Origin of the sequence: Pedobacter kyonggii (genome assembly GCF_004310665.1) — a bacterium.
GTDB lineage: Bacteria > Bacteroidota > Bacteroidia > Sphingobacteriales > Sphingobacteriaceae > Pedobacter > Pedobacter kyonggii.
The window spans coordinates 1-57,671 of record NZ_SIXF01000035.1; the positions used below are offsets into that span (position 1 = coordinate 1).

Here is a 57,671-nt window from a genome sequence, read left to right on the forward strand (position 1 = left end):
TTGATCTTCCCATGCCTTTAGGTGGTCGTCCACGGGGCTTTTGTTTGTATAGTACTGCATAGCCTTCACCTCGTACTAATCTTACCCAGCTCTCTAAGGCACTTCTACTTACTTTACGTTCCAGAACAACCTGTCTTAAAGGTACACCTTTTTCTATAATGAGCCTTACAACTTCTTCTTTGAAATCAGAAGTAGACTTGATATTGGCTTGCTTGCGTAGCCCACTTTCACCATGGAGGTTATATTTCCGAACCCATTCCAATATCATGTCTTTGCTAATACGCCGTTCTCGGGATAGCAAAAGAATCGGCGTCCCTTTTATCACGTGAGAAACTATATCGAGCTTCTCCTCAAATGTGTGTTTGGTCATAAATGATAAACCCCAAAAGTTTTTGTCCAACTTTTGGGGTTCACTTCAATTTGAAATCGGGACGCTTTTTTTATGCATTTATATTCCAATAATTTCCGTCATCTCCTGAAACGCAGTGAAATGGAGAGATCTATCAAGATAGATTTAGCTTCGCTGAGCACTTCGTGGTTCTCGACTACGTTGCACTCCGCTCGAAACGACGACCTACTTTCTGAGCGCAGTATAAGCGCCCACTTCCTTACCCGAATCATCAATCATACTTGCCACCAGTTTATTTCTATCAGCTGTTATTTTGGTAATTGTTCTTGTTCCTGTTCTTGGCCCGCCACCAATAATTAAAGGGTAATGGTTTAATGCTTTATCAGGTTGGTGCACCATGTACTTATGGGTATGACCACTTAAAACCAAGTCTACTTTACCCTGATTCAACAACGGCTCAAATAGTTCAGTGCAATGTTTTGGCCCATGTGCATCGCCCGAAAAGCGTGGTGGAATATGCATCATCACAACTCTAAATGGTGCTTTTTTAAATTCCTTTGAATTTATTTCTGTTTTCAGCCATTCAGCCTGCTGAACTCTATAATCATCAAAATCTACAATATCGGCATATACTGGATGCGCATCTTCTTTATCTTCACCAGTATCTAAAATCACAAAACGAACAGGGCCTAAGGTAAAAGCTGTATGGCCAACATGCATGTAATATTGCGGAAATTCGCGTGCAAATTTACCACGTGTTTCGTGATTGCCCCTTACGTAAATAAAAGGTGTATGCTTGGCAAAACTATCTACACAGGGCTGCAGCATATGTTCGATAATCTGTTTCTCATCGGTTTGATAATCGAATATATCTCCATTAAAGAAAATAAAGTCTTGCTTCTTGTCGGGAACCAGTGCTAACAATTGAGGAATTGATTCCGGGCGATCGTGCGTATCATTCATCATTAAGAATGAAATCTCCTCTTTCGCCCGGTCGGCATTCACAAATTCCTCAACAGCACTGTTTACCGTTACACCATAAGTTAATTTGTAGGGTTGGAAGTCTTTAATTTCCTTCGAAACAATTTTATAATAATATTTTGTTCCTGGTTTTAAATTTTTGAGCGTTACGACATTTAACTTGCTATTAGCCTGCATTAAACCCAATTCGGCCTTTCCATATGCTTTTTTACTCAGCTGCTCTGCCTGCTCCCCAAATTCTACCCAGCCTGCAGCATTTTTATTGGTTAACCAAAGAATGGTCATCGAGTTATTGAAATTGGTTTGGAGATAAGGACCTACTGCAATTTTAAAACCCTCTTCCTCAGCGGGTACATTTGTAATCGCCATTGCTGGAGCCACCAAAGTAGTAGCACCTAAAGTTAGTCCGGCCTTTAAAAAACCTCTTCTATTAGACTGATTTTCATTCATTTGGTTATTTTATCTTATTACCCAAATATATAGCTACAATATTTAACTTTGACCGTGTAAGATTAAATTTACTCAAACGTTTGATATGCCTAAAGTAATTTCCAATGCCTCCTATTTTAAGGGCAATGATTTAAAAAAGAGTCAGGACATCATAATTAATGGCGCGCTAATTTCCAATGTTAAGGCAAGCGACAACAAAGAAACCAGCCATTCGCTCGTTGTACCAGGTTTTATAGATTTACAGATTTATGGTGCCGGCGACAGGTTATTTTCAGCCGAGCCAAGCATCGAATCATTAAGCATCATGGAAAATGACCTGCTTAAAAAAGGCACTACAGGCTTTTTAGCTTGTATGGCAACAAATTCTCCTGAAGTTTTTGATGAATGTATCAAAGCAGCTAAAGAACACCGTATAAGTGCAAAAAATTTCTTAGGGTTACATTTAGAAGGGCCATTTTTAAATCCTAAACGCTTAGGGGCCCATGTTCCGGCCTTTGTACGAAAGGCCACGTTAGATGAAATTAAGAAACTGATTGATTTTGGTGATGGAGTAATTAAAATGATGACCATTGCCCCAGAACTGCAGGATGACGAAGTGATCGAATATTTGTTAGCTAATGGAGTATTGGTTTCTTTGGGGCATAGTAATGCAACCTTCGATGAGGCAACGGCTGCTTATAACAAAGGCATCCAGACCACTACACACCTTTTTAATGCCATGAGTCCTATCCATCACCGCGAACCGGGTATCCCGACCGCTGTTTTTAGCCACGACAAAGCTATGGCCAGCATTATTGCCGATGGTCAGCATGTAGATTTTGAGGTAGTTAAATTTTCGCAAAAACTATTAAAAGAGCGTTTATTCCTCATCACCGATGCCGTAACGGCCTGTTCAACCGGTCCTTATCAGCATGTTCAAAAAGGCAATAAATATGTGATGCCTGATGGTACACTTTCCGGCTCATCGCTCACGATGTTAGAAGCAGTCAAAAATTGTGTATTGCATTGTGATATCAGCTTAAACGACGCCATTAAAATGGGAACGTTATACCCCGCCAAATTAATTGGGATTGAAAATCTCACTGCAACGATAGAAACCGGGCATCAGGCAAACTTATTGGTACTTGATGATGACCTGAATTTAAAAGAGGTCATATTTAAAGGCGAAACGATATAATTAATTCAACATGTTCAAAAAAATCCTTGCAGCGATAATATTCTTGTCAGTTTATACCAGTAATTCTTGGGGACAAGAAATAGGTACTGCTTTTACAATAATACCCCTTGGGGTGAAGGGCGGAGATGATGAGAGCAATTTATCCTCTTATATGATTGCTCCAAAAGGTAGCGAAAATTATGTTTGTTTAGATGCAGGCACTATAAATGCTGGCATACAAAAAGCGATTGATCAAAAAACATTAAAAGGAATAAGTGAAGAAATTCAACGGAAACAGATTAAGGGATATTTGATCTCACATGCACATTTAGATCATGTAGCAGGTTTGATTATCAACTCTCCGGCCGATACATCCAAAAACATCTACGGCATACCTTCTGTCCTGAATATTTTAAGGGAGAAATACTTTACATGGGATGCCTGGGCCAATTTTGCAAACGAAGGCGAAAAACCACAGTTAAAAAAGTATACTTATTTCCCATTGATTGAAGGCAATATCTATCCGCTTGATGGAACGGAAATGAAAGTAAGGGCTTTTGAACTAAGCCATGGAAAACCATATAAAAGTACTGCTTTTTTGATCAGTCACAATGATAGTTACGTATTGTACCTTGGAGATACCGGCGCAGATGAAATTGAAAAATCGGATAAACTTGCCAGCTTATGGCAAACCATATCTCCGTTGATTAATCAAGGCCAATTAAAAGCAATCTTTTTGGAAGTTTCTTTCCCAAATGAGCAACCTGATAAGCAATTATTTGGACATCTTACCCCAAAGCTTTTTTTCAGCGAAATTGGCAAACTTAAAAGCTTAACAGCTGGTGATGCCATTAAAAAAGTTTCTTTCATTGTAACCCATATTAAACCTCCCCAACATAGTGCCGAAAAAGTAAAACATCAATTGCTTACCGAAAACACGCTGAATTTAAACTTAATATTTCCTAAGCAAGGGAAACAGTTAACAATTAATTAATACAAATACAACATTAGCTATAGTAAGTCGGAGTATTTTTGCTGAAAAATTACTCATGAAAAAAACTTTACTTCTATTTACAACATTTCTATTTTTAATACTCTTAAAAATAGATGCTGTTGCGCAAAATGAAACAACAGCATCTATAAATGGAATGGTTGTTGATACTAAAGGGCCAATTAGCGGGGCTACAGTGATTGCTATACACGAACCATCAGGTTCGAGATACGCCACTTCCACCCGAGCTGATGGCCGTTACAATTTACCAGCCATGCGTATTGGTGGCCCTTACTCCATTACAGTTTCTTTTATTGGCTTTAAAAATCAAACACAACGTATTGAAAAATTGGCCCTTGGCCAAAGTTCTACTTTAAATGTATCCTTAAGTGAAGATGCCAGTAATTTATCAGAAGTTACAGTATCAGGAAAACAAAGTAAAGTTTTTAACTCGGGAAGAACGGGCGCCTCGCAGAATATATCAAGAACAGCAATTCAAAATTTACCAACTTTAAATAGAAGCTTTACTGATTTTGTGAAGCTTACCCCTCAGTTCTCTTTACAGTTTGGAAGCCCAAGCATTGCAGGAAGAAGTAACCTGGCCAACAATTTTACGGTTGATGGAGCGCTGTTTAATAATGCATTCGGCTTACAGGGTACCATTGGAAGCCAAACAAGTTCTCAACCGATTAATATGGATGCTTTCGAAGAAATTACAGTAAACATTGCACCCTATGATATTCGTCAAAGCGGTTTTACAGGTGCTGCAATAAATGCGGTAACCAGGAGTGGGACAAATGAATTTCAGGGCTCTTTAAATACTTATTACAGAAATCAGGACCTGGTAAGTAATTACAATTATGCTGGATTAAAGGTACCGGTAACCAATTTTAGCCTTAAAGGTTACGGGTTTACTTTAGGTGGACCAATTATTAAAAATAAATTATTCTTTTTTGCCAGTGGAGAATTGGAAAGAAGATCAGATCCGGGAACCGGATTTTCAGCATCAAGGGGCGGAAGCACGGGACCAAATATATCTCAGGCAAAAGGCGAAGACTTAGATAAGTTAAGTTCTTTTTTACAAACGCTTGGCTACGATCCGGGAGCCTACGAAAATTATGCATTAAAAACCAGGAGCGATAAACTATCTGCCAAATTAGACTATAATATTGATGATAAAAACACTTTAAGTTTAAAATATTTCTATTTCAGATCTTACAAGGATATTTTACCAAGTAATAGCGGTGCTCCAAAAAATAACCGCCAGCCATCGCAGTTGGGCCTTCCTTTTCAATCGGCTGGATATGGCATAAACAACAACATGGATAACGTTAATCTTGAGTTTAGAACACGTTTTAACAATAAATTCTCTAATCAATTAACTGTTGGTTATAACAGCATGAACGATTTCAGAGAATCAAAGGGTAACAAACCTTTTCCACTTGTTGATATTATGAATCCTGATGGAAGTTCGTACACAGCCTTTGGCTACGAACCTTTTACTGCCTTTAACACCTTAAAAACTAAGGTTTACCAGATTACAGATAACTTTAATATCTATGCGGGTCGCCATGAAATAACATTGGGTGCCAATTACGAAGGCTACAGAACGCTTAACGGTTTCGCCCCTAACTATTATGGTGCCTATACCTTCAACAGCCTTGCCGATTTTTATAACAGCGCCAATAATGGTGTATCAAATGCAACCAAATACCAGGTTCAATATTCGGTTATGCCTGATGGATCATTCCCTTACGCAGAAATCCAGTCGAATATGTATGGCTTGTATGCGCAGGATGCTTTTACGGTTAACGATCAGTTAAAATTAACCCTTGGCTTACGTGCAGATTTAACCAGCGTTTCTTCACCAGCGTCACTAAGCAACCCAAATGTTGAAAAGCTGACTTTCGAAAATGACGAAAAAATTGATGTAAGCAGATTTCCTAAAAGTTCTATTTTATGGTCGCCACGTTTAGGTTTTAACTGGGATGTAAACCATACCGGGAAAACCCAGGTTCGAGGTGGTACCGGGCTTTTTACAGGAAGACCCCCACTGGTTTGGGTATCTAACCAGGCCAGCAACAATGGTGTTCAATTTGGCTCTGAATCGATTAACAACCCAACCAACAGACCATTTACCCCCAATGTTGATGCTTATAGAAATGTAAACAAAGCTACAGCAGCAAACAACACAGCCTACAATCTGGCTGTAGCCCAACAGGATTTTAAATTTATGCAGGTTTGGCGTTCCAATTTGGCGGTTGATCAGAAATTGCCTGGCGGTATAACCGGAACAATCGAAGCGCTATATTCAAAAGACATTAATTCTGTTTATTTCCGCAATGTGAATTTAAACACTTCGGCATATGCCCTTTTAAAAGGTGCTGATAACCGTCCGAGATACACCAGTTCAAGAATCTACGGATCAACAACCCCTACTCCTGCTAACCCCAACATCTCTGACGCAATTGTAATGACCAATACCAATAAAGGCCATAGTTTAGCAATTACAGGAACATTATCAAAAGAGTTTGCAGGTGGACTTTTTGCAACCGCGGGTTATACTTATACCGATTCGAGATCAGTTAATGATGGAGGCTCTATTGCTCAAAGTATGTGGAGAGACCGTCAGGTTTCTGGCAGCCCGAATACAGATGCACTTTCTTATTCAAGCTATATGGTTAAAAACCGCTTCATTGCCTCGGTTGTTTACAGAAAAGAATACATTAATCATTTAGGTACAACATTTTCTATGTTCTATCAACTGCAAGATGGTTTCAGATATTCTTATACCTATGGCAACGACTTAAACAATGATGGTTTAAGCGGGAACGATTTGATTTATGTTCCGGCAAATAAATCCGACATTGTTTTGGTACCAGAAAATGCTGCTGATACCCGCACGCCTGATCAGCTTTGGGGTCAATTAAACAGCTACATCAGTCAAGACAATTATCTTAACAAAAAAAGAGGTCAGTATGCAGAAAGAAATGGTCTTGTTGGTAATGTAATCGGTACGCTTGATATTCGACTGGCACAAGATTTATTCGCAAGCCTGAAAGGTAAAAAGCATTCTCTTCAGCTTACTTTTGATATTTTCAATTTCGGAAATATGATCAATAAAACCTGGGGAGTTCCAAAATTTGCCAACAGGGCTAACGGACTTCTTAACTTTAAAGGAATGGATGCAACATCAGGTAAACCTACTTTTTCTTTCCCTTACCTAAATGCAGACAACAGCGTGCCTTTGGTTAATACATTTTCAAGCAGTATTGATGAAACTGCCCGTTGGAGAATCCAATTTGGATTAAGATATAGATTTAATCAATAATTTTTAGAACTAAAAAATCAAAAAATGGCTGGGTTGGATGACAATTCAGCCATTTTTTTATAAAGACGTAATGTAAATGTAACAAGTGGGCAACAGTTGCTTAACATAATTAAAGTAGGTTTAAATATCTTCAATCTATCAAAATTATGAAAAAACAATTTAAATTAACGGGCATCGCTTTAATAGCGTTTGCTACATTATTAAGCTTTAGCGCTTGTAAAAAACAAGAAATTGAAACCAGCCAAGATGCTTTACCTAAGGCAAAATTATTAGGCCTCTCTGCTTCAGATGCTACACTCACGGCACAAACTTTAGAAAATTTCGAGGTTGGCTCAACCAGTCCTAAAACGGCTTACGATATTTCTCCTTCTGGCTCAGCAGGTGGAGATGACATTACACTGAATGGAAAATCATGGAATTTTTTCGACGCCTTAATCGGAAATCTTGCTGCAGATAAAAAAAATGGTTCATGGTCTGCCCGTATCCGTAACTCGGGAAAAATTACGATGCAGTTTGATATTGCAACCGGCATTAATACGGTAAGCATTCAACATGCTACTTATGGCACAGATGCCGCTAGTCAATGGGGGTTATGGTATTCAACCAATGGTGGAAGCAGCTGGACACAGTCGGGCACCAATATTACCAGCACATCAACATTACAAACACAATCTTTCAGCCTAAATCTTAGCGGAAATGTCCGCTTAGAAATCAGAAAACTTTCCGGCGCTTCAAACAGACTAAACTTTGATGATATTACCATTAACGATGACGGTGGTGGTATCGATCCGGGTACAAATCCTGTACTTACGGGCAAGAAGTTTTTATTTGATGCCTCAAAACTGGAAAATGCAGGTAGTGCCGATTGGCAGATAGATGCAGATGGTACTGAAAACGTTCCTGGTTATAAAGGAGGAACCTCTGTTGAACTTAAAGCACAAAGATTTCCTACACCCTCATATACCGGTATAACTGCTTCAACTCCTGAAACCTACTGGAAAGGCGCCATGTCTGCCTGGGCCGTAGAGTTGGTAAAACGTGGCGAACTGGTAGAAACTTTGCCAGGCGGTACTGCCATTACTTATGGTAATACCGCTAATCCTCAGGATTTAAAAAATTACGATGTTTACGTGGTTATTGAACCGAATAAATTATTTACTGCCGCGGAAAAAACGGCAATTATGAATTTTGTGGCCAATGGCGGCGGTTTAATGATGGTGGCCGATCATACTGCTGCAAGTACAGCCGGAACAGATGCGAATGGTTATAATCCTTCAGACAGAGATGGCGATGGCTACGATTCGCCAAGAGTTTGGAATGATTTAATGAGCAATAACGGCATTAACAACAACAAACCTTTCGGCTTTAATGTAGATTATGTTGACATTAGCGAAAAACCAAGTACAAAAGTTTACTCCGGAACAAGTGCGAGTGCCAATCTGGTTTTAAATGGTGCTGCCGGAAATGCTTCAAAATTAGCTTTCTATAATGGCACAACTGCAACCTTGTTTCCAACACAAAATTCTACAGTACAAGGATTATTTTGGAGAATGAGCAGCACACTAGGAAGTAATAATGGTGTAATGGCATTAATTTCAACTTATGGAAGCGGAAGGGTAGCCTTTGTTGGTGATAGTTCGCCTTCTGATGACGGAACCGGCGATACGAACGATAATTTATTTAATGGTTGGTCTGGTGATGTACCATCTGGATATACCTCTCATCCGGCATTGCATTTAAATGCCTCATTGTGGCTTGCTAAAGCACAATAATTAATCCAATAACAGAAAGGGCGGTATGAAAATATCGCCCTTTTTTATTTATATACCTAACCTAATTAAATATTTACATCAAATATTAAAACGATAGCCCGTAAGTAAAAAATTGTTAATATTTTTGAGGTCATGAAATACAAACGCATCCTATTAAAGCTTAGCGGAGAATCGCTAATGGGCGACAAACAATATGGAATTGATAATGAGCGCGTTAAACAATACGCGGAAGATATCAAAGCCGTACACGATAAAGGTTTAGAAATCGCAATCGTAATTGGAGGAGGGAATATTTTTAGGGGTTTAAGCGCTGAAAAAAGTGGGATGGACAGGGCACAGGCCGATTATATGGGCATGTTGGCAACAGTTATCAACTCTATGGCCTTGCAAGATGCGTTAGAAAAGGTGGGTATTAAAACACGTTTACTTACGGCCATTAAAATGGAGCAGATCTGTGAGCCGTTTATCCGCAGAAGAGCTGTTCGCCATTTAGAAAAAGGCCGTGTGGTTATTTTTGGCGCCGGAACGGGAAATCCATACTTCACAACCGATTCTGCTGCAGCTTTACGTGCTATCGAAATCAAAGCTGATGTTGTTTTAAAAGGAACTCGTGTTGATGGGATTTATACGGCCGATCCTGAAAAAGATCCGTTGGCCACTAAATACGATGAAATTTCTTTCAGAGAAGTTTACGATAAAGGCCTTAATGTAATGGATATGACCGCATTTACCCTTTGCGAAGAAAACCAAGTACCGATTATTGTGTTTGATATGAATAAACATGGCAATTTCATGAAAATCGCCAATGGCGAACCTATTGGAACCTTGGTTAAATAAGGAATAAAAATTATTATTTTTGTAGAAATACACACAATTATGAACGACCTCATACAATTACAATTAATGGATGCTCAATCTGCAATGGATAGAGCTATCGATCATTGTGAATCTGAATTAACAAAAATCAGAGCTGGCAAAGCATCAGCTGGAATGTTGGATGGTATTTTCGTGGATTATTATGGCGCAGCTACAGCATTATCACAAGTTGCCAGTATTAATACGCCTGATGCCAGAACAATCGTAATCCAACCTTGGGAAAAATCACTTTTAACTGCAATTGAAAAAGCTATTCAAGTAGCCAATATTGGTATCAATCCACAAAATGATGGTATTGTTATCCGCCTGGTTGTGCCGCCTTTAACAGAAGAGCGTAGAAAAGACTTAGTGAAAAAAGTAAAGGAAGAAGCCGAAAGAGGCCGCATTACCGTTCGTAACATACGTAAAGATGCCAATACCAAAATTCAAAAACTGAAAGGCGAAGGTGTTTCTGATGATGAGATTAAAACAGGTGAAAGCGAAGTGCAAAAATTAACCGACGCTTATATCATCAAGGTTGACAAACATGCCGAGGCTAAAGAAAAAGATGTAATGACAGTTTAATCTGTATAAAATACAATCAGAGAGGGAATGGGCTTAAATCTATTCCCTTTTTTATTGCCTTATTTCTTTGCGCTTGAGCCCCTAACGTTTAAGATGGTGGGTAACGACACCTGCGTATTTTCGACAGGCTTTCCTGCTTTCTTAAGCTTGTTCAATAAAATTTTCATCACGTTTTCTGCAATGGCCTCAAGAGGCTGTGCAATAGCCGTAACCGGAGGCTCGCAAAACTCCAGGATTTCAAAATCATCAAAAGAAACAACAGCAATATCCTTGTGGATTTGAATACCTAGTTTTCTAAAAGTTCTTAAACCGTCCAAACAAATATAGTTGGCTGCAAAAACTACCGCATCTAGTTGTTTCTCTGCTTTAAAAAACTTTATCATCTCCTCAATTGATGCGGCAGAGTTTACATATTTAATCTTTTTTACAAATGCCGGCAAGTTATATTTTTTTACAGCGCTTTCGTAACCAGCCAAGCGGTCTACCATCTGTTGCTGTAAAGTATCAATGGTTACAAAACCTATTTTTTTGTAATTATTCTTAATGAGGTGCTCGGTAGCTTCGTAGGTGCTGCTTAAATTATCGATTATTACATAATCTGTTTTAACGTCCTGTACATACCGATCGAATAGTACCACTGGAGCATCTGTTTGAATCAATTTTTTAACTTCTTCTTCCAAACCTTCAGGCAAAGCCATAATATAGCCATCAACATGCCTGTCTTTAAAAATCTGCAGCAATTCTATTGCCTTTTCGGTATCGTTCCTGGTACTGCTAAAAAGTATCTTATAACCAAGGTTCGAAGCAATTTCATCAATTCGGCGTGCTATACCCGAGAAAAAAGGTTCAGAAATATCATCAACCAAGAATCCGATAATTTTTGTTTTGCCTGTTCTTAAACTTGTTGCGAGGGTATTGGGCTGATAATTTAATTCAGCAACCAGTTCTAAAACTTTTTTGGTAAGCGATTCGCTAATATTTTTTTCTCTTGCTTTCCCGTTAATTACAAACGATACGGTTGTAATGGAAATATTTAATTGTTTAGCTATATCTTTAATTGAAACGCGTTTCTTCATCACAGGCATTGAACGAATAAAATTTTGATTGGTAATATAACAATATATCTATAAATATCTGATGGTTATGAAAAAACTAGTCTAAAAAGAAAAAGAGCAACCTATCCAGGATTGCTCAATTAACTAACTTATTATTCATAAAAAATGCTGTTGGGGAAGGAGTCGAACCTTCAAGGGGTAGTTAGCTACAGTTCAAAAAATTAATTTGTGGTCAACCCAATAAACTGCGTTTGTCCCATTATTCCCCACCACCGAGACAAGGAGGCGTGTCTGCCAATTTCACCACCCAACAATTTTAGTCTTTAGTCCAAAGCCTGCAGTCGTAAGTCTACTAAAGACTATGGACTCTTGACTTAGGACTAAAGCCGCTGTAGGGGAAGGAATCGAACCTTCAAGGAGTGGTTAGTACCGAAACCGGTATATTCCCATTATTCTCCGCCACCGAGACAAGGAGGTGTGTCTGCCTGTTTCACCACCCTACATTATGTTATGCAATTTTTAAAGAACGTTTCCTTTTTGTTAATTGCTTAATACAAATGTAAAGGAACAACCAATACCTTGCAAATATTTTAAACATTTAATTTTATTTTTATAATATTGATAAATATTCGTAAATTCGCTTATCATAATTCAAAAATATGCTTAAAAAAGACAATTCCAATTTAGAAATTGACAACCTCGACATCGATATATTGAAGCAATTGATGCAGGATGCCACTAAACCTTATACAGAAATCGCTAAAGATCTGATTGTTTCGGGCGGAACGATACACGTTAGGATGAAGAAACTGCAAGAAATGGGGATTATTAAAGGCTCGCACTTAATCATCGATCCGCAGAAGGCTGGGTATGATATCTGTGCTTTTTTGGGTATTTACCTGGAGAAAGGAATCCAGTATAAAGATGCAGTAGCGCAATTGAGCAAAATTAAAGAGGTGGTAGAATTGCATTATACTACCGGCGCCTACAGTATGTTTGCCAAAATTATCTGCAGAGATACCAATCATTTACGCCACGTTTTAAACGAAGAAATACAGGCCGTGAACGGTATACAGCGTACGGAGACTTTAATCTCCTTAGAAGAGAGCATTAAGCGTCAGATTGAACTGGGTTAAGATCAAAGCAAAAAGACTAAAGGTGAAAGACTAAAGCAAAAAGATTTCTTTAAGAACACTAAGCTTAAATGATCTTATATACCTTATATGATAAAACGCTTTTAGTTATTCTTAATAATTATTAGGAAATGAACGTTTATTGGGATTTCGGGAATAGCAGTCCCGTTATCGCTATAGCGCCTATGCTAATTTAGTGCCGATTATCGGTATGCTCTCCAAACCCAAATAATGATATATTTATTTGACAATGCCTTTCGACACGTTCATGGTTAAAATCTGGAAGAAATATAATGTTTATTAAATATTGGCAATGCTATTTCAATAGTTGATAAGCAACAAGCGCAGCAACGTAAGCCATGGCCGTCATGTAAGCCAATTGGATAACTGGCCATTTCCAGCCTTTAGTTTCTCGGTATACAATAGCTACCGTGCTCATACATTGCATGGCAAAAGCATAAAAAAGCATTAAAGAAATGCCAGTAGCAAAAGTATACACAGGCAAACCGGTACGGCTGTTAACTGAGGCCGACATGCGCTCTCTAATGGTACTGGTATCCTCATCTCCGCCATCGACACTATAAATCGTAGCCATAGTGCCTACAAAGGCTTCGCGGGCGGCAAAAGAGGTAATTAAACCGATACCGATCTTCCAATCGTAACCCAGAGGTCGAATGGCAGGCTCAATCCAATGGCCAAGAATGCCCACATAAGAGTTTTCCAATTTCTCGGTAGCTACCAGGGTTTTAATGTGATCTGTATTTTTTGTGGTGTCGGCCAGAGCAGATTCGTATTTTTTATCGATACTTTCGAAACGGCTTCCTGGCCCGAAAGAGGCCATTACCCAAAGAATGATGGAAATGGCGATGATAACCTTACCTGCTTCGAAAACAAAGGTTTTTGATTTCTCGTACATGGTGTAGAACACATTTTTCCACCTTGGCATACGGTAAACCGGCAACTCCATGATAAAGTAAGACCTTTCTTTGGTTTTGATAATGAATTTCATCACCCATGCTACCAATACCGCAGCAATAATCCCTACCAGGTACATCACCATCAGCGCCAGTCCCTGCAGGTTAAAAACACCTAAAACGGTTTGAGAAGGAATAATTAACGAAATGATTAAAATATATACCGGAAGCCTTGCCGAACAGCTTACCAATGGGGTAACCATGATGGTAATCATCCTGTCTTTCCAGTTTTCGATATTTCTGGCAGCCATAATAGATGGAACTGCACAGGCCAAACCACCGATCATCGGTACCACCGATTTACCGTTTAGCCCAACCTTACTCATAATTTTATCCATCATAAAGGTAACACGGGCCATGTAGCCGGTATCTTCCAAAATGGATATAAAGGCAAAAAGGATTGCAATTTGTGGGATAAATACGAATATGCCGCCTAGCCCAGCAACAACACCATCCAATAACAAATCGGTAAGCATACCTGCCGGCAAATATTCGTGCCCAATACTGGTAATAAAACCAAAACCTGTCTCAATCCAGTCCATTGGATAGGAAGACCAAGCAAATATGGCATTGAAAATAACAAAAAGAATCAGCAAGAAAATGGCAAATCCCCATACTTTATGGGTTAAAATAGCATCTAATTTATCGCTGAAAGAAAATTTCTTTTCTGTACCCTTGTCAATAACTACATCAGATAAAATAGTGCTGAGGTGTTTATATCTGGCAATAGTTTCTGCAGCTTGAATTTTAGAAGATTCGAAATGGTGAGATTGTTCTATATGTTCAATTTCTTCCTGCTCTTTTTCGGTAAAAAAAGTTAAATGTTCATGCTGGTGCAAAACCTGCAACGCATAATAATCATTATCAGAATTAAGTTTGGATTTTATCGCATTAATGGCTTCAGGAGCAAGAAAATTCACATCTACATCCTGAAACTGTGTGGCAACCTTGTTGGTATTGGCAATAGCCTGTTTTAGTTTATCAATTCCGATATTATTTCTTGCCGAAATGGAAACCACCTGTATGCCTAGTTTCTCCGCAAGTTTATCCAAATCGATCTCGATTCCTTGTTTAGCCGAAAGATCGATCATATTCAGGGCCAAAATCATCGGTATACCCAAATCTGCCACTTGCGAATATAAAAGCATATTGCGCTTTAAATTCGAAGCATCTGCTATGAGCACAATAACATCAGGATGGCTATTGTTTTTTTTATCGGCAAGCACCTGAAAAACAATGCTTTCATCAGCACTTTTCGGATATAAGCTATACGTTCCCGGTAAATCTATTATCTCGGCTTCTTTACCGCTGGCAAGTTTTGTAAAACCTGTTTTCTTATCGACAGTGATGCCTGGAAAATTTCCGATTTTTTGATTTAACCCTGTTAAACGGTTAAATAAAGTAGATTTACCTGTATTGGGATTACCAACTAATGCAACTTTAATATCCAAACTCAGCTTTTTTATTGAATAATGATAACATCGGCTTCGCTTTTACGCAAGCAAAGCTGATAACCAGCAACACGGATCGCCATTGGATCGCCCAGGGGAGCAAAACGCTCTACCTCTACCACCTCGCCAGGCAAGCAGCCCATTTCCATTAACTTTACAGACATATCTAAATCTGTAAAAGCTACAATTGTTCCTTTTTCTCCAACCTTTAGGTGCGACAGTTTCATGTGCTAAATTTGGCGCAAGTTAACCTTTCTTTAGATTTATTCCAAATAAGATAGTCGTACGTGGGGTATAAATTGCACAGCTTTACTCTAAAATGATCTAGTTCCGCTGCCTGCCACCTCCAAAGCCGCCACCACCGTTACCGCCACGGCTCCTGCCACCTTCCTCACCTCTTCTGATGCGGTTTTTACCACCCATGCGGTTTAACGAATAGGTAAATGAAAACATAAAATAACGCTGCAATACATTATAACTTACATCCTGGATGGTATTGTTGTTAGCTGTACGGCTTACGCCCTGGTTTTCGTTCAGCAAATCGTTTACAGCCGCTTTAAAGGTTCCCCTGTTTTTAAAAAACTGTTTGCTGATGTAAGAATTTACGAGTGTAAAATGTGTATCGAAACCCTCTCCCCTTCCGGTATTCTGGTTATAATCGGCATCAATAGCCCAGCGAATATCTCCTGGGAATAAATAACTTACACTTACATTTGGACTAAATGTATAGAAGCGTGTATTAGAATTAGGTTGAACCGAGTAAGTTGCACGGTTAATTGAACCATTTACGCCTGCCGTTAAATCGAGCTTATCTAAATTAGAAACCAAACGGCAACCATTGGTAATAGACCAGCTGTTGGTAATATTTTTTAAGGAGTTGGTAAAGTTTACATCCCTATTGTAATTTCCACTAACATTGATATGAAAATTCAGCTTATTCTCTGCCATAATCGGCAAACTTAATGAAGAGGAAATAGACCCTGAGTAAACGCCATTTACGTTAACCGGGGTAATGGCAAGTTTTCCCTGATCATCACCACTTTGAATTAAGCTACTGCTGTTTGCAATCCGGTTTGATGTTTGGGTCAGGTTTAAATTCACAAATAACGATCTGTTTTTTCCAACAGTAAATGTATTGTAGGCTACGCGAAGGGTGTTATTGAATTCGGGTTTTAGATCTGGGTTACCAACGGGGATACTCTGTGTGTTGGTATTGTTCCGGATCGGCTGTAACTGCTGAATGGTCGGCTGGTTTGTACTACCCCTATAGTTAAATACCAAGCGTTTGCTATTGCTAAAATTATACCTGAACATAGCTGAAGGTGTATAGTTGAAAACGTTCTGTTTGAGCACAAACCCCTTGCTGATATTGTTATTTGTGCGATCAGTATTCTGAACCGCCATACCTACATTCCAGTTGTATTTTTTCGCCATTTTATTAAAGCTAAAACCTGCCGAGTTGGTTAAAATGGTATTTTCGTAGGCATTGCTAAAGGTTTCATCCAACAGATCGTACTGTAAAGTGGCTGGATTGAAATTATAGGTAAAACGATCGGATATATTGTGATTATAACCATTCTGATAATTAAACTCCAGGCTTAAGGTTTTATCGAGGGGCTCGGTATATACCAATCTTGTATTCTGACTGAGAGACTCGCTCTCCTGATCGTTAAACTGATCGGTTGTTTTTTGAGTGGTAGTTCCGTTTTCTTTCCTGGTTTCAGGGTTAGTATTGTAATTATCAGCATCGTTATTATTGATGTTGGTATTTAAATTTAGGGATAATGTTCTTCCCCTGTGCATAAATTTTTTACGCAATAAAATGTTGTTGCTGATGGATGGTGCAGTATTATGATTTCTCAAGGATTGTGATCCGGTAATCATATACTTATTAAAATCGCGGGTATAGGTGCTGTTGTTCAAGCTCTCGTTGTCGGTATAACTTAAATTTGGTTGTATCCGAAGTGAGGTCAATGAATCAATCTTGGTATCGACCATAAAGTTTAAGCGGTGATTTAACCGATCGGAATTATTGACCTGATTGTTATTAAAAACCGTAGTTTCATCACCCAATAAATTTTGCCTTACACTGTTCGACAGAATGAGGTTATCAGATTTATTTACGAAATAACTCAGGCTAATTTCGGTTTGATCCGCATATTCATCCGAAAAATTAAACCCGCCAGCCTTTGTATCGGTAATTCCGCCCCGGCCACCATTACTGCCGCCATTCCCTCCACCTAAACCACCACCAAAATTTTGTTTGTTTACATTGTTGAACTGCGCAATTATACTCAGTCGCTTATCCTGATTAAAATGGTTGATGTTTGCATTTACATCGTAACGGTTATTAGAACCATAACCTCCAGAACTGTTTCCGAAATAACCATTTTTCTTATCCTTTCTGGTGGTGATATTAATAATTTTGGTTCTCGAACCATCATCGATTCCGGTAAACTGTGCCTGATCGGAAAGTTCATCAATAATCTGAATTTTATCGATCATATCGGCCGGAAGGTTTTTAGTAGCCAATAAGGGATCATTCCCAAAAAACTCTTTACCATCTACCTTAACTTTTGTAATGGTTTCGCCCTGGGCTTTTACTGTCCCAGCTTTATCTACCTCTACTCCTGGCAATCTCTTTAACAGGTCTTCTACTACGGCATTTTCTACCACTTTAAACGAGCTAGCATTAAACTCAAGTGTATCTTTTTTTACCACTATCGGCGGAATTTCTGCTTTAATATCAACCGTTTGAAGGTCTATTGCACCACCTTCTAACACAATATCGCCCAAGGCCACATCTGTTTTATCCGCCGCGATTGTAAAATCTTTTGTAATATTCTTTAAGCCTAAAAATGCCGCATAAAGTCTGTAAGTACCTGGATTTAAATTTTTGAAAACAAATTTCCCATCTTCGGTTGTACTCACTGCACCAACCATGCTAGAATCGGTTAAGTTTTTAACCGCTATAGAGGCATAATCAATTGGTTTTTTATCTTTTGATTGAATAACCCGTCCGCTAACTGAACCCGTTTTCTGAGCGTACACATAAAAAGATGATAAAATAAGTAGGAGCGTAAAAATTTGTTTCATTCGGTTAGTTTGGTTTATAACATAGAGACTATCGACTTTTATAAAGGTTTATTTTATTTAGGTAACATTTGAAATACATAAATGTCAATAGTACATTTAATCCCAAAACAGATGGTTTTAAAATAGAAAAGTCCCGGTTTAAACCGAGACTTTTCTAAAGTAGAATCGTCATTTCGACTAGAGTGTAACGAAATGTAGAAATCTTTAAGCATCATTTTAGATTTCCCCTCCAAAGGAGTTCCTTTGGAACACTACGGTCGAAATGACGATATATCGAACAATGACAGATTACAGCAAGTTTACATTCTTATGCGACGGCCTTCACCCTGGCCAGGCATCTGCATATCTCCGCTCATATTTCTTCCGCCAATGCGGGTTAAAGAATAGGTGAATGAGAACATATAATAACGCTTTAAAACATTATAATTTAAATCGGTAATGGTATTATTTGTTGCGGTTCTGCTAATGCCCTGGTTTTGGTTAAAAGCATCGTTAACAGCAATTTTAAATGTACCTCTGTTTTTAAAGAACTGACGACTGATATACGAATTTACTAGAGTAAATTCGGTATTATAGCCTTCCCCTCTTCCGGTATTTTTGATATAATCTAAATCTACTGCTAAGCGGATATTTCCAGGAAACAAATAGCTAATGTCAAAACTAGGGTTTAAAGTATAATAGTTTGTGGTCGAGTTTGGCTGAGCAGAATAAGTTGCCCTATTGTATGTGCCAGAAATACCACCAGTAAGATCAAACTTGTCAAAGTTGGTCACAAAATTATACCTATTGGTAACCGACCAGGAATTAGTGATATTTTTCAGTAGTTCGGCACTGTTATTACCCGTGGTAAAATTTACGTTCCTGTTGTAATTTCCATTTAACGATGCATTAAGGGTTAATTTACGTTCTGGCAAAATTGGCAGACCCATATTGATACTTGCATTACCGGAATAGACCCCGTCAACATTAACATAGGTAGTTCTGATTTTCCCATAGTCTACATCGTTTTGATCAGTAACCAATTGGCTACTATTGCCAATGGCATTAAAAGTTTGACTTAAGCTTAAGAAAGCGAAAAACATTCTGCTTTTTGCAAAATCAAAATTATTGTAGTTAATATTTAAATTATTGTTAAACTGAGGCTTTAAACCTGGATTACCAACGAAAACACTTTGTGTATTGGTATTATCGGCAATAGGCTGAATCTGGTTGATGGTTGGCTGTTGTGTTGTTCCCCTATAACGGATATTCAATCTTCTGGAGTTGCTGAAATTATATCTAAAATTAGCTGATGGTGTTAAATTGATAAAATTCTGTGTCCGTACCATACCCGTTGTCAGATTGGTATTTTCACGGTTGGTCTGCTGCGCTGCCAAACCGATGTTCCAATTGTATTTCTTTTCATTGGTTGTAAAGCTTACCCCTGCAGCATTTGTTAAAGTTTGGTTCTCATAAATATTGGTGTAATCCAAATTAACCAGATCATATTGCCCACTGGCTGAATTGAAATCCAATACCTGGCGCCCCTGATTGTCATGGCTATATCCGTTCTGATAGTTAAACTCTAAACTTGTTGTTTTAGATAAGGGCTCTGTATATACCAATCTGGAGGTATTGTTAATGGAGTTTGTGTTTACCTTGTTCAGCTGGTCGATCAAACTAGCCGTTGGTGTACTGTTAATGGTATTCGTTTCAGATATATAATTAAAGTTATCAGCATCGTTATTATTGATACTCGTATTGACATTGAGTGATAATGTTCTACCGCGTCTTTTAAACTTTTTACGGACCAAAAGGTTGTTACTGATGTTTGGGGTAGTACTGTTGCTGATATAGCGTTGATTTCCGACAGTTGTAGATTGGATAAGATTTCGGGTATAACCACTCAGGTTTGTTGCATCACTTTCGGTATAGGATACGTTTGGCTGGATTTTAATTGTTGTAGAAGAATCCAGCTTGGTGTCGATCATAAAATTAAACCGATGGTTGATCCTATCCGTTTTATTATCCGCATTGTTCAAAACGGTAGTGATTCTGTCGCCCAATAAGTTTTGCGTAAAACTGGTTTGTTGATTGGCTACAGCCGATTTATTAAAAAAGTAACTACCCTGAATTTGGGTACCATCTTTATAAGTATCGGCAAAGTTTAAACCTGCAGCATTTGTGGTGGTAATACCGCCGCTACCAGCGCCACTTCCTCCGCCACCAAAATTACCCCGGCCACCGCCACCAAAACCATTCCCTGCACCATTACCCTGCCCGAAGTTCTGTTTATTTACGTTGTTAAACTGACCGATAAAACTGAACTGCTGGTCATTATTGAACTTGTTCACATTTAAACTTGCATCATAACGGTCTTCTGTACCATATCCAACCGTGCTATTTCCAAAATAACCCTTTTTCATTCCGGCTTTAGTTGTGATGTTTAAGATTTTATTTCTCGTACCATCATCAACTCCAGAAAATTGAGATTGCTCAGACATCTCATCAATTACCTGAATCTTATCAACCATATCGGCAGGTAAATTTTTTGTAGCCAATAAGGGGTCTGTTCCGAAAAACTCCTTGCCATCTACTTTAACTTTTGTAACCGTTTCACCCTGCGCTTTAATACTTCCGTCTTTTGCTACTTCAACCCCTGGAAGTTTTTTCAACATGTCTTCTACAACAGCGTTCTCTCTAACCTTGATCGATTTTCCATCAAATTCAATGGTATCTGTTTTTACAACTACCGGAATGCTTGCGGTAACATTAACATCTTTTAAATCAACACCATCATCAACCATGGCAATTTCGCCGGCATTCACTGCTGCTTTGGCCACTTCAATATCCTTAGTTACTGTTTTTAAACCTAAAAAGGCGGAGTAAATTCTATATTTACCCGGGGCAATGCTCTTAAAACTAAAAGATCCATCGGGATTGGTCTGTCCTGAAGCAACAACGCTCGAATCTTTTAAGCTCTTAATTGCTATTGTAGCAAAGTCAACAGGCTTTTTATCTTTCGCGTTAATTACTTTACCGCTTATTGAGCCAGTATTTTGAGCCTGGGCAATATATCCACAAAATAGGAGCACAATGAATATTGCCCGCTGAACGTTTTTTTTCATCAAAAAATTAGATATTATAATACAAAACTAAGCTATCAGACTAGGGAAAGGCGCAAAGGTTTGTTAAGGTGCGTTAAAAGCTTGGTAACATTTTAAATACAGCTTTTTAGGAAGGTAATCAGATCTAAAGGGTCGATCAGAAGGAGGATTATTTTTGCGGTGAAGGATAACTTTTGTAATATACTTTTGGGCAGTTACAGTTTTTTTTAAAAATACTGCAACCGCTTAAACATATGGTCACAATTACACAGATGATACTAGCTTTCGTTTTCATTGAAATTTAATTTATGAAGCAATACATAACTAAAAACTGCCATTGATGCGCCCAACATGTCGCAACCAAAATCCCACCATTCTGCAGATCGGTAGGTAAAAACTTTCCATTGTAACAGTTCAATTCCACCTCCAAGTATCGCATTGATGAGCAAAATCTTAAAAATGGTTAATGTTCTGAAAGCGAAGGTATGCTGATATCTTATTTTCCCGTAGAAGAGTAATACCGATAAAACAAAGAAAAAACCCATATGGGTCATTTTATCAAAGCCTTCGAAAAAAAAGCCATGCCCTGGTGAATCGGGCATTTTAATGTTACAAAGCACTAAAACGACAATAGTCCAAAAAATAGCCCATTTTTGCTGTTTCAGTGCTTTGTACAAAATATTATAATTAAGCCCCTACCAATTCCTGGTAAGCTTCTGCAGTTAATAAATCTTCTACTTCAGCTAAATCAGCCAAAGATACTTTTACCATCCAACCTTTTCCGTAAGGATCAGAGTTAACCAATTCCGGATTGTCATTTAATTCAGCGTTAACCTCTAATACCGTTCCAGTAACTGGCATATATAAATCAGACACCGTTTTAACGGCTTCTACAGTACCAAAAACTTCTTCTTTTGCTACCTCGCTACCTACCGTATTGATATCAACATAAACAATATCACCTAATTCGCGCTGAGCGAAATCAGTAACACCGATAATAGCTTCGTTACCTTCAACTTTAACCCACTCGTGGTCTTTAGTGTATTTTAATTCTGATGGAAAATTCATGGTTTGTATTTATTGAATATAAGTTATATTAATTTTCTTGTTTTATTAAGCTTGTATGGATTAAACGTTTCCCAGCGTTTACCCGCCAAAAATACAATTTAGTTTAACATATCGCAATGCTGGACGAATTAACTTAAAGATATTAAATCAAATCAGCATTTTAAGTGATTGAGGGAATGTCTGAGATACTGCATATATAGGTTTTTCGGATTTCTGAATTTATAATACTTTTTTCACAATCAAATAGAAAAAAAAACATATTTGTATGTTTAATTATTAATTCTTACTCAATCTTTATGAAACAACATTTAAAATTAATGCTCGGCCTTGTCCTAGCCGCGAGCTTCACATTCCAAGGGTGTAAAAGGAAGAAACTGTAAGAACCAAAGAAAGAACTTGAAACATTTTCAGGCAAACCGAATTCATCAGCTAATGTACCTAACTGGGAATCGTATGCTAAGAGCGAATTATTCCCTTATGGGGGACGGCACACAATGGAAGACTTTAATCCCGTGGGATGGACAAACGTTTTATATGAGTAATGTTCATTTGAGAAACGGTTATGCATACGGAACAGCTGTTGCTGTTATTACTGGAACTCCAGAGTCTCCTACTGGCGAGGTTGGAAATTTAGTTGCAGGAGAAAGCTGGGAGGGCCCGACTAGAATGTTTGGTTATACCAGACGCTCTTGTAATCCACCAACTATCAGCAAGGTCACTAGCACCTGGACAAATTATAGCGTGACAGGAAAAGATAATGCTGGCGATACTTTTTCAGCATTCGGAAGCCAATTTCAGCAGACGAATGACTGGAACATTCCAATTGACAATTCTGCATCAGTCGATTTAGGTGAACGTTTTTTTAATGGAAGCATCCAGAAAGTAAAGATTACAAGGGTTCTTTTTTACGGATTAGGAAATTGCCAATTTACTCCGAAGCTTGTTACCTTTAAACTAGCAGCCTTGAAAGATAGCCAAGGAGTTATTCACTATTATATCGCACATCCCAATTTAAGAGAGCCAGCGATAACGGGATCTCCCGTGCCAATAGAATGGGAAAATTAATAGTTTCGTTTATTTGTGGGATGGTCCATAGATCATCCCTTTTCTGAATACTTAAAAATCTTATTCAATTTGGTTACGAAAAATTTGTACTACAGCTATGTTCTCAGCGGCATATGTATTTAGCAGAATATTCTCAGCACAAAAGGGCAAGGCTTTGTGGAATGTGCCGAATAATGCCCCTAGTAGTAATTTAAAATCCCAGGTGATCAGTAGCCATTCAATACCAATATAACCTGCCCCAAACCGCCTCTCATTTTCTGCCCGCAGCAGTGCGCATAGGAAATAAAATTATAAGCAACAAAAAACCTTACCTGCCTAAGCAACTTACTTATTAATTCAACGTAAACCTTAAACTAAATCCGAAATTACTAAATGAAGTATTAAAAGTCTGCGAAGTGTAAGGCTTAGTAATATTCGAATCGTAAAACAATTTGATATTAAATTTCTGATTCAACACATAATCTACACTTGGCCTTAATGTAATGTTCTTCGCTCCTGATGAAACTTCTGCTTCAGTAATATCTGCACGGTAAATAACGGTTTTATTATCGCGGATAGCTACATCTAACTTGAAATCCATGTTGTTATCCATTTTCAGGCTTTTAAACCATCCAAACGGGAAACGGAATTTATTGGTACGGTAGCCCAATCCTAAAACCATATTGTTTTCTGATAGCTGTGCCAATTGGCTGTTTGATAAACTCAGTCCCAATAAACGTGAACGGTTTAATTCGAAAGAAGCGGTCAGGTTATTTTTAAACCTGGTATCAACACCAACCAAAGGAGAAAAATATTCAGAAATGGTTACCTGGGCAAACTGGTATTCTGGTAAAAAGTTATTATTTACATCTCTACTGCTAACCGCACCATTGGTTTCCTGATAACGCAGTAATGAGTTAAAGCCATTAATATTGTAGGCAGAGCGATAGCCGTGTCTGATATCGACAGATGAAAACTTATCGGCGATAAAAGGAATACGGGTTAATCCGCTATAGGTTAAACTCCAGTTTGGAAGTGGTATTTTGGGAAAGGCATTCATTTTTGTTTTGCCGGCATCTTTGCCCGAATAAGCCGCCATAAAAGCAGATATAATTACATCCTGACTTTCTTTGCTGTAACCATCGGCAAAACCGCCGTTTCCCCCTCCAGAGTTTGGATTTTCAGCACCCAATCTTCTGGAAATAATGATCCTATTGGCCATAAACTGATTAAACAGGCTGGAAACAGTACTGGCGTTACTATCTTTAAAAGCAGTACCCAAGGCAATATAAGATACACTATAATCGCCAGTGGTAATGGCACTTAAGTTTTCGAACGATGATACGCTGGCTACATACCTGAAATTGGTAGAAAAGTTTCTTGTTTGCGCTTTATTGGCCTTTAGCGTAATCCGTAAATCTTTAAAAGGTTCTACCTGCCCAGTGAGCTGAAAATCTTCTCTCAGTGTATTTACATATAGCTGATTCTGCAAGGTATCGGTGGTTAACCATCCATTATTTAATGCCATATCGCGAATATCGCGCTGACTTCCGAAAGCAAAGCCCAAGCCTGGTGCCCCGGTTACATTATCAATACCAAAATACCTGGTAGTCGGCAGATAGCCCGGCAAGAAAATACCTTTGGTTTGTACAAAGCTGGCATTAACGTTTTTTACACTCGTTAATAGATTAATAAAAAATGTCTTAGCACCACTTCCTTCCTGATCGTTGCCTGCCTTTCTGATAAAACCAAACTTGTTGTACAAAGTAGTTAGGTTTAAGGTCGGATTTACCTGTACCGTTCTGCTGTTCTGTACCGTATTACCCAAATTAATATTCGGATCACGTAAAGTAGAAAGCGGCTCGGTTTGCCAGTTAAAGTTGGTACCATAACGGGTTTTTACGGTAATCCAGTTTAGTCCTGGTATTTTATCAATCGGCAGGTTATAGGTAACATTTAAATTATGGTTATAATCGGTTGTACGCCCTAAACGTTTTAAGTTTTGCCAAACGGTATCGCGTTTTAAACCGTCAAGTCTTCCATCCGGTTCATCAATGATCGAATAATTTGTGGCGTTAAAATCTAACTGTAACGAACGGGTAAGGTTCCAGGCAACACCATAAATCCTGCTCATGGTAAAGTTTTTGTTAAAGGTGGTACCATAACCACTCTGGTAAACCCCAATGGTATTATTTGGATCGTTATTCCGTAAGGTATTTTCTGAATATAAACGGTCTACATCGATCCTAAAATTAATGGCACTTGGAAATATACTGAAGTTAAAGTCCTTCAATAAAGCCAACATGTTCGATTTTATAATCTTTTCAAACGGCGCTATGGTTTTGGCCTCTTTAGAATAACTGTACTGTAACGATGCCCTATAAGTATTCTGAATACTGCTCTGATTAATAAAATCGCGATGATTGTATTGGGTATAAGCATAACTTGCCGCAAAATTCTCAATATCCCAAAGGCGCACAGGTTTGCTGTTATTGGTCCGTTCTTTTCTAACGTTAGTAAAGTTTATACCTCTTCTAACAGTATAATCCTGTGCAAAATTTAAAATCGAATCTTTTTGTTCTTTCGTTGACTGGTTTAATGCATTTTTGAGCTCGATATCCGGCGTTCTAGGATTGTACTGCGGTGTAGAAACCTGTTTAGAATAACTTACAAACATTGGGATTTTCACACCCGATTTTTGCGGCAGGAACTTACCTAATTCCATTGCAGAAGAAACATCCAGCAATACATTATCTGCACGGTTCCGCTCACTCACTTTCGAATCGATAGATCCGAAACCGATGGTAGATTTACTTCCGGAAATATTTACATCTGCAAAATCGGCCAATTTTAAGTTCAATCTTCCTGTAGCTGCCCAACCGCCCTTTTCATCAAATTCTGTTAACCTCAATTCATTAAACCAAACCAGTGCATTTTTATCCTGTCCGTCATCATTCTGCTCATCATTGGCGGCACGGAGCGGGTTTTTAATCCCCACCATATACACCCTAACTTTGCTCATATCTGGCTGCCCTTTAACTACAATGGTTCTGTTTCCATCGGTATAGGTAAATGGAACATTTGTTGGCCAAGGCTGTCCATTAGCTTGTTTAGCTACATTACGGGCCAGCTTGGCATTTTGGAAAAGTGTTAAATCAATATCCATTCTATTGGCTTCTGGCCAAATGGCATCAGGATCGCTTGTACCCGGATTGGTCACCTTTAATGGAATTACATATTCATAATAGTTGTCCTGGTTATCAGTTCCAATTCTTAAGAATGCGGCAACATCATTATCATTTAAAATTTGATTGTTAACAGCTTCGGCATGGATAAACATTTCTAAATGTTTGTAAGATCTGAAATCGCTGTAGGCTGTTTTAAATGCAGCTCTGCCATAACCATCTCTTAACGATTTTACTATAACCGATAGCGATTGCTCATTTAAACGTGTATCGCCACGATAATTGCTAAAGTCACGCTCGCGAAGAATGCCTGGAGGGGTAACATACGGAATCGGTGAACGTTTTCCATTTTCTTCAATGTTCACTGTCGAGACTTCAATAGTAGAATTATCAGGAGTAAGTGCAGGCAATGATGGATCGACGATTACTTGTGCTGCTTCGTTTGCAGCATTATATTCTCTCCATTCCCCGCGGATGAGCTGCAACTTTGCAAAACGCATCACTGCAGTATCAGTGAAATTGGTCATAAACATCCTGAAGAAACGGATCGATTTAAAATCCTGGATACCGCCAACTTTCTCCTGGTACTGACCAATTGGGATTCTGAATTGATACCAGGAAACCGCCTGTGTATTTCCATTGGCCAATCTTACCTGCGAGGTTACTTTATCGGTAATAAAATTCTGACCAACATTTAAATCGCCAGGGCGCATGGAAACTTTATACTGAAAATACTCATCACTTTGCGTCATGTTATTATCGCGGTTGATATCTTCCCCATCCGGTAAAGAAGTAGATGCAGAATTTTCAAGTCCTAATTCTTCTTGCGACTGTTGTGAAGTTTTAGAGTTTCCTTCAGTTCCGTTATATTTTTCGTAACGTTTAAGAATTCCTGCATTAATCTGATCTAAGGCCGGGCCTCTGAAATAGGCATAATTATCTGACGAAGGATCGGCATCGAGTGCGGCCGAAGCAGTTGCATTTAACTGCGATTTAATCTGCGTAATTGCCGCAGCAAATTTCACTTTCTCATCAGCATCTGATAATCCATCTAAACCCACATCCTGAGCACGGCGTGAGCTGGCATTGTTATCAAAAGCCTGTACAACGGGTTGTAACTTCGGCACACGCCCCCAAGCAGTTTCATCGTATTTGCTTGGGTCGTTTGTGGCTGGCAGACCGTTTTCTAACGATTTCCGACCATCCTTAAGAATATCTTCCGAGATATTACCCAGGTTGAAATACATATCACCCCCTGCCGAATTTGGTTTATAAATAAACGGGTCCATTACCCAAAACTCAATAAAGCCCACATTTAGGGCTTCAAAATCGTTGGTTTCGATTTTTCTTTGAAAACCTCCCCAATTATTTTTAGGTTGCAATAATGTTCCATCTGGCCTAAAATCTGTTGGGCGGAAGTTATACGGTCCCCTAACGGTAGGATAATAAGCCACATCGAAAGTGGTGATATTTAAGGCCTGTCCCGTTGCCGTTTCTTTAAACGGAAAAACCTCCTGCTCAATCACCTCTCTCACATAGTGATTGGAAAGTTCTCCCCGGTTGCCCCTGATATTGGCTGGAGTGGTAGATGCCGCCGAATTATAAAAAGTTGGATCGATGTTATAAAATGCAATTCTTGCCCGATTGTAACCATAAGATAAATCGTTGGATTTATCAAACTCTGAAAAAAGCTGTGGTGTGCCTGACAGCTGCCAGGCAATGGCACTCTTTAAATCGATTACCGATCTGGATGCTTCGAAATCATCTAAGTAACTTACCCCATTTTTACTGCCGGCAAAATTCAACGCCCTTGGGTGCCCAGGAATCAATTGCGCAAACTCTCCATAAAACGTTACACTCGAAGGTGCTTTGGTTGAAATGAACGGAAGTTTATCAACCAGTTTTGTTAAAAATCTTGATGGCGAGCTGTAGTTGATATCTGCTCCCCAAATGGTATTCGAAATGGGTTCTTCGCCAATGTTTACCTTTTGGGTTAAAGGTTTCTCGGTTAAGTTCATGATGGTACCCCCAAGGTTCAGTTTATTGTTTACACGGTAATCTAAACGGGTACCAAAAAGTGATCGTTGCTGCAGGCCAAAGGTTTCACTGTTTTCAGTCGTGATCCTAATCGGTTGACCTGATACTAAAAGTGCCTGATTGATGATGCTCACCCGGCCGCCTTGATAATCAACCGTGAAGTCTATTCCCTCGGTTAAAGGCATTGTTCCGGCAAAAACCTTTACCGATCCTTCCGGAACATTAATGGCATTTAAACTAAACTCAGAAGAAATATCAGATTGGTAATTTACCTTAATGGTGTACCTGTTCTGGTTTTGAAACAGCTGTCTAGCGATGGTTTGTGTTGAATCGTAAAGCGCGGTAAAAGTATATTTATTGATCAAGGCTTGCTCACTCGGCAAAAACTTTGCAGCTAAATCTTTTCCAAATGGCTCAATCACGGGAAAAATAATTCTTCCATTTGCCGGATCGATAGTGATATAACCCGAATTGGTATTGGTAACCAACGAAGTTTGCCCATTGCTCCCCACGCCGAACATACTTGCCTGGTTGGCATTACTCGTGGTAGAATAAGAACCAAAAGCATTATTTGTGGCCACAAAATCGAAAACCCCATCGGGCCTTCGCTCATTTTGCTGGTTTAAACGATCAAATTCGGTTAAGGCAATCCACTGCTTATTTGCTGTATTTTGTCCTTCAGTCATTACCGGGTTATCCACACCGGTTTCGTTATCGATACGATAAATATCAAGTTTAAAATTCTGACTGCTGATCTGGTACCCTCCTATAGAATAAATATTTTTCATCATCAGATCCCATGTTGGCAGTTGGATCTTGGTGGTTTCGTTCTTTAGCAATTTGGCATAAAGCACTTTTGGATTTGCCGCATCGAAAGAAACGTCGGTAGAAAACTCACCAACCTGATATTCTACACCGTTATAGGTATAGCGGTATGCAACAGCTAAAACCTCATCAGCATTTAATGGATTGTTCAACGATAAATAACCCAGCTGCGGCTGAAAGGTAAATTCGCGCTCTGTTAATTTTCTGGCATAAACCAGTTTAGCAAAGTTATCGGTATTGCTGCTATTGGCAGGTGTTGTCTGGAAGAAAGAAAGTATGGCATTAGAATTTGTCTGTCTTATAGCACCGCCCTGATAAGCGTTTAATTGTGCAATCAAGTTGTTGGATTGTTGCGAAAAACCCGTAGCAGTAGTTCCTGCCGGCAAACCAGAAGTTCCACCGGTAATTAAATTATTGTTAAAAGGAACATTTTCGCCCAAATCCATCAAACCTAATACATCTCTGGAGTCGGTAGTATTACCTGCCTTATTGGTAATCCATACCTCAATTTTAGTGATCTGGATCGGAGAGGTGATAATAGGTGCATTGGCGAGGTTTTTATTGTAGTTATTCCTAAAATATTGTGATAAAAAATAGTGTTTATTGGCCTCGTAGCTATCAATATTTACCGTGGTGGTATTTTGCTGCGCTCCGTTGGTAATTTTAATTTCCCGTGATTGAGATTTTTGCTGAGTGTAAACACTTGTTACATTTAAACGCCCGAATTTTAATTGTGTTTTAATACCGAAAAGTGCCTGGGTTCCGGTAATTAAAGAGGTATTTAAAGGTAAGCTTACGTTACCCGCTTCAATTTTTTGGATAATATCATCAGGTCCGCCGATATAATCGAGCTTAATCTGATTTTCGAAATCAAATTGAGCCTCGGTATTGTAATTGCTTTTGATTTTTAGTTTGGTTCCGATGTTTCCAACCAGATCCATCTGAATCCTTTGGTTAAAATCGAAATTGGTCTGTACCCTTTGTCTTTCGTTAAAAAGCGGGTTTTCATTTTTATTTACCCGGCCTAAAAAGGTCAGTTCAGCTTCTCCGCGGGGCTGGATATCGATGGTTGTTCCCCCGAATAATTTTTCGAAAGCCTTACTATTTACCTGAATCTGAGGGATTATACCAGTGCTTCTGTAATCACTTACCTCCGCATTTGAAATGCTGCGCCAGTTACCCCGCTTTATCTCACTGTTAACCAATCGCTGGTACTCATCAATGGTTAAGTATTGTGTGTTTAAAACAAATTTTTCGCCAATTAATTCCTTTACCACATACCGTTTATTCTTGGCGTCGTATTCTACAACACGTTTTAAATTGCTAGGTGCCGGATAAAACGGATTAACGGCCGGACTAAGCCCTAAATGCTCTTTCTCACGTAAACTAAAATTATTTTTTGGGGTAATAGTATCCGCTTTGCTTGGAACAACTTGAGAGAAAGCGTTTTGAGAAGCAATTAAGAAAAGAGGGATGAGAAACAGAAATGTAGATATTCTCTTCAAAGGCAGTAGATCTATAAAGTTTTTAAAGCTTGTTTAATTAGTTGCTCTACCGAAAGTGTTCCCTCTGTCACTTTTAAAATCTGGTCTATAGTTTTTTCGGCGGTTTGTTTGGCGAATCCGAGCATTACCAATGCTGATAACGCTTCATCTTTAACAGTATTGTGTTGAGGCATAGAAATTAATGAATCTGCCCCTTCTTTTTTTAGTTTGTCCTGTAGCTCTAAAACCAAGCGTTGTGCGGTTTTAGCTCCCAAGCCCTTAATTCTTTGAATTAGAGGCAAATCTGCTTTAACAATTGCGGTCTGGATTTCAACCGGTGTGATAGATGATAAAATCATTCTACCAGTATTTGGTCCAATTCCCGATACGGATATTAAGTGTAAAAATAAACGGCGTTCGCCTTCATCGGCGAAGCCGTATAATGTATGTGCATCTTCTTTTACATGCAGCCAAGTGTATAGTTTACACCTTTCTGTATCAGCTAAAGCGCTGTATGTATTTAAAGAAATATTTATATGATAGCCTATACCTCCGGCTTCAACCACAACATATGCTGGGTTTTTGAATGTCAATTTACCATCAATATAGGCGTACATGTAATTCTACTTTTTAGTTGTTTTTCCAAATATACCTTTTCGTTTCGATGTTGCAATTTCTTCTTTTGCTTGCACATCTACAACAGCAATGGTAACCATATTGACGATTTCGCGCACAGAACTACCTAATTGAACAATATGAACAGGTTTATTCAGCCCTAACAAGATCGGACCAACCGCTTCGGCACCGCCTAACTCTTGTAACAATTTGTATGCAATGTTTCCAGACTCCAGATTTGGGAACACCAAAGTGTTAGCCGGAGCATCGGCCAAAGTGCTAAATGGAAAATTATCTTTTAGTAACTCGTTGTTGATGGCAAAGTTTCCTTGCATCTCTCCATCTACAATTACCTCTGGATGATTTTTATGCAGGAGTTTAACCGTTTCTCTTACTTTATTTGGTGTTACCCCATCGTTCGAACCAAAGTTTGAATACGATAATAAAGCAATGCGGGGTTTGATGTTAAATTGCTTAACAGATTTATCAAGCAATAAAGTAATATCTACCAGCTCTTCTGCCGTTGGATCTACGTTTACAGTGGTATCGCCGAAGAAAACAGGACCTTTTTTGGTCATCATCATGTACATACCAGCAACGCGTTTTACACTTGGATCAACACCGATTACATGTAAAGCAGGCTTAATGGTAGATCCATAATTTTTGGTCAGACCCGAAATCATCGCGTCCGCATCGCCAAACTCAACCATCGATGCACCATAGTAATTACGGTCCCTCAATAATTTAGTGGCATCAGTTAAAGAAACCCCTTTACGCTGACGTTTTTGATAAAGCGCCTCAGCATATTGTTTGGTTTTATCAGGATTTTGCATCTGATCGATGATCTCTACACCATCTAACTCTAAACCGTGCTCATCAATAATCGCCTGTATTTTATCTTTATTTCCTAAAAGAATTGGAATGGCGATATTCTCGTCGTTAACAATCTGTGCGGCCTTTAAAATTTTATAATTATCGGCTTCAGCAAATACAACTCTTTTTGGATCTGTTTTAGCTTTGGTTGTGATGGCACGCATAATGGCATCATCCAAGCCCAGGCGTTTTCTCAGTTCTTCGCTATAGGCATCCCAATCGGTAATAGTTTTGCGGGCTACACCACTTTCAATTGCTGCTTTTGCAACCGCAATAGAAACCTCTGTAATTAACCTGAAATCTACAGGTTTTGGAATAATATATTCTTTACCAAATTTAAGGTTACGGGCATTGTAAGCTAAGTTTACAGCTTCGGGAACCGATTTTTTAGCTAATTCTGCAATGGCTTTAACGGCAGCGATTTTCATCGGCTCGTTAATTCCTGTTGCACGAACATCAAGCGCACCCCGGAAAATGTAAGGGAAACCTAAAACGTTATTCACCTGGTTCGGATAATCAGAACGGCCTGTAGCCATAATAATATCTTTACGGGTTTTAATCGCCAGTTCGTAGGCAATCTCCGGATTAGGATTGGCCATCGCAAAAACGATAGGGTTTTTGGCCATCGAAGTCAGCATTTCTGCCGTAACACAATCTGCTGATGAAAGACCGATAAATACATCAGAATCTTTCATGGCTTCGGCCAAAGTATTGATTTTTCTATCGGTAGCAAATTCAGCTTTAATATCATCCAGTACTTCGCGGTCTTTACGGATCACACCAGAACGGTCGCACATAACGATGTTCTCTTTTTTAGCACCCAAAGAAACGTAAAGTTTGGTACAAGAAATTGCAGCGGCACCAGCACCATTAACTACAATTTTGATCTTATCCATTTTTTTCTTGAAGATTTCGCAAGCGTTCAACAATGCCGCAGCCGAAATAATCGCTGTACCATGTTGATCATCGTGCATTACCGGAATGTTCATTTCTTCCTTTAAGCGACGCTCAATTTCGAAACATTCTGGTGCTTTAATATCTTCTAAGTTAACACCACCAAATGTTGGCTCCAAAGCCTTGACAATTTTCACAAAATCATCAACATTTTTGGTGTCTAACTCTAAATCAAATACATCAATATCAGCAAATATCTTGAAAAGTAAACCTTTTCCTTCCATTACTGGTTTTCCGGCTTCGGGGCCAATATCGCCTAAACCTAAAACGGCTGTACCGTTACTGATTACCGCAACCAGGTTGCCCTTTGCGGTATATTTATAAACATCTTCTTTATTTTCTGCAATCTTCAAACACGGCTCTGCAACGCCAGGGGAATACGCTAAAGTTAAATCTCTTTGCGATGTTGTAGGTTTTGTGGGTACTACTTGTATCTTTCCTGGACGGCCTTGCGAGTGGTAATCAAGCGCATCTTGCTTTCTAGTGGTCTTACTCATTACGTAACTTATTAGTGACGGGGGCAAAGGTACAATTCTTTTTATGAGGCATAAAATAAAAAGCCCTTCAAAAAAGTTAAATAAGACGTTACACTAAGCTACCGTTATACTAATTGGGTTAAACCAAGCATTGTTGATAGAATTTCAAATTATTTGATCAAGAAATGAATGCATTGCCAGGTTATCCTGTTATCCCTTACTGATTTTCAGAATCATCCCTACTTGCAAACCAGATTTTGATAGATGGTTATCTCTTCTGATGCTCTGAACGGTTGCACCGTCAAATTTTTCTGCAATTTCAGACAGGGTATCGCCGGTTTTAACCTTGTAACTTAAAAACGACGATGGTGCTTTTAATGGCATCCGGTTTTTGGCATAAATCTTTAGTCTTTGTCCTGGCACTAGTGTTTTACTTTTTAAACCGTTCCAAACCCTTAAATCCTGCACCTCTACACCATATTTATCGGCAACAGCTGTTAAGCTCTGTCCTGAGGTAACTTTATGATAAACCACGGAGGATGTAGTTATACTTTTGTTTTTTTTCTTTCTTAAATCTCTTGCATCATCGGTACTGGCGGCCACTACTTTCATGTTCACATCCACTTCCTGATTGTTTAACACATCATAAATACCTGCGTAATCGATATCCCTTAACTTTGGCATTACAATACGCTTCGGCTCATCATCGGTACCATTTACAATCTTTTTCTTGTACGATGGGTTTAAGGCCATGATCGCTGCTTCATCAATATTTAACACCTTTGCAAGTGTAGATAGCGACACGAAACGGGTGGTTTGAACAGTATCAGTTTTTAAGAACATTCCCGGGGCGTGCGCGGTAATCTGATGTTTGCCAGAATAATTCATTACATAAACCGCAGCAATAAATGCCGGCACATAATTTCTGGTTTCTTTAGGTAAAAACTGTCTGATTACCCAAAAATCCCTGGATCCCGCTTTATCAATGGCCCGGTTAACATTCCCCTTTCCGCAGTTATAAGCGGCAATAGCCAAAAGCCAATCGCCAAGCTCTTCAAAAGCATCTCTAAAATAGGCTGCCGCTGCATAACTGGCCTGGATGGGATCTTTACGTTCATCCACAAAGTTATCCATCTTTAGACCATAAGCTTTACCAGTGCCGAACATAAACTGCCAGATACCCGTTGCCCCTACTCTGGAAATGGCATGCGGATTCATCTGTGATTCGACGATCGTTAAATATTTTATTTCCTGCGGAATATTATAATCTTTTAAGGCTTTGTCAAAAATCGGGAAGTAATAGCTTGATAAGCCGATCATTTTCCCGAACATATCTTTACGCTTGGCATAAATATCGATATACTGCTGAACGTACTCGTTGTAAGGAAGAGGTACTGTTTTAGTGATAGAATCGAGCCTGAGTTTATAGATAAAGTTCTGGCCCATGGTTAATGGGTTTTCTGAAACAGCCGGTACAGCTACGGTATCAGTATTAATAAAAATGTTGTTGTGAATCTTCGGAAGGCTATCCAGTTTGAGCATTTGTTGCGCAGAAGCGGAAGAAATGTATCCTAAACAAGCGCAAATTGAAGCAAAAAGTAATTTTTTAATCATGGGCTATTGGTTCAAATTTTCATTAACCGTGGCTTGTATTCACAAACCTTTTTACAGACTCATCTTTTCATAAAAAGGAAAAGAGTAAGAATCTGCGAAACTTCCAGACAATGCCTAGAAAAACAATTAATAAATGCCATTGCCATACTTAACTATAATGCTTTTTTGCATTAAGATTGCTTTGTACCTCGCAATGACGATAAAACTATGATAAAAATGCCTGAGAAAAAGCCAAAAGCTTATCTTCCTCAAAATGTTTGGCTGTAAATTGTATACTTAACGGCAATCCTGCTGCATTATTGCCTAATGGCAAAGCAATAGCCGGATTTCCACTTAAAGAAGGCAATACGGTAAAAATATCAGCCATATACATCACAATTGCATCCTGAACATTATCGCCAATTTTAAAAGCTGCTGTTGGTGCCACAGGAGAAAGAATTAAATCATAATCCTGAAACAAAACATCCATTTTTTCTCTGATTAATCGGCGAACCTGCTGTGCTTTTTGATAATAAGCATCGTAATATCCTGCACTTAAAACAAAAGTACCTAAAAGGATGCGGCGTTTTACTTCCTCGCCAAAACCTTCGGCGCGTGATAATTTATAAAGTTCATTTAACGATTTTGCCTCTAGGTTACGGTGTCCATAATGAACGCCGTCATATCGCGAAAGATTTGAAGAGGCTTCGGCCGTAGTTAAGATATAATAGGCCGGAACCAGATAATCCAACAGATCAAAAGAAACATACTCAACAGTATGTCCATTAGCCTTGAGCTGCTCGATTGATTTTAAGATAGCCGATTTGATTTCGGGATCGAGGGCTTCGCTCTCAATAGTTTCTTTTAATACCGCTATTTTGTGTTTTTTATGTTCGTTCAAATGAGCAGAATAGTCGGGCACTGCATATGGAGAAACTGTAGAATCGTAATCATCCGCACCAGCTAAAACCTGTAAAAGCAATGCAGCATCTTCTACTGAAGATGTAATTGGTCCAACCTGATCGAAAGAGGAAGCATAGGCAATAACACCATACCTTGATATACGGCCATAAGTAGGTTTAAGCCCAATTTGACCGCAAAATGCAGCTGGTTGTCTTACCGAACCACCGGTATCGGTTCCCAGGGCAGATAAACACATATCGGCCTGAACGGCTACAGCTGAGCCACCTGAAGACCCACCAGGGACAAGGTCGGGATTTGCAGCATTTTTAGCAACCCCATAGTATGAAGTTTCATTAGAGCCACCCATAGCAAACTCATCACAGTTTAAACGGCCGATAATAACGGCATCTTCCTGTAGCAATCGCTGCACAACGGTAGAAGAATATGGAGATACAAAGCCTTCGAGCATTTTTGACGATGCGGTAACGATATGGTCTTTATAACAGATATTATCTTTAATACCAATTACCATTCCTGCAAGTTTACCTGCTGTACCTTCTTCTATTTTTTGCTGTACCGCTTTCGCCTGAACTTCGGCCGATAAAAAAAACACCTCATTAAATGCATTGAGGTGTTCATTATTTTCAATTTGCTTAAAATAATAAGCCAATAAATCGGGTAAAGTTAATTGCTTTTGCGCAATGAGTGTTTGAATCTCTTTAAGAGAGCTGTATTTCTTCAAAACTAAAAATTATTGCAATTAAACGGTTTTATCACGGTTAGACGGATCTACCTGTTCCCCATCAACGCCATCTTTACCATCTTTAAATTCTTTAACACCCTTACCTAAACCTCTCATTAGTTCAGGAATTTTTTTACCACCAAATAATAACAATACCACTACCGCAATAATGATAATTTCTGGTGTTCCAAGCATTGCTGCTATTGTTGTATTTAACATAACTTTTTGTTTAAACTTTTTCTTTGTTAGTTATAATTTCTTCGTCAACAGGTGTGCTGGTTTCAGTATGAGCTGCACTTGCCTCTGCCTTTTCATCAACAGGCGATTCTTCTGTTGGATGATGGCGCTGACTATGGTTTACCGCTGTTTCTTCTGCTTCTTCTTTATCTAAATCCATTGCATTGATATTCCTATGGATTTCACGCTTAACACCATCAGAGGCATCTTTGAATTCTCTGATCCCCTTCCCTAGTCCTCTTGCAAGTTCAGGCAATTTTTTACCTCCGAACAACAATAGAACCACCACTAAAATGAGTACGATCTCTGATCCACCCATGTTTAAAAACTCTAATAACGTGCCTTGATACATCACTAATATAATTTATACAAATATAGACATTTTAACTTGTCTTAAGTTTATTTACTAATCCAAGCTTCAGGATTTAAAGTTCCCTGACCTCTTCTAATCTGGAATTTTAAAATGGCGTCGTCACCTGTATTTGCTACAATCCCAATAGCTTGTTTGGTTTCAACTAAATTACCTACGCTCACAGTAACCGACCTTAAGTTTTGGTACACTGTAAAGTACTCTCCGTGGTTAATTACTACGGCAGTTCTGCCCATAATATTTTGCACCATAACAACCTTACCTGCAAATATACTTCTAACAGTTGCCCCATCACTTGTAGTGATATCTACTCCATCGTTGGTATACCTTGCCTGGTCTATCTTATGTAAACCAAACCTTTCGGTTATTGTTCCCGTTGCTACTGGCCAAGGTAACCTTCCTCTGTTATTTTCAAAACCAGCCGATAATCTGGCTGCCTCAGGTGTTGCAGTAAGCAATTCCCCTGTCGATTTTGCTTTAGCAGTTGGCGTAGCTGGTGCAGCAGGTACAGGTCTATTTTCAGCCTTTGCTTTTGCTGCAGCAATCCGCGCTTCTTCAGCCGCTTTTCTTCTAGCTTCTTCTGCAGCCTTCCTTCTCGCTTCTTCAATGGCCCGCCGAATGGCAGCACTAATGGCCCTGTCTATCTGGGCCTGCTGTTTTTTACGACTGGTAATATCCTGTCTAAACCGTTTTTCGTCCTTGCGCAGTTTATTTAATTCTACTGATTGTTTACTTTTATCTTTACTTAAACGCTCACGCTCTCTTTCCTGTTCCTTCAACAGATCACTTTTTTCCCTGAGGGTTTTATCCAGAACTTTAATTTTGCCGTTCAGGTCTTGCTGTGTATTTTCAATGTATCCGGCCTGCTTTTTACGGTATTGACTAAACTGCTGTAAATACTTTATTCTTTTATATGCCTGGTTAAAATCCTTCGCTGCAAAAATGAACATCATTTTATCGTATGAATTTCTATTGCGCTGCGCAAAGCGGATCATTCCTGCATACTCTTTTTTAAGATCGCCTAACTGGCCTTGTAACGTATGTACGGTATTTGTGTTCTGAGAGATTTGGTTATCAAGATTTTTTATTTCAGAGTTGATTGTACCGATTTTATCCTGGCGCAATCTAATCTGGGCATTAATGGTATTAATCTGCTGTATAGTAAGCTTTTTACCACTGGCAGTTTTATTCAAATTCTTTTGAAGCTGTTCAATTTCGCGTTGTATAGCTTCTTTTTTCCTTCTGAGCTGGCTTTCAGTTTGTGCAACCGCCGAAAGGGTTAACACGCTTAAAAAAAGGATAAATAGGAGTTTTTGTAGCTTCATTAAGCCAAAAGTATAAAAATTTTGTAGTAAAAAATATTAAAATCGAGATACTAAAGTCATAATTGCTTATTACAGAACTGTCTTCACTCAATCTTCATACATAACAAAGATTGCCAGAGCCGCTGTACTAATGCAGTACCTACTCCAGGCAAATCATTGAAGAATATTTGAATGTAGTTTTTAAGCCTACTTTACAACCGTAAATCTCTTTGGTACATTAAACGGAAAATCGACCGGAACATTGCCATCAATTTTTACAAACTGTAGGTCGATGTTTATCCGCTTTGCTTTAGATAGTGTTTTGATCTGCAATGCGCTAGGAAATAATGACTCGTTTAATTTTTGATAATCGGTATAGGTAACTTTTAGTGCCTGACCGTTTTTAACATCATTTAAATTGGTTTCAGATACTTTGAACAGCGTGTTAAAAAACAGTTTGTAATCTAACTCCGATTTGCTTCCAGAAACTACCCAAACACCATTTTCCTGTTTAACATCCGATTCTGCTGTTAAAAACTCACCCATGGCATTACCCGTTAAAACAGCTTGTAGCGTATTAAAATTAACCTGTTTGTTTGTGAAATTGTAAATATAACTAAATGGTTTTTTCAGGTATTCGCTTTTCATCCGGTTCATGATCTTGATGCTATCAGGCGTAATCAGAGCCCTTGCCACCTCTGCCATTCCACCTAAGGCTGTAATGCTTACCCAAATGGTTTCCTTGTCTTTCATCTTGAAATTCATGGTTACATCGTTTGCATCGCCGGCAATATCTAAAGTTGCTTTTGCTTTTAAGGAAAGTGTATTAAATTTAAGTTGTTTGCTATTTAGTAGTGTTAAAGCTTCTGCTTTCGAATTATCTGTTTTGGTTTCTGTCTTGGTAGGAGGAGCCACTACAATTTCTTTTTTAGGTTTACATGCCGAAACAAAAATTACAGCTCCTAATAGGAATGCGCTATTTAAAATACTTCTTTTCATTTATCTTTTTAATTAATACTTCTGATCCGTTTCCGGCCTCTTTTGCTTTTTGCCATTGGATTAATGCTGCATCCTTTTCACCTTTCATAAAAAGTATATCGCCATATCGCTCCAGGTAAACACCGTTTTTACTGCTATTGTTTTGCAAAGCCTTTTCGATCCAGGTTTTCGCCAGGTCGTATTTTTGCTGTTTAAACAGAATAAAGGCATAGGTATCTACAATTGAAGGATTATTAGGCATAGCATTGGCCGCTGTTTCTGCATATTTTGCCGCCTTGGTTAGGTCGTCATTTCTTAACGCCAGATAATAGGCATAATTATTCATGATGAGATAATTATCGGGCTCTATTAAAATGGCCTTTTCGAAAGCTGTTTTAGCTAAGGCAAAATTGTTCTGGTTGATGTAGATGTCGCCCTGTAATGCATAAATCTGTGCCTGCAGGCTTTTATTCTCCACATCCAACTGTAAGGAGGTTTTTAAATTGCTTTGAGCGGGCTCGTATTTACCTGTTTTAAACAGGGCATAAGCCATATAATAATATAAGTTGGCCTGATTGGGATAAATGCTTAAAGCCTCATCGCCAACCTTTATGGCTTCCTCATAGTGTCCGAGCAGTGTTTGTATATTAATTACCTGTTCCCAAACCACATAAACCTGTTCGTTAAGTTTTAAAGCAGCCTGATATTGGGCCAATGCTTCTTTTAAGTGGTTCTGTTGATAAAGTACATCGCCATAAAGTGCCAATGCTTTTGCATCAGCCGGATTTTTTTCTGCAACCAGTTTACTGAGTTCAGTTACCTTTTTGGCAACAATGGGTTGATTAAGTTTGGGAAAAAGTGCGGCTATAATCTTCACCTTTTCCGTAAGGGGCATTTCATTGCTTTCGAAAGCCAATTTTAAGGAAGAAAATGCTGCTTCGTCATTTTTCTGCTTGCGGTAAATATCGGCCAAAGCCAGGTTTACCTCAAAGTTATTGGGTTCGAGCTGCTGTGCTTTGGTTAATACTTTTAATGCTTCCGGATCATTTCCCTTCTGCAAGAGCAAACCTGCAGCATATAAATAGTTCTTTACATCAGCCTGGTTGCCTTCTAGTAATTTAACAATATCACTTTCAGTGGCGCTTCCATTTGCCTGAAAACGTTTTTTCGCATTCACCAAGTCTCTCGATTCGCCAAATTTAGCCTGAATTTCATCATAGGTCTTTTTTGCAGCGTCAAGTTGATTGCTTAAGAACTGCGCATTGGCTTTATCAAAATAATAGGCATCGTTTTCGGGATCGAGACGGATCAACTGATTAAAAACCTCAATGAGTTCGGGCATTTTATTGGTGCGCTTGTATACCTCACCAAGTAAGCGCCAGTACCATAAATTGTCGGCGTTTAATTTAATTGCCTGTTTTATGTTCTGTTCAGCTTCCGGGAGTTTATCTAAACGCAGGTTAGCATTGGCTAGCTCAAAATACGCAGCATGGTTATTCGGATCTAAACCAACAATTTTATTGAAATTGGTAGAGGCAACAACATAATTTTCAGACATTTTCTCCCGTAAGCCAGCAAAAAACAATTGTTTTACCATATTGCTATCGCGATTGGTGCTTGGCGTAACGGTTCCCTGCCCAAAAGCCTGGAAACTCACTAAAGTAGCTCCAACAAGAAAATGTACTTTGTATTTCATATCATTTTATCCATCCAAATTAACTCCAAACTGAAAACTGTGAACTCCAAACTTATTTCCCCGTATGTCCGTAACCGCCTTCGCCGCGTGCAGTTTCCCCCAATTGTTCAACGGTTTGCCAGCTAACGGTTTCGTGTTTTGCCACAACCATTTGTGCAATTCTATCGCCATTAACGATTTTAAAATCTGTATCTGATAAATTTACCAATAAAACTTTTATTTCACCACGGTAATCGGCATCAATTGTACCTGGTGCATTTACAATGCTAATACCATGCTTATAGGCCAAACCGCTTCTGGGTCTGATCTGTGCTTCATAACCAATTGGCAATTCAATAAACAAACCCGTTGGCACCAGTAATCTTTGCAAAGGTTTCAATATCATTTCTTTTGTTATTGATGCCCTCAGATCCATACCAGCCGCATGTGCAGTTTCATATTGCGGAAGTGGGTGTTCGGATGTATTGATGATTTTTATTTCCATTTTTCTGAGATGTGAGATTGGAGATACTAGATTTTAGACAAAATCAAAAGCCCTAAACCTTTAGCCGTTTACCTTTTTAGTATTTTCATTAAATCATTTTTTTCAAAATAGGCAATACCCGCAACAAAAGCGATCAACATGGCATTGCCGATATAAATGTTCCGGTTAAAGATAAAAAATGAAGAGAATACAATTATAGTTGAAATAATTAAATAAGCTAAAATCTTTTTGAGGTTATAGGGGATTGGGTAGTATTTCTGTCCGAGTACATAAGATAAAACCATCATCACAAAATAAGCCAGCATACTTACCCAGGCAGAACCCATATAGCTAAAGCGTGGGATTAAAACCACATTGAGTACAATCGTAATTATAGCGCCGGCAACAGAAATATAGAGTCCGAAACGGGTCTGATCGGATAGCCGGTACCAGATAGACAGGTTCATATAAACACCAAGGCACACATAGCCTAACAATAAATAAGGAACTGCTGGTAAACCTACCCAATACTCTTGTTTGCGGATGAAAAATTTTAGCAGTTCGATATTGGCAATAATGGCAATAAAAAGAACAGATAGGGCAATTACGAAATATTTCAAAATTGTAGCATAGGTATCCCTTGCATTTTTCTCTTTTGCGTGGCTAAAGAAAAACGGTTCAGCACCAAGCCTGAAAGCGGTGATAAAAATACTTAAGAAAATTGCTATTTTACATACTGCACCATAAATTCCAACCTCTCCATCGGCAATTTCGGGTGGCAATAGTTTTTGAAGTACTATTTTATCCAGGTTCTCATTTACGATGAATGACAGGTTCGCTACTAAAATTGGCCAGCTGTAAGAAAACATATTGCCAAAAAGCTTACCGTCAAAACGCAATTGCAACTTCATAAATTCGGGTAGCAAATAAATCAGGGTAACAACAGAGGCAATAAGATTAGCTACAAAAACATAACCGATCCATTGATGTCTATACCATGAAGCAAACCATTCTGTAGCTATCCAATTGTGTTTTATGATCGCGGGAATCAGATAAATGAATATAAGATTAAAACCAACAAAGCACCCGATATTTAAAAATTTAGCAACACTATATTTAAATGGCCGACCATCGGCTCTCAATTTGGCAAACGGGATTACACAAATAGCGTCCACAAACAGGATCCACAAAAAGAAACTTACATATTGTTTATAATCTGCGATTTCGGAAGCTTTCGTGGCTAAATAGCCCGCAATTGAAGAGGAAAAAACTAAGCCTGTAATCAAGAAAAGTGATGAAATGAAAGCAATGCACAGAAATGAATTATTATACACCTGTTGCTTTTTGTCTTCAAATTTATTTAAATACCTAAAATAGGTACTTTCCATCCCAAAGGCTAAAACTGCATTAATCAACGATGCATTGGCATACATATTTGTGAAAATACCATAAACACCTTTTTGGTAAACGCCCGTGTAGATAGGCGTGAGGATAAAATTGAACAACCTGGAAAAAACGGTACTGATACCATAAACCATGGTTTGCCCAAGAAACTTTTTATATACAGACATTTATGATTGAGATTTGAGTACTGCGTATTGAGATAAGCCCCTTAGCGGAAGAATATAGCAATCCAACACTTCATCAATTTATTTTCTTAAGATTTCAAAATTACGATAGTTTTTTACTTCACCATCGCTTACCGCTACATTTTCTACACGCGAGCGGTCTGGCCCATCATGGCACCAGTTTACAAATTCTTCCAGAAAAATTTCTTCGCCTTCTGCTTCGATATAAACCGATCCGTCTTTTTCGTTCCTAACAAAACCGGTTACCATCATCTGGTTGGCAATAATTTTCGTAGTTTCCCTAAAGCCAACGCCTTGTACTTTACCTGTTACGATTATATTAAGATGCTTCATTTATTGTTGTAAAGTTGAAATGTTTTAAGGTTGCAAAGTTAGTAAAGCAATTGTGTATCGCTATGTTTATAAGTCCAATTCGCTTTGTAAAGTGTTAAATCTTTGCAGTTCGGACCTAAAACCTGACCATATTTCTTCCAGGATTTCTTTTGCAGGCTTAATTTCATTTAACATCGCTGAAACCTGGCCGATTTCGAGTTCTCCATTTCCCATATCGCCTTCAAACATTCCTGCTTTGGCCCTTGCTCTGCCCAAAAGCTCCATTAAGCGGCCTCGATCTGCACCTTCAGCTTCTGCTATAGATATTGCATCAGCAAATTCATTTTTCAGCAACCGCACCGGAACCAGTTTTTTCATGGCCAGCTTGGTATCCCCTTCAGCAGCAGCAATAATTTTATCTTTAAATGCCGGATGGGCAGACGATTCTTCGGCAACAGCAAAGGCCGAACCTACCTGAACCGCATCTGCTCCTAAAGCAAACGCAGCCAACATGGCTTTTCCACTCCCAATGCCGCCAGCTGCAATGACCGGAATTTTAACAGCATCCCTTATCATCGGAATTAAACACATGGTGGTGGTTTCTTCTCTACCGTTATGTCCACCCGCTTCAAAGCCTTCGGCAACGATAGCATCAACGCCAGCTTCCTGCGCTTTTAGGGCAAATTTTGTATTCGCAATTACATGAACAACGGTAATACCCTTTTCTTTTAAAAAACTGGTCCATGTGGCAGGATTACCAGCAGAAGAAAATACAATTTTTACTTTCTCTTCAATTACCACATCTATAATTTCCTGAATATTAGGATAGAGCAATGGAATATTAACACCAAAGGGCAGATGAGTTACTAATTTGCACTTTTGAATATGTGTTCTTAAAACATCAGGATACATTGAACCCGCTCCGATAATGCCAAGGCCTCCTGCATTAGAAACTGCCGAGGCCAATCTCCAGCCGCTGCACCAAACCATGCCAGCCTGAATAATTGGGTATTTAATATTGAAAAGTTTACAGATTGGATTCATTAAAGATATTTACTTTACGAAATGGACGACAAATTAAGAAATATCTGTTATTCTGAGAATATCCTGTGCAATTCTAAATTAAGGAAAGAATATTTAACCTTAAAATTTTAGAATTTTAAGGTCAAAATACAAAATCGCATTAAACAAATTGGAACCAAAATTTTATCCATTAAAAATTAGCACTTTTAAGGTATAAAAATTAAATGAAATTAAAGTTTTCGACGAGACCATGTCATGCATAAAAAAAGACGCTTTTTAAGGCGGATAGAAGAGAGATTATGTATATCTCTAGATACTACTAAATTAACCGCTTTACCTGATCGCTTTCAATTATATAATCAGCTGAAAGTTGGATTAGATTCAATCCTGGCTTTTTACCAACCTCTATTGTTCCGATCTGTTGATCAAGCTCCAAAAATTCGGCTCCATTTATAGTTGCCCACCTCAAAAGTTTTTCAAAAGCAACCTGCTTGTATTTCTGCAGGGTGATCATTTCTGATAGGATATTAAGCTGATGGTTGCTGGCCAAGCTATCCGTTCCCAAGGTAATTTTTACATTTTCTTCAATTAACAGATCAACATCTGGTAAGGCATTTTCGATATATAAATTGGCCTGCGGGCAAAGGCACCAATATAAATTACTGTTGTTTTCTTTTGCAAAGGTAATGTCGGCCTTACCTGAAACAGTGTTATGCACCAACAACGTTTTCTGCTCCTTAATATAGGGCAGCCAAGTTTGTAAAGATGTTTTTTTGGAGGAGGTAAAAAAAGAGATATCGAGCCCTAAAAATTTGAATAGCGTCAGAAATCCGCCTGTTTTATTTTCGAAGAAAGCATTTTCATCTTTAGTTTCCTGGTTATGAACACTAATAAAGGCATTATCTTTTTCAGCTTCCTCCTTTATTAATCCGAATAATTCAGGCGATACTGAATAAGGTGCATGTGGTACAATTGAGGTGGGCAAAGCGCCAAAACCTTGCTTAATTTCCTTTACATAATCCATTATTGCATTTGCCCGTTCAGGATTAAAGCCCATAGCCTCTATAAAGGTGTGATAATATATTTTGCTATGTTCTTTTGCTTCTTTTGATGAAATTTGGTTGGAAATGTCGCCAACAGCTACAATCCCGTTTTCGAACATTTTCCGATCAGCAGCATACATAGCCGTTCTAATCTCTTCAATATCGCCCTGCCTGCTTTTAATAATACTTTGCACAAATTCTACCAAACCTGTTTGCTCGGGAATTTGCCCTAATAGGTGCGATAGTTCTAAATGGCAGTGGGTATTGATAAAACCCGGAACGATTGATCCTTTATATTTAGTAATGGCTAAATCAAGACTCGCGGCCTCTTCCTGGGTTAACACTTCTTCAATTTCGCCATCTGGATTTACGGCTACCACTCCATTTTTAACCGGCGGTGATGAAACAGGAAATATCCAATCGGCTGAAAAGTATTTTAACATACCGCAAATTAGTGGAATAACCGGAGCAAATAAAAATATTTTTATGTGCCTGACCTATTTTGATGATAAAATGATTGATTTAGTTTCTTAAGAAATTAGAAAAGGGAAAGAAAGAGCCTCCTATCGGAATCGAACCAATGACCTACTGATTACAAGTCAGTTGCTCTACCAGCTGAGCTAAGGAGGCTTTCAATCGGGCTGCAATGATAGAAAAAAATCTTCTTTTTTAAAAATTGAAAATTATTTTTTTCTGGCGTGCTGTCAGATGTTGCCATCTGACAGCACAAGAACGCTCTACAAGCAATCATCCATTTCCAATTATTAAAAAATAATGGCAAAACCTGTAGTCATTACCCCCCAAAGTGTGGAGAAGTTCCACAACATCAAAAACCTGGCACGTAATTAAAAATCTAATAATCAGCAATTTATATGTTTTTAACCGTTTGGCATCATTATGAAACATTAGCAAGTATTGTTACACAAATTAAATTTAAAATATATACTATGAAAAAGTTCGTTTTAGCAGCAACAGTATTAGCATTAGCAGGATTCTCAGCAGTACAGGCAAGTGAAGTAAATACAATCAAAAATGCTGCGATTGTTGCAGTTCAAGATAGCGCAGTGAAAACTCCAGTTAAATTGGAAGAGCTTCCTGAGCCAGTAACAACAGCATTAAAATCTGATGCTTACAAGGGATGGACCGCTACTGAAGCTTTCTCTGTTAAAGAGGGTACTAAAGAATACTATTTAATCAACATTAAAAAAGAAGCAGAAACTGGTTCAGTTAAAATTGATAAAGACGGTAAACCAGTTCAATAAATAAGATTAGTTAGCGCTCCATAATTAACGAGTATTTAACGTAACGCGAGTTACAAACCATATTTAAAACACAATATCATGAAAAAGATCATTTTAGCCGCTACTTTAGCATTCGCAGGATTCACAGCAGTTCAAGCAAGTGAAGTTAATACAATTAAAAATGCTGCAATTGTTGCAGTTCAAGATAGTGCCGTAAAAACTCCAGTTAAATTGGAAGAATTACCCGAGCCGGTAACTACCGCATTAAAATCTGATGCTTACAAAGGTTGGACCGCTACTGAAGCTTTCTCTGTTAAAGAGGGTACTAAAGAATATTATCTAATCAATGTTAAAAAAGAAGCAGAAACTGGTTCAGTTAAAATTGATAAAGACGGTAAACCAGTTCAATAATCTCAAATAAATACGCCGCACAGGCATAATCAATATAAGCGTGGACTTCGGGCTGCGCATAAACTAAAAATACATACCATGAAAAAATTAATTTTATCAGCTGCGTTCTTAGCTTTTGCAGGATTCTCAGCAGTACAGGCAAGTGAAGTAAATACAATCAAAAATGCTGCAATTGTTGCAGTTCAGGATAGCGCAGTTAAAACGCCTGTTAAATTGGAAGAACTTCCAGAGCCGGTAACAACAGCATTAAAATCTGATGCTTATAAAGGATGGACTGCTACTGAAGCTTGGTCTGTTAAAGAAGGAACAAAGGAATACTACTTAATCAATGTTAAAAAAGAAGCAGAAACTGGTTCAGTTAAAATTGATAAAGACGGTAAACCAGTACAATAAAACCCAAATAATTACATCTACCTATTATAAGAAAGCCGGATTATGTCCGGCTTTTCTTATTTTTGTTACATGGCGAGAATCCTGATATTAGAAGACGATACTACATTTGCTCAATTACTTGAAGGTTTTTTAACAAAAAACGGTCATGAGATTACCCTTGTAACCCAAGTAAAGCAGTCATTTAAACAAGTTGAAAACAATGAATTCGGCTTACTTTTAATCGATTACCGTCTTCCAGATGGGACAGGTCTTGAAGTGCTTAGCCACATCCGTGATCTGGGCCTATCCATACCTGCAATCATCATGACCAGTTTTAATGATGTTCGGACTGCGGTCAGATCTATTCAATTAGGTGCTTTTGATTATATTACGAAGCCGGTTAACCCAGATGAGTTACTCATGGTGATCAAAAATTCTTTAGCTAAAAAGGATTTAAAAAGTGTTGAACCAAAAGAAACAAACAGTGATTTTATAAAAGGAAAAAGTGCAGTTGCAGATAAACTGTATGAACACATTAGTTTGGTAGCCCCAACAGACATGTCGGTAATTATACAGGGCGAAAGTGGCACGGGAAAAGAATTTGCTGCCAGAACCCTGCACCAGCAGAGCAAACGTGCCGATAAACCTTTCGTTGCAATAGATTGCGGTGCATTATCGAAAGATTTAGCTGCCAGCGAATTATTTGGGCACGTAAAAGGTGCCTTTACAGGCGCTTTAAATGACAAAAAAGGTCAGTTTGAGGCTGCAAATGGCGGAACACTATTTTTAGATGAAGTGGGTAACCTAAGTTACGAAGTGCAGATTAAATTACTTAGGGCCTTACAAGAAAGGGTAATCCAGCCTTTGGGCAGTACCAAACAGATTCCTGTTAATGTCCGCATCATTACGGCCACCAATGATGATCTGGCGAATAGTATGCAACAGGGCGAGTTTAGAGAAGATTTATATCATCGTTTAAATGAGTTCAAAATCCAGCTCCCTCCATTGAGAGATAGAGGTGGAGATTTAGAACTGTTTATTAACCACTTTATACAGCTATCAAACCGCGATTTAGAACGGAATGTGAAAAGTGTTTCTAATGAGGCAAAAACACTTTTGCTTAGTTACGATTGGCCGGGAAATTTGCGCGAGCTTAGCAATGTGATTAAACGTATGGTGTTATTAAGCCCAGGCGATGTTGCCCAAATTGGTGCATTACCTGATGAAATGATGATTTCTGTCCATCACCAGTCAGCTCCAGGTAATTCATCCGATCTTAAAGCGGTAAACGAACAGAATGAAAAAGCGTTGATTACTGAAACGCTGATCAAAGTGAGACATAACAAATCAAAAGCCGCTAAGATTTTAAACATCGACCGTAAAACCCTTTATGCCAAGATGGAGCGTTACGGCATAGAATAATTATCCGGCATTGGCGTAATCGATTTCCTCCATAAAGGCAATTAAGCTATCTAGTTTTCTGATCTGTAATAAAACTTCAGATTTAATATTGGTGGTTAAGCCTTTTTCGGCAATTTCTAGTTCCAATGTGCGGAATGCGCTTGCCAAAGTCTTCGAACCCATTTGCGCCGTGCGCCCTGCAAGGCGGTGAACCAGTAACCTGACCTGATCTGGGTCATCATCTATTAAATGTTTTTTCAACGCTGCAGCGTCATCTATAGAATCCTGTTTAAAACGGTTCAATATTTTCTCCAGCATTTGCTGGTCGCCAAAGGTCATTTTCTCAATGGAAGAGAAATCGAATTCAGGCTGTTCCGTTAAAATTTCGGTTCTATCAAATATAGATAGAATATCTACGGCCCTAAACGGTTTCATTATCAGTCCATCAAAGCCTTCGCTCAAAACCATTTCGCGTTCTTCGGGTAAAACCTGTGCAGTAATGGCGTAAAATTTAATGTGCGCGGGGAGTTTCTTCTTTAATAAATGGCAAAGCTCAAATCCTGTCATTTCGGGCATACGCATATCAACCAGCACATATTTTAAATCCGGTTCAGGCGCTGCGTGCAGGATATCGGCTACTTGGGTAAAGCTTTTAAACGGAATTTTGTTTTTCTGAAAAATCATTCCGCATAAATCCAGAATGAGCTTATCATCATCAATTACCCAAACTGTGCCTGGGTTTACAATTGCATAATGTTCTAAATCTAAAGTATCATTTACACGCTCGGTGGTATTTTCATATTTCATGTAAATATTAAATGTGGTACCAATGCCTGGTTTACTTTTTACGTAAATTCTTCCTCCTTGTGTTTCGATCAAAGATTTAACAATAGGTAATCCCAAACCCGTACCAGCCTGGTTGATAATGTATTTTTCAGGTGATTCTATCTGCTCAAATTCATTAAAGATTTTGGGAATATCTTTTTCTTCAAAACCGATTCCGGTATCTTTTATGATAAAATGGAAATGCAGATCATCACCTTGCTTTTTATACGATACAGAAAGTTTAATTTCACCTCTCAATGTAAATTTTACGGCGTTACCTAATAAGTTAAATAAAATCTGCTTTAGCCTAAAAGCATCGCCCTTTACAAATTCCAGATCGGCAAGATCAAGTGCTGTATTTAACTGAAGTGATTTCTGCTCTGCCAAAGGCCGCATTACCGAAACTACCTCGTCTAAAGCTTTTTTGATGTTGAACACCTGGTTATTGAAACTAAACTCGCCCGAAATAATCCGGTTATAATCTAATACCTCGTTCACAATTTGAAGTAAATGAATGGAAGATTGATAAATGGCATCCACATCTTTTTTATTGGGCACATCCTGCTGGGTAATCAGCTCAGCGTAGCCTAAAATAGATTGCAGAGGCGTTCTGATCTCATGGCTCATGTTCGATAGGAACCGTTGCTTAGCCTTGCCATGGTATTCGGCCTCATCTTTAGCAAGTTCCAAAGCCCTTCTGTATCTGTTGCTTTTTGTAATGTCAGCTAAAATTAAATACAGCAAAATAACCGTCAAGAAAAAAAAGATAATGATAATGGTTGTGATCTGCGTAATCCCGTCATTAACCACCTCTTTGGCCTGGATACCGTTTAAATCCACCTGGGCTACTGCCTCCCCCTCCACTTCTCTTAAAATCTGTAGCATCTGGGCGGTCAGGGCATTACTGGCATTTGATAAGTCTGCTTCGCGTTTTAAAAATTTCTGGCTTTTCTGACGCTGCTCCAGTTCGATGTTTTTTAAGGCACCCGTCATGCTCTTCATAATGCTATCTTCAGCCTTTGCATTCAGCGTATCGCGCTTTACCTTAAACTCCTCATTAATGATTTTGTATACATCAGATTTCTTCTTGCCAAACAGTTTACTCAAAAAACCCCTTGATTTCTGTTCTTCTTCGGGTGCAACAGTAGTGGTTGATGTAGTTGTTTCAGTGGTTAGTACCGCGCTGTCCGTCTGCCTGGTACGTGTAGCTACCAGTTCATTTAATTTCTGAACCTCATCAGAGAACGATTTGGTATTCACCAATGTTTCCCTCACTTTTAAATAATTGATAAATTGTTTATCCCGGTCGGTTAACAGATTCTTAATCGACTTTATCCTGGCCAACTGGACTGAATCGCCCTTATACAATTTACGTAAGGTATCTAAACTGGATCTTAACTTACGTGACTCTTTAAGAAAACTATAGGTACCTTGTTTATTGAAAGCCTCGTCCCTTTGTAACTGATCTAACCTGGCAATCTTATGTGAGAGATCATTTACAATTCTTAAGCGATCGTTAGGAGCTGAAATTTCTTCAACGGTATTGAGCATCCGCGTAAAAGCAAACTTGCTGATGCCCCATGCCAATAGCAATGCAAAACAGGCAAACAGGAAACCTATAATTACTTTACTTTTTATTGCCCGGAAGAAACGCTTTTGGATAACAGCCATTTAATTCAGATTATGTATGATAAACCCTAATTATAACGGTTTAACCTTTAGAATTGATATGTATTTATCTTTTACAAATAACGTACCACAAGAAAAATTGATTAAAAAACTTTAATTTTAAATGCCTAAAAAAACAAACTATGAACCGTATCGACCGACTTTTCGGAATCCTAACCTTGCTACAATCCAAAAAATACATTACTGCAGAAAAAATTGCGGAAAGGTTTGATATGAGCATACGCACGGTTTATCGCGATATTAAAGCATTAGGCGAACAAGGAATACCGGTAAGTTTTGAGCAGCATAAAGGCTATTACCTGGTTCAGGGTTATTTCCTGCCACCAGTTTCTTTTAATATGGAAGAAGCCAACGCACTGCTATTGGTTGAAAGTTTGGTGAACGGATTTGCTGATAATTCTATCCGTACCCATTACTCCACAGCACTGACAAAAGTAAAGGCGGTATTAAAATCGGGACAAAAGGAAAAGCTCGAAACCCTAAACCAGCATATTAAATTGCAGATTCCGGAAAGGTTAAACTTTAACTTCGAATACCTATCACTTATTCAACACGCTATTGCCGAAAAACACCTGATCGAACTCGATTATAAAAACAATAAGGAGGAAGTGAGCAAACGGGAAGTAGAGCCAATTGGGTTGATTTTCTATGCCTTTAGCTGGCATTTAATTGCCTGGTGCCACTACCGTAACGAATACCGTGATTTTAACCTCACCCGCATCATCTGCCTTAAAAACCGGGGCATTCCTTTCAAAAAAACTCAGCACATGCCATTGAGTGAATATATGCATCTGCTCCCAGTAAATTATTAAAAAAAATATTTTTCACGCTGCCATAGGGTTGTCAGTGGGCTGTATTTTCTTTGTGTAACTAAACACCAAAATCATGAGTATAGCCGATTTACTACTAATGGATTTAAACACCGCAGAAAAAACAAAACAGAAAAATATGGACATTATTAAATTATTATTGAAAGAGTTAGAAGCCGAATTTAATACGACAAAAAAATTCCTGGCTATTGTACCTGTAGATAAGTTTGACTGGGCACCACACGAAAAAAGCATGAAAATGAAATCGCTTGCGGTTCATATTGCTGATCTGCCGAGTTGGGTTTCACTGGCATTAACTACCGATGGACTGGATTTTGAAACAGCACCTTATGTAGAACAACCTGCAGAAAGCGCCGATGACCTGGTTAAAATTCTTGAGAAAAATTATGCACTTGGAAAAGCAGAATTGGAAAAAGCCAAAGAAGAAGACCTAAATGGCCGTTGGGTATTGAGCATGGGCAAACAGGTTTTGGCGGATTATTCTAAATACGAAACCATCCGCCATTCACTTAGCCAAACCACTCACCACAGGGCACAATTAGGCGTGTACTTAAGATTACTTGATATCCCAATCCCAGGTAGCTATGGTCCAAGTGCAGATGATCAAAACTTTTAGTTGTTAATAAATTCAGAATAGGCTGTCGAAACCTGGTGCGTTTCGATGGCCCGTTTTGAAGTGAGAACACGATTTCCAGACTACCTTGATATTCCATTTCCGCTTTGCTACTTTTAGCAATGAAAAAAATATTGGCAATCTCTGGAAGCACGAAAGCAATATCTACCAATGCACTTTACATAACTGCCATCTCCAGGCTTTTAGGAGGAGGCTTCGAGGTAACAAACTTTCCATGCATTGCAGATATTCAACATTTCAATCCTGATTTAGACCAAGGAAATCCACCACAAATTATCGAAGAGCTTCGCTCAATCATCAAAAAGGCAGATGGAATCATCATCTCTACACCAGAATACGCAATGGGCTTACCAGGCACGCTAAAAAACCTACTCGATTGGACTGTAAGTTCAGCATCATTTTCGGGGAAACCCGTTTTAGCACTAGTTGCTTCAACCCAAGGCGAGAAAGCCTATCAATCTATCATCGATATTTTAACGGTAATTGAAGCAAGGGTATCGCCCCAGCTTATCTCATTTGCAAAAGCGAAGATCAATAACGACGCGGCGATTACTGATGAGGAAACCTTAACCGCACTCAAATGCACCATCGATTCATTTGTTGCCAGTATGGAGAATGGATAACACGATTTATTTCCGTAAAATTGCAGTATGAACAATAACTCTGCAACTCGTTTAAATAAATTCATCAGTGAAAGTGGATTATGTTCACGCCGTGAAGCAGACCGTTATATTGAAAAGGGTACCGTTTTCATTAACGGAAAAAGGGCTAAAGTAGGCGATCAGGTTTTTGCAGGCGATAAAGTGATGGTAAACGGTCATAATATCGAACCTAAAGAAGAAAGTAATTTCATCCTTTTGGCTTTTAACAAACCTGTAGGCATTACCAGTACAACGGAAGGCAGCGTACGCGATAATATTGTTGATTACGTGAACCATAGCGAAAGAATATTTCCAATTGGCCGATTGGATAAAGATTCGTCAGGTTTAATCTTCCTGACCAATAACGGCGATATCGTTAACAAAATTTTAAGGGCAGGGAATAAACACGAAAAGGAATACGTGGTAACGGTAAACAAACCGATTACGGAAGATTTTATTTTCGAAATGAGTAATGGTGTTCCTATCTTGGGGGTAAACACGCGCAAATGTAAGGTTCGTCAGATCAGCACATTTGTTTTCAACATTATCTTAATCCAGGGTTTAAACAGGCAGATTCGGAGAATGTGCGAGCATTTTGGTTATGAGGTTACCAAGCTTGAGCGTACTCGCATCATGAATATCAATCTAAAAGGTATTCCGACCGGAGAATTTAGAGAACTTACCGAAGATGAGATGAAGAGCATCACCAAAAGCGTTGAAAATTCATCATCAGAAGCTAAAGCAAAACCCAAAAGCACTAAGAAAAAGGCAAATGCATGGGAAGAAATCCCTGAACTCAAGGAAGAACAGCCTAAAAAATCGTTCAAGCCAAAGCCATCTGGACCAAAATCAACAGGCAAAAAGAACGCTGGTCACTCAGGAGCAAAACCAACTGGCAAAAGCAATGCTGGCAACAGAAATTCCAGGCCAGCGAAGGGCAAACCAGCTGCAAAACAAAATACCAGGGGTAGAGGACAATAGGAGCATAAGCAAATTGTAAAATTACAACCTGATTTATAGCCTTTTAGCATTAATTTTTCAGCTTAGCCCCTTTTTTAAGTACCTTTGCAGCAAATGGTAACAGCAAAAAAAACCGATATCCGTGCATTAGATCTACCTCAATTGCAACAACACCTTGTAGCGATGCAACAGCCTGCATTCAGGGCTAAGCAGATTTACCAATGGCTTTGGGAAAAATCGGCTACGAGTTTCGAGGAGATGAGTAATCTTTCTAAAGATCTGCGTAAAGCACTTGATGAAACTTTTGCCATTAATGCTGTTCAGGTCAACAATTCTCAGTTCAGTAACGACCATACTATTAAAAATACTTTCAGGTTAGCAGACGGTAATATTGTAGAGGGGGTTTTAATTCCTTTAGAGGATCGCATGACTGCTTGCGTAAGCTCGCAGGTAGGCTGTAGTTTAACCTGTAAGTTCTGTGCAACTGGCTACATGGACCGTAAGCGTAATTTAAACGCTGATGAGATTTACGACCAGGTAGTATTGATCCACAAACAGGCTAAACAGAACTATAACAATCCCCTTACCAATATTGTGTATATGGGTATGGGAGAGCCGCTGTTAAATTATGCCAATGTAATGAAGTCAATTGAGCGTATCACTGCACCAGATGGCTTAAACATGAGCTATAAGCGCATTACAGTTTCTACTGCTGGCATTGCCAAAATGATCAAGAAATTAGGTGATGATGGTGCAAAATTTAATCTTGCGCTCTCACTTCATGCTGCTGATGATAAAAAGCGTAATGAGATCATGCCGATCAATGAGGCCAACTCGTTAAAAGCATTAGCCGATGCGCTAAAATACTACTTCGCTAAAACTAAAAATCCGGTAACTTACGAATACATTGTTTTCAATCACTTTAACGATGAAATTTCGGATGCTATGGATTTAGCTAAATTCTGTAAACATATTCCCTGCAAGGTAAACTTGATTGAATATAACCCCATTTCTTTTGCCGATTTTACTAATGCAGAAGGAGATAAGATTGATGCATTTTCTAATTACTTGAAAAGTCAGGGGATCAATACCAATATCCGTCGCAGCCGTGGGAAAGATATCGATGCTGCCTGTGGCCAGTTAGCGGTAAAAGAAGAAGCAAACGCATAGCTGATAATACGGTCCAGCCACATTTTCACTGAAATAATCATTCAACTGACTCATCTTGCTAATTTTATTTACTGTTTTTTGCATCTCGATCATCCGGGATTCCTACGATCTTAGTTATTGCTTAAATAATTAAGATAGCCTTTATTGATTATCCAGCAAAAACCATAAAAAATCATCAATCTAGGTAGGAATTAGGCCCCTTTGATATTGCATTATATAATTAGATTAATGGATTAAACTGGGTTGCATTGGGACAACTATAGTCCTGTCTCATCTTTCTATTCTTAGAATGTTTCTATCGATGATAATTAATATAGTAACTGCTGCAATGTTCTCTGCTCTCAGTAAAAGGATCAACCCTCTTTTTTAATAGATACTAACAGGTCACCCGCTTGAGTATCTAGATATGCTGCTATTCGAAATAATTTTTTTATAGAAGGTTGAGCCGAATTCGTACACCAACTAGAGACCGTTTCTGGTGCAATTTCTAAAGCATCCGCCAAATCTTTGTTTGTCTTCCCCTTTTCGGCCAATACCGATTTGATGCGATTATAGATTGTCTTACTCATTTCAAATGCTGTAAAACAAATATAATACTAGTAAAATAATCAAATTAAACTTTAAAACAATGTAATAGGTCAATATATTAATGTTTTTAATTATTTAATTTGCGTTTTTAATTATTAAATATTATTTTTGGTAAAATTGTTATAAATTAAAAATTATACTTTTGTAATTCTAGAATAGAAAATTAGGATTGCATACGAGCCTCGCAGCTAAATCTGGTAAATTTAATCTCGGCGAGCGTAAGTGTAGCATTTCACCACCCTATAAATCAATAGGGCTGGTGCTCACTTATGTATTTTGTCGAGATCCACTCCGAAAGGTTTGGAACGGTTACCAGAACCAAGCTGCATTATACCGAGTGAGTTTCCAGCCCTATTTTTAGACCAGGCAACCATCTTTCGAGGCTTATTTAATGTTTAAAATTAAGTGAGACTGCTATATGGAACCATCAAAACTACTGTGTAATACTGACCATTTTCATTATTTTAAAAAGTTCCAAGAAGGAAATGAAAAGGGGTTAGAATTCTTTTACCAGATTCTTTATCCCTCCGCATATTACTATGGCTTTAGATATATAAAGGACGATGTGAATGCGAACTGCATAGTCAATGAAGCATTCTTAAGGCTTTGGCTATCTAGAAAAGTTATTACAGGTCCAAAGCATATAGAGGCATTTATCAAAAAACTGACCTCGGACGGATGCAAGGCTTACTACAAAACATCTAGTAATAGATTCAACCGTAATATGCTACGGTTAGATGAACTTGAAAACTACCAAGAATTTATTGGTAACAACGATACCACATTAGAAGACCAGTCAGATATGTTATACCAGGAAGAACCCGAAGAAG

At 38.5% G+C, this 57,671-nt stretch carries 44 protein-coding genes, 2 tRNA genes and 1 pseudogene (1 of these 47 running past the window's edge); 18 read left to right on the forward strand and 29 right to left on the reverse strand.

The genetic code is table 11. The annotated features are described in order from the left end of the window. The 3 genes and pseudogenes from EYS08_RS22315 to EYS08_RS22320 all read right to left on the reverse strand — a co-directional run. Nucleotides 1-268: helix-turn-helix domain-containing protein (locus EYS08_RS22315; protein WP_244216021.1), on the reverse strand; the 268-nt coding region annotated here is incomplete at its 3' end. Next, nucleotides 269-370, reverse strand: a pseudogene (locus EYS08_RS26705) (hypothetical protein); the annotation flags it as partial. 204 nt (nt 371-574) lie between these two features. Continuing rightward, a complete protein-coding gene (locus EYS08_RS22320) occupies nt 575-1,780 on the reverse strand; it encodes an FN3 domain-containing metallophosphoesterase family protein (RefSeq protein ID WP_131032178.1) in 1,206 nt (401 codons plus the stop codon). 85 nt (nt 1,781-1,865) lie between these two features. Here EYS08_RS22320 and nagA point away from each other — a divergent pair, with 85 nt between their 5' ends. The 6 genes from nagA (at nt 1,866) to frr (ending at nt 10,470) form a co-directional block, all read left to right on the forward strand. Further along, nucleotides 1,866-2,957: an N-acetylglucosamine-6-phosphate deacetylase gene (nagA, locus tag EYS08_RS22325; protein WP_131032179.1), complete on the forward strand. Its 1,092-nt coding sequence runs from the start codon at nt 1,866-1,868 to the stop codon at nt 2,955-2,957. A 10-nt stretch (nt 2,958-2,967) separates the two neighbouring features. After that, on the forward strand, nt 2,968-3,930 hold the full coding sequence (locus EYS08_RS22330) for an MBL fold metallo-hydrolase (protein ID WP_131032180.1): 963 nt from the start codon (nt 2,968-2,970) through the stop codon (nt 3,928-3,930). A 55-nt stretch (nt 3,931-3,985) separates the two neighbouring features. Beyond that, nucleotides 3,986-7,258, forward strand: a complete 3,273-nt coding sequence (locus EYS08_RS22335; protein WP_131032181.1) for a TonB-dependent receptor — start codon at nt 3,986-3,988, stop codon at nt 7,256-7,258. Nucleotides 7,259-7,404: 146 nt separating this feature from the next. Next, nucleotides 7,405-9,030: a hypothetical protein gene (locus EYS08_RS22340; protein WP_208745934.1), complete on the forward strand. Its 1,626-nt coding sequence runs from the start codon at nt 7,405-7,407 to the stop codon at nt 9,028-9,030. Between the two features lie 132 nt (nt 9,031-9,162). Beyond that, complete coding sequence (pyrH, locus tag EYS08_RS22345; RefSeq protein ID WP_029279061.1) at nt 9,163-9,867, forward strand: UMP kinase; 705 nt, start codon at nt 9,163-9,165, stop codon at nt 9,865-9,867. 39 nt (nt 9,868-9,906) lie between these two features. Then, the gene (frr, locus tag EYS08_RS22350) at nt 9,907-10,470 is read left to right on the forward strand and encodes a ribosome recycling factor (protein WP_131032182.1); all 564 of its coding nucleotides are present in this window, start codon (nt 9,907-9,909) and stop codon (nt 10,468-10,470) included. 59 nt (nt 10,471-10,529) lie between these two features. Here the strand turns inward: frr and EYS08_RS22355 are convergent, their stop codons facing one another. Further along, a complete protein-coding gene (locus EYS08_RS22355) occupies nt 10,530-11,546 on the reverse strand; it encodes a LacI family DNA-binding transcriptional regulator (protein ID WP_131032183.1) in 1,017 nt (338 codons plus the stop codon). 147 nt (nt 11,547-11,693) lie between these two features. Further along, a tRNA-Asp gene (locus EYS08_RS25900) sits at nt 11,694-11,838 on the reverse strand. A 346-nt stretch (nt 11,839-12,184) separates the two neighbouring features. Between EYS08_RS25900 and EYS08_RS22360 the strand changes: the two genes are divergently transcribed. Then, on the forward strand, nt 12,185-12,661 hold the full coding sequence (locus EYS08_RS22360) for an Lrp/AsnC ligand binding domain-containing protein (RefSeq protein WP_025145395.1): 477 nt from the start codon (nt 12,185-12,187) through the stop codon (nt 12,659-12,661). 313 nt (nt 12,662-12,974) lie between these two features. On the opposite strand, the gene feoB is transcribed toward EYS08_RS22360, so the two are convergent. The 6 genes from feoB to gcvH form a co-directional block, all read right to left on the reverse strand. After that, nucleotides 12,975-15,089, reverse strand: coding sequence for a ferrous iron transport protein B (feoB, locus tag EYS08_RS22365; protein ID WP_165456539.1), 2,115 nt, complete (start codon nt 15,087-15,089; stop codon nt 12,975-12,977). Nucleotides 15,090-15,094: 5 nt separating this feature from the next. Next, nucleotides 15,095-15,310: a FeoA family protein gene (locus tag EYS08_RS22370; protein ID WP_055913318.1), complete on the reverse strand. Its 216-nt coding sequence runs from the start codon at nt 15,308-15,310 to the stop codon at nt 15,095-15,097. A gap of 97 nt (nt 15,311-15,407) precedes the next feature. Further along, nucleotides 15,408-18,179: an outer membrane beta-barrel family protein gene (locus tag EYS08_RS22375; RefSeq protein ID WP_131032185.1), complete on the reverse strand. Its 2,772-nt coding sequence runs from the start codon at nt 18,177-18,179 to the stop codon at nt 15,408-15,410. Between the two features lie 299 nt (nt 18,180-18,478). Beyond that, nucleotides 18,479-21,286, reverse strand: coding sequence for an outer membrane beta-barrel family protein (locus EYS08_RS22380; protein WP_131032186.1), 2,808 nt, complete (start codon nt 21,284-21,286; stop codon nt 18,479-18,481). 257 nt (nt 21,287-21,543) lie between these two features. After that, nucleotides 21,544-21,942, reverse strand: a complete 399-nt coding sequence (locus tag EYS08_RS22385; protein WP_131032187.1) for a VanZ family protein — start codon at nt 21,940-21,942, stop codon at nt 21,544-21,546. 10 nt (nt 21,943-21,952) lie between these two features. Next, a complete protein-coding gene (gcvH, locus tag EYS08_RS22390) occupies nt 21,953-22,333 on the reverse strand; it encodes a glycine cleavage system protein GcvH (protein WP_108197822.1) in 381 nt (126 codons plus the stop codon). 453 nt (nt 22,334-22,786) lie between these two features. Between gcvH and EYS08_RS22395 the strand changes: the two genes are divergently transcribed. Then, nucleotides 22,787-23,398, forward strand: coding sequence for a hypothetical protein (locus EYS08_RS22395; protein ID WP_131032188.1), 612 nt, complete (start codon nt 22,787-22,789; stop codon nt 23,396-23,398). A 331-nt stretch (nt 23,399-23,729) separates the two neighbouring features. Here the strand turns inward: EYS08_RS22395 and sov are convergent, their stop codons facing one another. The 16 genes from sov to EYS08_RS22475 all read right to left on the reverse strand — a co-directional run bounded on the left by sov (nt 23,730) and on the right by EYS08_RS22475 (nt 46,709). Beyond that, complete coding sequence (gene sov, locus EYS08_RS22400; RefSeq protein ID WP_131032189.1) at nt 23,730-30,929, reverse strand: T9SS outer membrane translocon Sov/SprA; 7,200 nt, start codon at nt 30,927-30,929, stop codon at nt 23,730-23,732. 11 nt (nt 30,930-30,940) lie between these two features. Beyond that, nucleotides 30,941-31,525 (reverse strand): Holliday junction branch migration protein RuvA, encoded by a 585-nt coding sequence (ruvA, locus tag EYS08_RS22405; RefSeq protein ID WP_131032190.1) that lies wholly within the window; start codon nt 31,523-31,525, stop codon nt 30,941-30,943. A 6-nt stretch (nt 31,526-31,531) separates the two neighbouring features. Further along, nucleotides 31,532-33,847, reverse strand: coding sequence for an NADP-dependent malic enzyme (locus EYS08_RS22410; RefSeq protein WP_131032191.1), 2,316 nt, complete (start codon nt 33,845-33,847; stop codon nt 31,532-31,534). Nucleotides 33,848-34,036: 189 nt separating this feature from the next. Beyond that, on the reverse strand, nt 34,037-35,440 hold the full coding sequence (locus EYS08_RS22415; RefSeq protein ID WP_131032192.1) for a lytic transglycosylase domain-containing protein: 1,404 nt from the start codon (nt 35,438-35,440) through the stop codon (nt 34,037-34,039). Between the two features lie 205 nt (nt 35,441-35,645). After that, nucleotides 35,646-37,064 carry an Asp-tRNA(Asn)/Glu-tRNA(Gln) amidotransferase subunit GatA gene (gene gatA / locus EYS08_RS22420; protein WP_131032193.1) on the reverse strand — a complete coding sequence of 473 codons (1,419 nt, stop codon included), beginning with the start codon at nt 37,062-37,064 and terminating at the stop codon, nt 35,646-35,648. Between the two features lie 18 nt (nt 37,065-37,082). Continuing rightward, complete coding sequence (locus tag EYS08_RS22425) at nt 37,083-37,283, reverse strand: Sec-independent protein translocase subunit TatA/TatB (RefSeq protein WP_029287719.1); 201 nt, start codon at nt 37,281-37,283, stop codon at nt 37,083-37,085. A 10-nt stretch (nt 37,284-37,293) separates the two neighbouring features. Further along, complete coding sequence (locus EYS08_RS26395) at nt 37,294-37,620, reverse strand: Sec-independent protein translocase subunit TatA/TatB (protein ID WP_244216022.1); 327 nt, start codon at nt 37,618-37,620, stop codon at nt 37,294-37,296. 80 nt (nt 37,621-37,700) lie between these two features. Beyond that, on the reverse strand, nt 37,701-38,996 hold the full coding sequence (locus EYS08_RS22435; RefSeq protein WP_131032194.1) for a murein hydrolase activator EnvC family protein: 1,296 nt from the start codon (nt 38,994-38,996) through the stop codon (nt 37,701-37,703). A gap of 186 nt (nt 38,997-39,182) precedes the next feature. Next, a complete protein-coding gene (locus EYS08_RS22440; protein WP_131032195.1) occupies nt 39,183-39,974 on the reverse strand; it encodes a DUF4292 domain-containing protein in 792 nt (263 codons plus the stop codon). Beyond that, nucleotides 39,952-41,649: a tetratricopeptide repeat protein gene (locus EYS08_RS22445; RefSeq protein WP_131032196.1), complete on the reverse strand. Its 1,698-nt coding sequence runs from the start codon at nt 41,647-41,649 to the stop codon at nt 39,952-39,954. The genes EYS08_RS22440 and EYS08_RS22445 overlap by 23 nt, the downstream gene beginning before the upstream one ends. Nucleotides 41,650-41,701: 52 nt before the next feature. Continuing rightward, nucleotides 41,702-42,133, reverse strand: a complete 432-nt coding sequence (dut, locus tag EYS08_RS22450; RefSeq protein WP_131032197.1) for a dUTP diphosphatase — start codon at nt 42,131-42,133, stop codon at nt 41,702-41,704. A gap of 68 nt (nt 42,134-42,201) precedes the next feature. Further along, nucleotides 42,202-43,683 (reverse strand): oligosaccharide flippase family protein, encoded by a 1,482-nt coding sequence (locus tag EYS08_RS22455; protein ID WP_131032198.1) that lies wholly within the window; start codon nt 43,681-43,683, stop codon nt 42,202-42,204. A 78-nt stretch (nt 43,684-43,761) separates the two neighbouring features. Next, on the reverse strand, nt 43,762-44,034 hold the full coding sequence (locus EYS08_RS22460; protein ID WP_131032199.1) for an acylphosphatase: 273 nt from the start codon (nt 44,032-44,034) through the stop codon (nt 43,762-43,764). A 66-nt stretch (nt 44,035-44,100) separates the two neighbouring features. Continuing rightward, the gene (locus EYS08_RS22465; RefSeq protein WP_131032200.1) at nt 44,101-45,057 is read right to left on the reverse strand and encodes an NAD(P)H-dependent flavin oxidoreductase; all 957 of its coding nucleotides are present in this window, start codon (nt 45,055-45,057) and stop codon (nt 44,101-44,103) included. 298 nt (nt 45,058-45,355) lie between these two features. Next, nucleotides 45,356-46,522 carry an amidohydrolase family protein gene (locus EYS08_RS22470; protein WP_131032201.1) on the reverse strand — a complete coding sequence of 389 codons (1,167 nt, stop codon included), beginning with the start codon at nt 46,520-46,522 and terminating at the stop codon, nt 45,356-45,358. Nucleotides 46,523-46,636: 114 nt separating this feature from the next. Further along, nucleotides 46,637-46,709, reverse strand: a tRNA-Thr gene (locus EYS08_RS22475). A 242-nt stretch (nt 46,710-46,951) separates the two neighbouring features. Between EYS08_RS22475 and EYS08_RS22480 the strand changes: the two genes are divergently transcribed. The 4 genes from EYS08_RS22480 to EYS08_RS22495 all read left to right on the forward strand — a co-directional run bounded on the left by EYS08_RS22480 (nt 46,952) and on the right by EYS08_RS22495 (nt 49,525). Next, nucleotides 46,952-47,341, forward strand: a complete 390-nt coding sequence (locus tag EYS08_RS22480; RefSeq protein ID WP_244216023.1) for a hypothetical protein — start codon at nt 46,952-46,954, stop codon at nt 47,339-47,341. A 78-nt stretch (nt 47,342-47,419) separates the two neighbouring features. Continuing rightward, complete coding sequence (locus EYS08_RS22485) at nt 47,420-47,731, forward strand: hypothetical protein (protein WP_086548101.1); 312 nt, start codon at nt 47,420-47,422, stop codon at nt 47,729-47,731. A gap of 78 nt (nt 47,732-47,809) precedes the next feature. Further along, entirely contained in the window at nt 47,810-48,124 is a 315-nt protein-coding gene (locus tag EYS08_RS22490; RefSeq protein ID WP_116169014.1) for a hypothetical protein, read from the forward strand. Between the two features lie 69 nt (nt 48,125-48,193). Beyond that, entirely contained in the window at nt 48,194-49,525 is a 1,332-nt protein-coding gene (locus EYS08_RS22495) for a sigma-54-dependent transcriptional regulator (RefSeq protein WP_131032202.1), read from the forward strand. Here EYS08_RS22495 and EYS08_RS22500 read toward each other — a convergent pair whose 3' ends face one another. Then, entirely contained in the window at nt 49,526-52,000 is a 2,475-nt protein-coding gene (locus tag EYS08_RS22500) for an ATP-binding protein (protein ID WP_131032203.1), read from the reverse strand. 140 nt (nt 52,001-52,140) lie between these two features. Between EYS08_RS22500 and EYS08_RS22505 the strand changes: the two genes are divergently transcribed. From EYS08_RS22505 to rlmN, 5 genes are all read left to right on the forward strand, one after another. Then, on the forward strand, nt 52,141-52,830 hold the full coding sequence (locus EYS08_RS22505) for a helix-turn-helix transcriptional regulator (protein ID WP_131032204.1): 690 nt from the start codon (nt 52,141-52,143) through the stop codon (nt 52,828-52,830). Nucleotides 52,831-52,903: 73 nt separating this feature from the next. Then, nucleotides 52,904-53,464: a DinB family protein gene (locus tag EYS08_RS22510; RefSeq protein ID WP_131032205.1), complete on the forward strand. Its 561-nt coding sequence runs from the start codon at nt 52,904-52,906 to the stop codon at nt 53,462-53,464. A gap of 119 nt (nt 53,465-53,583) precedes the next feature. Then, entirely contained in the window at nt 53,584-54,105 is a 522-nt protein-coding gene (locus EYS08_RS22515) for an NADPH-dependent FMN reductase (protein ID WP_131032206.1), read from the forward strand. Between the two features lie 27 nt (nt 54,106-54,132). Next, a complete protein-coding gene (gene rluF, locus EYS08_RS22520) occupies nt 54,133-55,104 on the forward strand; it encodes a 23S rRNA pseudouridine(2604) synthase RluF (RefSeq protein ID WP_131032207.1) in 972 nt (323 codons plus the stop codon). Between the two features lie 93 nt (nt 55,105-55,197). Then, complete coding sequence (gene rlmN / locus EYS08_RS22525) at nt 55,198-56,253, forward strand: 23S rRNA (adenine(2503)-C(2))-methyltransferase RlmN (RefSeq protein WP_131032208.1); 1,056 nt, start codon at nt 55,198-55,200, stop codon at nt 56,251-56,253. Nucleotides 56,254-56,606: 353 nt separating this feature from the next. Here the strand turns inward: rlmN and EYS08_RS22530 are convergent, their stop codons facing one another. Next, nucleotides 56,607-56,822, reverse strand: coding sequence for a helix-turn-helix transcriptional regulator (locus EYS08_RS22530; RefSeq protein WP_131032209.1), 216 nt, complete (start codon nt 56,820-56,822; stop codon nt 56,607-56,609). 437 nt (nt 56,823-57,259) lie between these two features. Between EYS08_RS22530 and EYS08_RS22535 the strand changes: the two genes are divergently transcribed. Beyond that, nucleotides 57,260-57,671, forward strand: the 5' portion of a protein-coding gene (locus EYS08_RS22535) for a sigma factor-like helix-turn-helix DNA-binding protein (protein WP_131032210.1). 404 nt of this gene lie beyond the right edge of the window; only the first 412 of its 816 coding nucleotides appear in the window; it begins with the start codon at nt 57,260-57,262; its stop codon lies beyond the right edge, outside the window.

What these genes read in the sequence shown, in the direction of transcription:
- EYS08_RS22320 (WP_131032178.1), bottom strand. Translation starts at nt 1,780, where the DNA reads ATGAATGAAAATCAGTCTAATAGAAGAGGTTTTTTAAAGGCCGGACTA.
- nagA (WP_131032179.1), top strand. Translation starts at nt 1,866, where the DNA reads ATGCCTAAAGTAATTTCCAATGCCTCCTATTTTAAGGGCAATGATTTA.
- EYS08_RS22330 (WP_131032180.1), top strand. Translation starts at nt 2,968, where the DNA reads ATGTTCAAAAAAATCCTTGCAGCGATAATATTCTTGTCAGTTTATACC.
- EYS08_RS22335 (WP_131032181.1), top strand. Translation starts at nt 3,986, where the DNA reads ATGAAAAAAACTTTACTTCTATTTACAACATTTCTATTTTTAATACTC.
- EYS08_RS22340 (WP_208745934.1), top strand. Translation starts at nt 7,405, where the DNA reads ATGAAAAAACAATTTAAATTAACGGGCATCGCTTTAATAGCGTTTGCT.
- pyrH (WP_029279061.1), top strand. Translation starts at nt 9,163, where the DNA reads ATGAAATACAAACGCATCCTATTAAAGCTTAGCGGAGAATCGCTAATG.
- frr (WP_131032182.1), top strand. Translation starts at nt 9,907, where the DNA reads ATGAACGACCTCATACAATTACAATTAATGGATGCTCAATCTGCAATG.
- EYS08_RS22355 (WP_131032183.1), bottom strand. Translation starts at nt 11,546, where the DNA reads ATGAAGAAACGCGTTTCAATTAAAGATATAGCTAAACAATTAAATATT.
- EYS08_RS22360 (WP_025145395.1), top strand. Translation starts at nt 12,185, where the DNA reads ATGCTTAAAAAAGACAATTCCAATTTAGAAATTGACAACCTCGACATC.
- EYS08_RS22370 (WP_055913318.1), bottom strand. Translation starts at nt 15,310, where the DNA reads ATGAAACTGTCGCACCTAAAGGTTGGAGAAAAAGGAACAATTGTAGCT.
- EYS08_RS22375 (WP_131032185.1), bottom strand. Translation starts at nt 18,179, where the DNA reads ATGAAACAAATTTTTACGCTCCTACTTATTTTATCATCTTTTTATGTG.
- EYS08_RS22380 (WP_131032186.1), bottom strand. Translation starts at nt 21,286, where the DNA reads ATGAAAAAAAACGTTCAGCGGGCAATATTCATTGTGCTCCTATTTTGT.
- gcvH (WP_108197822.1), bottom strand. Translation starts at nt 22,333, where the DNA reads ATGAATTTTCCATCAGAATTAAAATACACTAAAGACCACGAGTGGGTT.
- EYS08_RS22395 (WP_131032188.1), top strand. Translation starts at nt 22,787, where the DNA reads ATGCTAAGAGCGAATTATTCCCTTATGGGGGACGGCACACAATGGAAG.
- ruvA (WP_131032190.1), bottom strand. Translation starts at nt 31,525, where the DNA reads ATGTACGCCTATATTGATGGTAAATTGACATTCAAAAACCCAGCATAT.
- EYS08_RS22410 (WP_131032191.1), bottom strand. Translation starts at nt 33,847, where the DNA reads ATGAGTAAGACCACTAGAAAGCAAGATGCGCTTGATTACCACTCGCAA.
- EYS08_RS22415 (WP_131032192.1), bottom strand. Translation starts at nt 35,440, where the DNA reads ATGATTAAAAAATTACTTTTTGCTTCAATTTGCGCTTGTTTAGGATAC.
- EYS08_RS22425 (WP_029287719.1), bottom strand. Translation starts at nt 37,283, where the DNA reads ATGTTAAATACAACAATAGCAGCAATGCTTGGAACACCAGAAATTATC.
- EYS08_RS26395 (WP_244216022.1), bottom strand. Translation starts at nt 37,620, where the DNA reads ATGGGTGGATCAGAGATCGTACTCATTTTAGTGGTGGTTCTATTGTTG.
- EYS08_RS22435 (WP_131032194.1), bottom strand. Translation starts at nt 38,996, where the DNA reads ATGAAGCTACAAAAACTCCTATTTATCCTTTTTTTAAGCGTGTTAACC.
- EYS08_RS22440 (WP_131032195.1), bottom strand. Translation starts at nt 39,974, where the DNA reads ATGAAAAGAAGTATTTTAAATAGCGCATTCCTATTAGGAGCTGTAATT.
- EYS08_RS22445 (WP_131032196.1), bottom strand. Translation starts at nt 41,649, where the DNA reads ATGAAATACAAAGTACATTTTCTTGTTGGAGCTACTTTAGTGAGTTTC.
- dut (WP_131032197.1), bottom strand. Translation starts at nt 42,133, where the DNA reads ATGGAAATAAAAATCATCAATACATCCGAACACCCACTTCCGCAATAT.
- EYS08_RS22455 (WP_131032198.1), bottom strand. Translation starts at nt 43,683, where the DNA reads ATGTCTGTATATAAAAAGTTTCTTGGGCAAACCATGGTTTATGGTATC.
- EYS08_RS22460 (WP_131032199.1), bottom strand. Translation starts at nt 44,034, where the DNA reads ATGAAGCATCTTAATATAATCGTAACAGGTAAAGTACAAGGCGTTGGC.
- EYS08_RS22465 (WP_131032200.1), bottom strand. Translation starts at nt 45,057, where the DNA reads ATGAATCCAATCTGTAAACTTTTCAATATTAAATACCCAATTATTCAG.
- EYS08_RS22470 (WP_131032201.1), bottom strand. Translation starts at nt 46,522, where the DNA reads ATGTTAAAATACTTTTCAGCCGATTGGATATTTCCTGTTTCATCACCG.
- EYS08_RS22480 (WP_244216023.1), top strand. Translation starts at nt 46,952, where the DNA reads ATGTTTTTAACCGTTTGGCATCATTATGAAACATTAGCAAGTATTGTT.
- EYS08_RS22485 (WP_086548101.1), top strand. Translation starts at nt 47,420, where the DNA reads ATGAAAAAGATCATTTTAGCCGCTACTTTAGCATTCGCAGGATTCACA.
- EYS08_RS22490 (WP_116169014.1), top strand. Translation starts at nt 47,810, where the DNA reads ATGAAAAAATTAATTTTATCAGCTGCGTTCTTAGCTTTTGCAGGATTC.
- EYS08_RS22495 (WP_131032202.1), top strand. Translation starts at nt 48,194, where the DNA reads ATGGCGAGAATCCTGATATTAGAAGACGATACTACATTTGCTCAATTA.
- EYS08_RS22500 (WP_131032203.1), bottom strand. Translation starts at nt 52,000, where the DNA reads ATGGCTGTTATCCAAAAGCGTTTCTTCCGGGCAATAAAAAGTAAAGTA.
- EYS08_RS22505 (WP_131032204.1), top strand. Translation starts at nt 52,141, where the DNA reads ATGAACCGTATCGACCGACTTTTCGGAATCCTAACCTTGCTACAATCC.
- EYS08_RS22510 (WP_131032205.1), top strand. Translation starts at nt 52,904, where the DNA reads ATGAGTATAGCCGATTTACTACTAATGGATTTAAACACCGCAGAAAAA.
- EYS08_RS22515 (WP_131032206.1), top strand. Translation starts at nt 53,584, where the DNA reads ATGAAAAAAATATTGGCAATCTCTGGAAGCACGAAAGCAATATCTACC.
- rluF (WP_131032207.1), top strand. Translation starts at nt 54,133, where the DNA reads ATGAACAATAACTCTGCAACTCGTTTAAATAAATTCATCAGTGAAAGT.
- rlmN (WP_131032208.1), top strand. Translation starts at nt 55,198, where the DNA reads ATGGTAACAGCAAAAAAAACCGATATCCGTGCATTAGATCTACCTCAA.
- EYS08_RS22530 (WP_131032209.1), bottom strand. Translation starts at nt 56,822, where the DNA reads ATGAGTAAGACAATCTATAATCGCATCAAATCGGTATTGGCCGAAAAG.